This is a genomic window from Actinoplanes sp. NPDC051494, assembly GCF_044454705.1.
In the GTDB taxonomy this organism is placed as follows: Bacteria; Actinomycetota; Actinomycetes; order Mycobacteriales; family Micromonosporaceae; genus Actinoplanes.
The window spans coordinates 123,371-178,653 of sequence record NZ_JBITDZ010000012.1; the positions used below are offsets into that span (position 1 = coordinate 123,371).

Below are 55,283 nucleotides of genomic sequence, written 5' to 3' on the forward strand. Positions count from 1 at the left end.
GCCCAGCACTCGCCGGCCCAGCACTCGCCGGCCCAGCACTCGCCGGCCCAGCACTCGCCGGCCCAGCACTCGCCGGCCCAGCACTCGCCGGCCCAGCACTCGCCGGCCCAGCGGTCGACGGCCCAGCGGTCGACGGCCCATGGCTCGACGGCCCGGCGTGGTGCAGGCCGGCATCGCGCAGCACCCGCACTATGCCCGCGATGTCGGTGTTGTCGGCATACCAGGTGCCGTCGTGGCGGCGTACCAGAGTGTTGGCCGCGCCGGCCGCGATCGCGACCGGCGCCGCGTCCGCGGCCACCGCCAGAGCCACCTCTTTGAGCGGCATCGTCAGGGAGAGACCGGCCCATTCCGGGCCGAGCCCGGCCACCAGCTGCGGCAGCTCGGACTCGGCGCACTCGATCGCCCCGTAGCTCCAGCCGAACAGCCCCGCCGCGGCGAAACCGGCGGCGTGGATGACCGGGGAGAGCGAGTGCGCGATCGGCTTGCCGCAGACGGCGACCTTGCGGCCCTGGTGAGTGCGGCCCTGGTGAGATGGCACGACACAGACCCTAGCGCCTTACAGCACGCCGTTCTTCTTGGCCGTCTCGATGTTCCTGTTGTGTTCAGCGAGGTTGTCAGCGAACGCCGAGTGGCCCTGCTTGTCGATCGCGACGAAGTAGATCCAGTTGCCCTTCGGCGGTGCCAGCGCGCCCTCCATGGCCGCCTTGCCCGGGTTGTTGATCGGGGTCGGCGTGAGGCCTTCCTTGTCCGCCAGGCGGTACGGGTTCTTCGGGTCGCGCAGCTCCTCGCGGGTCATCTTGCCCGACGGCTTCGTCGGCTTGCCCGTGAGCTGGTAGTAGTAGTTGATGCCGACGTCGTACTCGAGGCACTTGCAGGCAAGCTCGGGGCTGCCGACGTAAAGCCGGTTGTACGCGGCGCGGGCCACCTTGCCCAGGTCGTCCTTGTTACCGGCCTCGGCCTGCGCGAGCGACGCGACGGTCAGCACCTCGTACGGGCTGATGTGCCGGTCGGCCTCGGCCTTCTTCACGAAGTCGATCTCGTCGGCGACGGTGAGGAAGTGCTGGACCATGATCTGCAGGTATTCCGCGGCGGTGCCCTTGGGCGGGAATTCGTACGTCTCGGGGAAGAGGAAGCCCTCGATCGACTTCGTCACCTTCTGCCCGTCCGTACGGGTGAACCAGAAATCCGGGACGCCGAGCGCCTCGGGATCCTTCGCCGCCGCTTTGAACTCCGACGCCTTGAGACCGGTCGCCTTCGCGAGGATGTCGTAGATCTGGTTGGCGTACTTGCCCTCGGGGATCGTGACCCCGTTGGTGACGCGCGACTTCGGGTCGAGCAGCATCGTGACGGCGGCTTCGGCCGACATCTGCTTCTTCAGGTTGTATGTGCCCGACTGGATGTTCTTGCCCTTGGGGTTCGCATCAGCGGCCTCGGTGAACGCGGCTGTGCTCTTCACCACATCGGAGTCGACCAGGGTGTTACCGATGCTCGTGAGGGTGGCGTTCTCCTCGATCTGCACCTGCACCGCGTCGGTGCCCGCACCGTCGTAGTCGGCGGCGGTGAAGAACCCGCGCACCTTCTCGTAGCCCAGGTAGCCGCCGACGCCGAGCACACCGAGCAGCACGAAGATCATCAGGAACGCGACGGCGGTCTTGCCCTTGCCGCCCTTGGTTCCCTTGGCGCCGCGCCGGTGGCGAGGTTTACCGCGTTCGGCCTGTTCGTCGAACGCGAGGTCAAGCTCGTCGATCATCTCGTCTGCCTCCGCTGTGCGTCCAGCCAGCTCTGCAGGATCTCCACCGCGGCCGCCTGGTCGACGACCGCGCGCTGCCGTTTACCCCGGACTCCGCGCTCGGCAAGCCTACGGGTTGCGACAACCGTCGACATCCTCTCGTCCGCCAGGACTATCGGAACATGCCCGACCGCACGTTCCAGCCGCTCAGCGTACGCACGAATGTCGATGGCGGCATCCCCCTCACGCCCGTTGAGGCGCACGGGGAGACCGACGACGATCTGCACGGCCTCGTACTCCCCCACGAGGCGAACGAGCTCAGCTATGTCACCGGGAACGGCGTCGGGCGCCGCCCCCATGTCACGGGCGACCGTGACCAGGGGGGTGGCCAGGATCCCGTCGGGGTCACTCATTGCGACCCCGACGCGCACCTTACCGACATCGACGCCCAGCCGCCTACCCCGAGCTGGAGCGCTCATCGGGCCACCCACCCCTCTCAGGCGGCCTCGTCGACCGCCTTCTCGACCGCCGCCAGCAGCGCCGGAACCTGGTCGGCGGGGACCCCGCCGCCCTGCGCGAGATCGGCGTTGCCGCCACCCCGCCCGGACAACGCGCCCTTGACCAGGTCGGACGCGGACAGACCGCGACCCTTGGCGACCGCGTTGACGGCCACGATCAGTGACGCCTTGCCGTTGGACCGGGCCGCGACCGCGACCACCGCGGGACGCGCGGAGTCGATCTTGGTCCGGATCTCCTGCGCAAGGGTACGCACATCGTTCGCCGCCGCGCCCTCGGGCGCCTCGGCCCCGACGAACGCCACCCCATGCAGATCCTTGGCCTGGGCCGCGAGCGCGCCGGCACCGCCGAGCACCATCTGCGCGCGCATCTTCTCGAGTTCCTTCTCGGCGTCGCGCAACGCCGTGACGGTCTGCTCGACCCGGTCGGCGACCTGGTCGCCGGGCACCCGGAACAGCTCCGCGAGGCGCGTGACCAGCAGGTGTTCCTTCGCCAGGAAGCCGAACGCGTCGATGCCGACGAGGGCCTCGACCCGGCGCACGCCGGAACCGATCGACGACTCGTTGAGGATCTTCACCAGGCCCAGCTGGCCGGAACGGGCGACGTGCGTGCCACCACAAAGTTCACGCGCGTAGTCCCCGACCTCAACCACCCGGACCTCGTCGCCGTACTTCTCCCCGAACAGCGCCATCGCACCGAGCCGGCGCGCCTCTTCCTGCGAGGTGACGAACGCATGAACTTCGAGGTCCCGCAGCAGCACCTCGTTCACCTGCTGTTCGACGTCGTGCAGCACACTCGGCGCGACCGCACCGGGGGTGTTGAAGTCGAACCGCAGCCGGCCCGGCGCGTTCAGCGAACCCGCCTGGGTCGCCGACTCACCGAGGAACGCGCGCATCGTCTGGTGGATCAGGTGGGTCGCCGTGTGCGACCGCGAGATCGCTTTGCGCCGGGTGATGTCGATCTCGGCGAAGCCGGCCTCACCCGCGCGCACCTCACCGCGGACCACCCGCGCCTTGTGCACGATCAGGCCCGGGATCGGCTGCTGCACGTCGACGACCTCGACCTGCCCGCCGCCCACGTTGATCAGACCGGTGTCGGCCTGCTGGCCACCACCCTCGGCATAGAACGGGGTCGTGTCGAGCACCAGCTCGACGTAGTCACCCTCGCCCGCCGCCTCGACCGGACCGGCGCTGCCGAGCAGCGCCCGCACCCGCGACTCCCGGGTGACCTCGGCATAACCGGTGAACTCGACCGGGCCACCCGCGTCCAGCACCGTGCGGTACGCGCTCAGGTCGGCGTGGCCGGTCTTGCGCGCCTTCGCGTCCGCCTTCGCCCGGGTCCGCTGGTCGGCCATCAACCGCCGGAAACCGTCCTGGTCGACCGTCAGGCCCTGCTCGGCCGCGATCTCCAGGGTCAGGTCGATCGGGAAGCCGTACGTGTCGTGCAGCTGGAACGCCTGCGCGCCACCGAGCGTGGTGCCGCCCGCCTTCTTGGTGTCCTCGAGCGCGGTGTCCAGGATCGTGGTGCCGGCCCGCAGCGTGGAGATGAACGCCTCCTCCTCCGCGTACGCGTAGGTGGAGATCCGGACGAACTCCTCCGCCAGCTCCGGGTAGGACGGCGCCATGCAGTCCCGTGCCACCGGCAGCAGCTCGGGGAACGTCGCGCCCTCCCAGCCCAGCAACCGCATCGCCCGGATCGCCCGGCGCATGATCCGGCGCAGCACGTAACCGCGGCCGTCGTTGCTGGGCGTGACACCGTCACCGATGAGCATCAGCGCGGTGCGCACGTGGTCGGCGACCACCCGCAGCCGCACGTCGTCGGGGTGCGACTGGCCGGCCTCGTGACCGGAGTGCGCGCCGTAGACCTTGCCGGTCAGCTCCGCCGCCCGGGCCAGGATCGGCTTGACCTCGTCGATCTCGTACAGGTTGTCGACACCCTGCAGGATCGACGCGACCCGCTCCAGGCCCATACCCGTGTCGATGTTCTTTTTGGGCAGGTCACTGACGATCGTGAAGTCTTCCTTGCTCTTCACGTCGGTGATCTCGTACTGCATGAAGACGAGGTTCCAGTACTCCATGTACCGGTCCTCGTCGACCTCCGGGCCGCCCTCCTTGCCGTACTCCGGGCCCCGGTCGTAGAACAGCTCGGAACAGGTGCCACCCGGGCCGGCGATGCCCATGTGCCACCAGTTGTCCTTCTTGCCCCGGCGCACGATCCGCTCGGCGGGCACGCCGATGGCCTGCCACATCCCGAACGCCTCGTCGTCGTCGAGGTACACGGTCGGCCAGATCCGCGTCGGGTCCAGGCCGAAGCCGCCCTTCTCGACCGGGTTCGTCGACAGCTCCCAGGCCAGCCGGATGGCCTCTTCCTTGAAGTAGTCACCGAACGAGAAGTTGCCGTTCATCTGGAAGAACGTGCCGTGCCGCGACGTCTTGCCGACCTCGTCGATGTCCGGCGTCCGAATGCACTTCTGCACGCTGACCGCACGCGAGAACGCGGGCGTCCGCTGACCCAGGAAGTACGGGACGAACTGCACCATGCCGGCGTTGATGAACAGCAGATTCGGGTCGTCGATGGCCGGCAGCGGGGCACTCGGCACGACCGTGTGCCCGTTGGCCTCGAAATGCGCCAGATAGCGCCGCTTGATCTCCGCCGTCTTCATCGCTGACCCTCCTGGGCATGCCGCCCATGTGAACCGTCCTGCGGATCCTCCCGCAGGTCGGCGAACTTGTCCTCGTACAACTCGCCCGCGGCGAAGGCCTCGTGGATCTCCTGCTCCCGCTCGGCCATGCCCTCCCGGACGTCCTCCACGAAGCTACGCAGCGACTCCACGAGTCCGCCAGCGGATTCCGACAGCGACGTCGCGATACCGGACGGGGTGAACTCGTTGGCCTTCTGGGTGAGCTTGCGGACGACGATGGCACCGACGGCCAGGCCCACGCCCAGCCAGAGCAACCGCTTCATGGGTGATATCTCCGGTTTCTCAGCGCCCGGCGCGGGCGGCCTTGCGGCGCTGCTTCAGCGTGGTACGGACCTCGCGCTCGTCCTCGGCGTTGCGGCGCGCGGACGCGGCCTTCCGCAGGCCGTAACCGAACGAAGCGACCTTGACCAGCGGGTTCGCGGCAGCAGCCGACACCACGGTGGTCAGGTTCGCCACATTGGCCGTGACGTTCTGCGCGTGCTCGGTCATCGTGTCGATCTTGGCGAGCTGCACGTTCAGACCGTCCATCGTGACCTGGGTCTGTCCCAGCACCACATTCACGTTCTGCACCGTCTGGGTGACCTCACCGAGCAACGGCCCGGTCCGGTCGTTCAGGTCGTTGATGGCCTGGGTGGCGGCGTCCACGGTGCGCCGCAGCCTCAGGATCGGGACGGCCAGCACCACCACGAGCATCAGGAACGCGCCCGCCGCGATCAGGCCTGCGATTTCTCCGGCGTTCATTAAACGCGTCTCCTCTACCGACGGACCGCTAAGCGTGACAACGTGCAGACCCTACCGTCCGTCACCGGAGTCCGCGTCACGACGGCGTCGGTGTCGGCTCCAGCAGCGGCTCATTCGTCAGCACGGGGTCCGGCGTCTCCCCCACCAGTGAGGGATCGAGCCCCGACCCGGGCCAGCCCCGCTCATCGGTGGCGGCGTTCTGCACCTTGATGCTGACGGTCGACCCGACACACGTCGACGGATCGGCGGTCTCCACCACCCCGTCAGGCCCGACGGACGGCAGAGCATCCGGGTCCTGAGCTGCGACGGCGTCCACGGCACACTGCGGCAGACCCACGTACAGGTCCAGATTGAACTCGTCCCGGGTCCAGCACGAATACTTCGTACCCTCCGCCAACGGCTGGTCGGTGCACTCACCGTCACGACGCTGCCACCCGGCATCGGTCAACGCCGACACGTACGCCGTACCGGTCTCGTCGAACGACTTGTCGGACTGGACCACCCGCTCCCAGAACCGGCAGTCCATGAAGCACCACCGGCTCCCGCTGGTCTTGTCCTCCGGCTGGGCATCGGCCCACGCCGGCACCGACAACGAGTCCAGCGACGTGAACACCGGATCCCGCATCGCCGACCGGATCCCGAAAATCAACGGCAGCAAGCCCAGCACCAGCACACTCACCGAGACCAGGGTCAGCACCCGCAGCCGCCGCTTGGCCCGCATCTGCCGCCGCAACTCGGACCGGGCACCCTTCAACCCACCGACAGCGCCGCCGGCCTCAGCCGGGGCCGAGCCGGCGGCGGCCCGCACCCGAGGATGCTCCCCACTGCCACCATCCGACGGTACGCCCACCCGAGCGCTCGCCGAGGCCCCACCGGCCCGAACCTGGGCACTGCCCCGCCCGGCCGCGACCTCGCCGGCGTCCTCGGCCCAGCCGTCCTCGGCCCAGCCGTCCTCGCCCAAGCCCTCGTCGTCCTGGCCCACGTCGTCCTGGCCCACGTCGTCCCAGCCCGGCGCCTCGACCGCGGCCCGCCCGGGCACAGCGACACTCGCCCGCCCCGGCACAGCGACCCCGGCAGCCCGTCCCTCGACCGACGCACGCCCCTCGCCCCGGCCAGGAACTTCAGCCGCACCCGTCCCGGGCACCTGAGCACTACCCCGGCCCGGCCCGTCGACGGACGCCCGGCCGGCGCCCTCGACCGACGCCCGGCCGGCGCCATCAACCGACGCCCGGCCCGGCCCCTCCACCGGCTCGCGGCGCATTCCCTCGACCGACGCCCGGCCCGGAACGTCGACCGACGCCCGGCCCGGCCCCTCCACCGACGCACGACCGTCAACCGGGGCACGGCCAGGAATCGCAGCCGATCCGGCCCCCGGAACCTGGGCAGCGCCCCGGCCCGGACCGTCCACCTGCGCTCGGCCAGGGACTCCAGCGGCGCCACGACCGGGAACCTCAGCCCGGCCCGGCACTCCAGCCCGGCCCGGTACTCCAGCCCGGCCCGGCCCGTCAGCCGCATCCTGTCCAGGGACCGCTGCTCCGGGAACCGCTGCCGAACCCGCACGCGTGCCATCGACCGCACCCCGGGCCTGCGGCGCGGCTCCGGGTCCGCGTCCCGGCTGCTCACCGGCGCCCCGTGCCGCCTGCATCCCCGCGGCGGCCCGCCCGGCCTGGACCGCGCCGCTCCGGCCGGGTTGCCCGGCGGCAGTCCTCCTCGAACCTTCCCCGCCGCGACCGGCATGTCCCGGCCCGCTCTGCTCCGGCTCGCCGTTCGCTCCCGCGCCGACCTGGCCCGGAAGAACCTGACCCGGCGCGGGCTGGCCCGGCCCGACCTGACCCGGCCCGTCCTGACCTGGTGCGGCCTGACCCGGTGCGGCCTGACCCGGTGCGATTCGGCCGGAAGCGGCCCGGCCTGACGCGGCCCGGCCCGGCGCTGCCCGGCCTGCGGTGGGCTGCCCAGGCGCGGGCTGACCAGGCGCGGATTGGCCCGGACCTGAGTGGCCGGGTGCTTCCGGACCGGCCTGGTCCGGTGCGCCCTGACCCGGGCCCGCCTGCTGGGGAGCCGCCTGACCGGGAGCTGCCTGACCGGGAGCCGCCTGACCGGGAGCTGCCTGACCGGGAGCTGCCTGACCGGGAGCTGGGCGGACCACGGCCCGGCCCGGGCCCTGTTCCGGTTGTCCTGGCCGCTGCACCCGGCCGGTGCCCCGGACCGGTCCGCCCGGTCCGCGGCCGCCGACCTTCGGGATCTGACCGGTGTTGCTGATGACTCCGGACGACGTTCCGGCCATGGCTCCGGCCCGGCCCGGGAGGGCGGGGGTGCGCACGCCTTCTCGCCCCGGCACGACCGGTACGGCCGCGGAAGCCCGCACCGGCGGACCCGCGGGAGCCTGACCCGGCCGGATCGGGCCGGTCGGATGCGGACCGGCCTGGGGACCTGTCTGAGCGCCGGCCTGACCGCTGCCGGCCGGACCACTGCCGGCCTGACCGCTGCCGGCCTGACCGCTGCCGGCCTGACCGCTGCCGGACGGGTCGGGGCGACCGTGGCGGCCACCCGGCTCGACCTGCGGGACCCGGCCGGTGCTCGACGGGTTCTCGCCGGGCGCGGCCGAGACCGGACGGCTCGAGCCGCTGGTCGGCCGCGCGGCGCCACCGCTCACCGGCGGTGTTGCTCCGCCGTAACCTCCGGCGCTACGTGCCGTACGGGGCAGCGGGCCGCTCTGTTCCGGGTCGCCGGGTGCGGCGCGGCGGCCGCGGGGCTGCTCGGGGTAGCCCTCGCCGGGTTCCTGGTGCCGGGCGGACCGGGTCAGCGGGCCGGTTTCCTGGCCGGAGTGGCGGGCGGAACGACCGGGGGCGCCGTCGTCACCGCCCTGGTGGCGGGCGGCACGACCGGTCGGGGAGACCGGCCTGCTGGGCATGGGCTCGTCCGGGGCTGCGCCGTGCCGGCCACCCGCCGTGTGACGGACTCCGGGGACCTCCGGAGCGTTGCCCGATGCGGGTACGCCCGAGGTGGGCCCGACGGCCGGGTAGGCACCGGACTGGTAGCCGAGGGCCGGGTATCCGCCGGACGGACCGCCGACCGCCGGGTACGTGCCGGACGGACCGCCGAGGGCCGGGTAGGCGCCGGACCGGCTCGGGTCGGCCCGGTTCGCATCGGTTCGGGTCGGCTCGGTTCGGGTCGGTTCGGGTCGGCTCGGGTCGGGTCGGCCGCCGAACGCTCCGGGATCGATCTGACGACGGCTCTGACCGGGTACGACGGGATCCGGCGCGGCCCGGCGGCCGGTCGGTTCCCCTGCCGGCCCGGGTTGCTCGCCCGTGGGCCTGGGTGCGGGACGTCCGGGCGCGGGTGGCCGCGCCGCTCCACGCGGACCGCCCTGCGCGGCACCATGGGGGTCGCGGGCAGCATCGGGACCGTCCGGGGCCGAGCCACGGGGGCCGGGCACCGCACCGCGCGGGCCTCCGGCGACGGGCTGGCCGCCCGGACCGGCGCCCCGGGGGGACAGGCCGCGAGGGGCGCCCGTGACGGGCGGTCCGGCGGGGCCGCCGCCGTGGAGGTCGCCGGAGACGGGTACGACACCCGGGGCAGCGCCGCGGGGACCGCCGGCGACCGGTGGGACTCCGGCGCGAGGGCTGTTGGAGACGGGCGGAGCGCCCGGGGCGGCACCACGGGCGACGGGTGAGCCGTGGGGCGCTCCGGGGAACGGCTGACCGGCCGGCGCGGCGCCGCGGGGCATGCCGGCCGAGGGCTGACCACCCGGAGCGGCGGCACCACGAGGCGCACCAGCCGGAGGCTGACCACCGGGGGCAGCGGCACCGCGGGCACCGCCGGGCAGGGGGGCAGCTGATGGGGAACGGGGTGCGGGCTGCGGGGCCGAGCCGCCGGAACCCGGGCCACCCACAGCCGGGCCACCCACAGCCGGGCCACCGAAGGACAGGGACTCGGCTCCGGGACGGGGGCTCGGCTGGACGCGGCGACCGGCCGGTCCGCCGGACGGGGCACCCGCCGGGGACTGCGGGGCCGGCGACAGCGGGCGGGCTGCCGATCGGGGCCCGGGACCACGCGTCCCGGACAACGGCCCAGCACCCGGCCCGGACGGTGGCCCGGCCAACGGACCGGATTGCGGCCTGGCCAACGGACCGGACTGCGGCCCGGACGGTGGGGCGGACTGGGGGGCGGGTGGCTGCGGGGCCGGGGAGGAGGCCGCGGGGGCGGAGGACGGGAGCGGCGGGAACGGGTCGTCGTCGTCGGGGACGTCGTCCGGGCCGGGGGCGCTGCGGCCGCTCTTGCTGAAGCGGCCCTCGCCGGGGGCGGTGCCGGGACCGATCGCGCCGCCTTCCTGCTTGGCGGTGCGGAGGTCGTCGAGCCAGCCGGTCTCCTCGCCGGTTTCCGGCTCGGGCTCGCCCGGCTCCTGGCGGCCGCGGCCGAACAGGCGGCGGCCTCGGCCGGCCTGTTCCGCCCGCTGCTCGTCGTCGTCGGGCCTCTCGGCACCGCGCCTGCTCACGGCTGGTCCTCTCCGGCGGTTTCGCCGCTGTCGTCGACCTTCGGCGTCTCGGGGGTGACGCCCTGCGGCGCACCCTCCGGAGCCGGCCGGTCCGGGGTGGGCCGGTCCTGGGCGGGCCGGTCCTGGGCGGGCCGGTCCTGGGCAGGACGGTCCTGGGCAGGACGGTCCTGGGCGGGGCTGCGGGGCGGGATCGAGGCTCCCCGGACGATTCTGCGCAACCGGGGCAAGCGCTCCGACAGAGCTCGTTCCGCCCCGTGGTCGGTGGGGGTGTAGTACTCCGTGCCGGTCAGATCATCCGGCACGTATTGCTGCCTGACAACGCCCTTGGGGTCGTCGTGCGGGTAGCGGTAGCCGCGACCGTGGCCGAGGCCTTTGCTGCCCTGGTAGTGGGCGTCGCGCAGGTGGGCCGGGACCGGGCCGCCCCGGCCGGAGCGGACGTCGGCCATGGCGGCGGACAGGCCGGTGGTCACCGTGTTGGATTTCGGGGCCGTCGCCATGTGGATGACCGCCTGGGCGAGGTTGAGGCCGGCTTCCGGGAGGCCGACCGTCTGGACCGCCTGGGCCGCGGCAGCGGCGATCAGCAGGGCCTGGGGGTCGGCCATGCCGACGTCCTCGCTGGCGAAGATGACGATGCGGCGGGCGATGAAGCGGGGGTCCTCGCCGGCGACCAGCATGCGGGCCAGCCAGTGCAGCGCGGCGTCCGGGTCGGAGCCGCGCATGCTCTTGATGAACGCGCTGGTCACGTCGTAGTGGGCGTCGCCGTCGCGGTCGTAGCGGACCGCGGCCACGTCGACCGCCTTCTCCGCGGTGGCGAGGTCGATCTCGGTGTGGCCCTGGGCCTCGGCGGAACCCGCGGCCGCCTCGAGCGCGGTGAGTGCCTTACGGACGTCGCCACCCGCCAGGCGTACGAGATGGTCCTCGGCCTCGGTCGTGAGGGTGACCAGGCCGCCCAGGCCGCGCTCGTCGGTGACCGCGCGGCGCAGCAGGCCGCGGACGTCGTCCTCCTCGAGGCCGCGCAGGGTGAGCAGCACGCAGCGGGACAGCAGCGGGGAGATGACCGAGAAGTAGGGGTTCTCCGTGGTCGCGGCGAGCAGGGTGACGGTGCGGTCCTCGACGGCGGCCAGCAGGGAGTCCTGCTGGGTCTTGCTGAAGCGGTGCACCTCGTCGATGAACAGCACGGTGGGCGGGCCGCCGCGGCGGCGTTCGGCGCGGGCCTTGTCGATGACCGCGCGGACGTCCTTGACGCCGGCGGTCAGGGCCGACATGGCGACGAACGTGCGGTCGGTGGCGCCGGCGACGAGGTGGGCGATCGTGGTCTTGCCGGTGCCGGGCGGGCCCCACAGGATGACCGACATGGGGGTGGTGCCGGTGACCAGCTGGCGCAGCGGGGCACCCGGTGCGAGGAGGTGCTGCTGGCCGACCAGCTCGTCGAGAGTGGCCGGTCGCATGCGCACGGGCAGCGGCGATCCGGGGTCGGGGCGGGCGAAACCGGACTCCGCACCGGCGGGTGCCGCGGTGCGGACACCGCCCGGCTCGGTGAGCGAGAAGAGTCCGTCGAATTCCATCGGGATCGACAGTACCGGCCCGCCACCCGGTGCCGGAAATGCACCAATAGTGGGGAACTCAGAGTGACCTTGCCTACACAAGGAGGCGCCGTCCGGGACCGGACGACGCCTCCGAGGAAGAAAGATCAGCCACGGCCCGGGCGACGGCCGGAGAACCGGCGACCGGAACCGCCGGTGCCGCCCTTGGGGCCGCTGCCGATGCCGGCGAGGTACAGCGAGAGGAGCAGGAAGCCCAGAGCGGCGAACGTCGGGAAGTTGAACAGGTCCGTCGTCTTCACGTCCAGCAGGTCGAGAAGCAGGTAGATGCCGAAAACAACGGCCGCGGCGATCGCGAGCATGGAAGGCCTCCAGTGGGGGGTGGGCGAGCTGGCCTGCAGATACCCCCGGGGCGGTCATGCGTAAACCCCCTCGGCCATGATGACGTCATGGTGGAAGCACGACGCGCGTCGATCGGCGACGCCCCCGAACTGATGCGCCTGCGCAAGGTGATGCTCGAGTCGATGGACGACGAGGTGCCCGACGGGCCGTGGATCGACGGCGGCATCGCGGTCCTGCGCCGTCAGCTCGGCGATCCCGGGGACCGGACCGGCGTCTTCGTCGTGGACGTCCCCGGCGGGCCGGGGCTCGCGGCCTGCGTCGTGGGCGCGATCGATCAACGGCTGCCCAACCCGGGCGACCCCACCGGACTTCGGGGGTACGTGTACAGCGTCGCGACCGACCCGTCGTACCGTCGCCGGGGTTTCTCCCGGGCCTGCATGACCGCCCTGCTGCAGTGGTATGCGCAGCGTGGCATCGCGGTCGTCGATCTGCGTGCGTCGCGTGACGGGCTGCCGCTGTACGAGTCGCTGGGCTTCCAGCGCACCTCCGGCCCGATCATGCGGATCCATCCACGCGGCTGATCAGCCGAGCGCGCCGACCGCCTTCGCGACCACCAGGGCGACCGTGACCAGCGAGATCACCGACTGCGCGAGCATCGCGACCTTCATCGGGCGCGACAGTGGCAGCGTGTCCGTCGGGCTGAACGCGGTCGCGTTCGTGAACGCCACGTACAGATAATCCGCGAACGCCGGCTTCCAGTTCGCCGGCACCAGCTCCGGCGTGGTCATCTGCGGGAACAGCAGGTCCGGGTACGGGTCGCTGCCGAACGCCCGCTCGACCGGCCCGCCACGGTCCATCTCCCAGAACCACACCGCGAACGTCAGCACGTTGGCCACCCAGATCCCGGCGCCGCTGGCCAGCAGCTCGGCGGCACTGCCGGTGTCGTGCCCGGTGCTGATCCGCAGCACGAGCAGCCCCACCGACCAGGCCGTCCCGAACTCACCACCGCGATCAGCACCAGGCCCAGCCGGCGCAGCACCGGCACGCGCCGTTCCATCCGCCCCGGGTCCGCGGCCACCAGCACGCCGATCAGCACCACCTCGAGCGCGGGCAGCACCCAGCGCACCCCGGCGGTGTACCGCTGCGGCAGCACCAGCTGGATCCCGATGATCGCGACGACGGCCAGCGCCCCCGGCCAGCGCCGCTCCCCCGGCCCCCGGCGCCGCCATCCGGGCGCGTCCCCCTGTGTCCCCACCCGATCATCATGGACCCCTTGACCTGAAGCCGGGTTGAAGGTGGACGGTCGAGCGATGACGCTCGATGAAGCCCTCATCCGGCTGCGCCGCACCGGACCGGAACGCGACGGCTGGCTGTCCAACCACGCGCCGATGACGGTCGAGGCAATGACCAGACACGGGTACGACGGCCAGGTGCACCGCTGGATCGACGGATACCGTTCCCATCTCGAGGACGTGCCGCGCGGTATCGCCCCGATCCCGGCCGGAGAATGGCGTGATCCGCTCGGCGACCCGGTCCGCACCGGGGACTGGATCACGTTCTTCGACCGCGAACTGGCCGGCACACCGTGGCGCGACGTCCTCGCCACCTGGTGGCCGCGACTGCTGCCGGGCATCGCCGCGGGCGCCACCCACGGGGTGATCCGGGTCGGTCACGCCGTCCGGGCCCTACTCACCCACGAGACCGCGCCCCGGGTGGCCGAACTCGGTCAGGGGCTGGCGTACTGGGCGGCGCGCTGGCAGCCCCTGGCGGCGGCCGGGCGGGGTCCGTACCCGATCGGTGACCCCCGGGCCGCACTGGACGCCGTGCCGCGCGTACCCGACCAGCGTTTCGGCATCCGCCACCGGCTCGCCCAGCTCGCCGCCCTCGACGGCTGGCCGCAGGCCGCCGGCTCCGTCCCCGGCCCGGGCACCGCTTCCGCTTTCGGTACACCGGATGAAAGGCTCGCCGCGATCGTCGCGGCGGCGGTCCGCAGGCACGCCACCCACGGGTACGGCAACCCGGTCATGCTCGTGCACGCGGCGACGGCTCCGGCCGCGGTGCTGCGAACCCTCCCGGCACTCCCGGCCGCACTGCACGAAGCGAGCCTCGCCGCGGGATGGGCCGCGGCCGCCGCGGTGACCGCGGCCTACTCCCCCGCCGACCCACGGCCACCCGCATCCGCGCGGTCCACCACCGGCGACATCCTGCAGCGGGCCGTCGACTCAGGGGACCCGCACGCGATCAAGTTCGCGGACACCGCCGTCGAGGCCTGGACCCGCGACCCGGACCCGTTGCTGCTGATCGCGAGCCGCCACGCCTCGGACCTGATCGGCTGAGGCAACCGTCAGTCGGCGAGCTTGAACAGCAGGACGGTCTGCCACTTGTGCATGTCGGGCTGCTCGACCGGGTTCGTCATCAGCAGTTCCAGCCGCGCGCCCCAGACCTCGCCGTCCGGCGTCGGCGTCATGTCCCAGGCCAGCCCCTGCCGCTGGGCCCAGTCGAGCAGACTCGCGGTGACGCCCATCAGCTCGTCCGGGTGCCCGATGTGGGTGAGGGTCGCATACCGCCCGGCCGGCAGCACATCGAGGAACGACGGCTCCTCGACCTCGATCGGCGCGTCCAGCGGGATCCCGGCGTCGACAACCAGCTCGGCCGACATGTCGATCACGCGGTACCGGAAGAACGGCGCCCCGGCCGGCACCACACCCCGGTCCCCCAGCCCATCGAACATCCCCGGCAGATGATCAGCGACCCGCGCGAACTCCGTCATCGTGATCGACTCACGCCGCCCGACATAGATCTGCTCGGGCCGCTCGACAATGGTGGGTTCAACCAGCATGCCTCCATCATGAAGGCAGGCGGGTCATTCGGCCGGGCTCGACGCGAGTTCCCCGCTGTCCGGTTTCGGCCGGGCCGCGGGAATCTCCGGACCGTCCTGCGACGAGATCGCGGTCGACACGAGGCTGGCCGCGACCGGCTCGGCCGAGATCTGCTCGTCCGCGACCCGCAGCCGGGGCGGTGCGGGCATCCACGGCTTGAGGTTCTGCAGCACGTGCTCATAGAAGTCGTCGATCGACCCGAGGAACGAGTCGATGAAGGTGCCCCGGCCCGATCCCCGCTTGGTGCCGGCGGCCGACGACTGAGCCACCCGGAACGCCCGCAGCTCTTTCTGCGGCTCACCGATGAGAATGGACGGGGATTCCCGTACGGCCTTGAGCAGCTCGGCGTTCCCCGGCCCGCAGGTCGGCGGTCACCGTCAGCGCACCGACCGCACCGGGGATCTTCAGCCCACCGGTCATCATTCCCGTCGAGATCAGCTGCGTGGCCAGGGCCTGGGTACGTGTGGTCGGCTCGGCCAGCTCCTTGCGACTCAACGCGGGCACCACCTCGATGCCCAGCTGCCGGCCGAGTTTGAGGCAGGCGAAGCGCACCAGAGCGTCGAAGCGACCGGCGATCTCCACGGCTTTCGTGTCGCCGGTGCGCAGCGTCCCGGCGTTGATCGCCTCCCGTACGGGCACCCATGCCGGGCCCATGTCCTCGAATTCCATCGCTCCGGACCGTGGATGTTCGAGGTAGCGGATCAGCTCCCCGAGAATCCAGGCTTGGTCCGTTCCTTGGCGACGTCGAGATAACGCTCGAGCTGCTCGGTCTCCAGCTCGTTGCCGGCGGTCTTGACCTCGACCAGCGCCGTCCACTGCCGCTGACCACGAACGACCCGGATCAGACCGTCCGGGAAGCACGGCTTTTCGCCGTGTTTGAAGGGCACCTCGATGAAGGTCTGCAGGGAACCGGCGGGCGCGCCCAACGGCTGAACGATCGCCCGGCCGAACTCGCGCACCGAACTCATCACCGCACGACAGCTGTCCGAAAAGTAACGCATCAGCAGACTGGAAAGCGGTCTGAGACGTCCGACGAGCAACCATGAATAGAAGGCCTCGCGACCCATGTCCCAGGACCGTTGGAAGGACCGGTTCCGCCTGAAACCCGACCGGCCTACGAAGTGCGCAGGGCCTCGTCGACCGCTCGGAGCGGTGTCTTGAGCAGGGAGACCGCGAGACCGCTGTCGAGGCGGACGTCGGCCGGGCTGGTGGCCAGGCCGCCCTCGGCGATGGTGCAGGTACGGATCGCCGCCGGGTCGAGGCCGTGGGCGGCGGCGATGCGGCGGCCGAGGTCGGCCCGGCTCATGGCCTCGGGGCCGGCCACGTTGATCAGGCCGACGTATTCCAAGGCTGCCAGTTCGAGGGCGGCCGACGCGAGGTCGGTGGCGTCGACGGGGCAGCGGATCTGGTCGGTGAAGAGGGCGCCCGGTTTTTCGCCGCGGGCGAAGGCGAGGGCCAGCTCGACCTGTTTGCTGCGGGTGTCGCCGATGATCAGGGAGGTGCGGATCAGGATCGCGGACGGGTCGATGGCGGTCACCGCTGTCTCCGCCGCCGCCTTGGCCGCGCCGTACATGTTGACCGGTGTCGGGGTGTCGTGGTCCACGTAGGGCGTGGGGCGGCCGGCGTGGACCGCGTCCGTGGAGATGTGGACCAGCAGGCCACCGACCGCGGCCGTGGCGAGGGCCACGATGGCGGCTCCGTCGGCGCAGGTGGCCCAGTCGGTGGCGCGGTAGGCCGTGTTCACGACCAGGTCCGGGGAGACGTTCTTGATCAGCCGGTGGACGGCTCCGTTGTCGCGGATGTCCAGGGGCCGCCAGCCGCCGGTCGCCGTGGTGGCGGTGCCCACGACGTCGTGGCCGGCCGCCGACGCGAGCCGGGCCACCTCGGAGCCGAGGTGGCCGCTCGCGCCGACGACCAGCGTACGCATCAGTTCGAGGGCTGGACCGGGGCGGCCACGCCGTCCGTGCCAGGCGCCGGCTGCGGGGCCTTGGGCTTGGCGTCGATGCCGGCCTCGGTGCGCTGCTGGGCCGTGATCGGGGTCGGCGCCGTGGTCAGCGGGTCGTAACCGCCGCGGGTCTTCGGGAACGCGATGACCTCGCGGATCGACTCGTTGCCGGACAGCAGCATGCAGGTGCGGTCCCAGCCGAGCGCGATGCCGGCGTGCGGCGGGGGGCCGTACTTGAACGCCTCGAGCAGGAAGCCAAACTTGTCCTCGGCTTCCTCCGGGGTGATGCCGAGCAGGTCGAAGACCCGGCTCTGCACGTCGCCGCGGTGGATACGGACCGAGCCGCCGCCGATCTCGTTGCCGTTGACCACGATGTCGTAGGCGTAGGCGAGCGCCTTGTCGGGCGCTTCCTCGAACCGGCCCTCCCACTCCTCGTTGGGCGAGGTGAAGGGGTGGTGCACGGCCGTCCAGCCGCCATCATCGGTCTTCTCGAACATGGGGGCGTCGACGACCCAGCAGAACGCCCAGGTGGACTCGTCGATCAGGCCGGAGCGCTTGGCGATCTCGATACGGGCGGCGCCGAGCAGCTCCTGGGCCTCACGGCGCTCGGTCGCGGCGGCGAAGAAGATCGCGTCGCCCGGCTTCGCGCCGACCGCGTCCGCCAACCCGGACAGATGCTCAGCCGACAGGTTCTTCGCGACCGGTCCGCGCGGCTCGCCGGTTGACTCGTCGAGGACCACGTAGGCCAGGCCGCGGGCGCCGCGCGCCTTGGCCCAGTCCTGCCAGCCGTCGAGCTCCTTGCGGGTCTGCGACGCGCCGCCGGGCATCACCACGGCGCCGACATAGCCACCGTTGTCGATCGCGCCCGCGAACACGCGGAACGACGTGCCACTGAGGTACGACGTCAACTCGGTCAGCTCCACGCCGTACCGAAGGTCGGGCTTGTCGCTTCCGTAGCGGTTCATCGCGTCGGTCCAGGTGATCCGCGGGATCGGGGTCTGGACCTGGTAGCCGGCGAGCTCGCCCCAGAGCTTGACGACGAGCTCCTCGCCGAGCTCGATGATGTCCTCCTGGGTGACGAAGGACATCTCGATGTCGAGCTGGGTGAACTCGGGCTGCCGGTCGGCGCGGAAGTCCTCGTCGCGGTAGCAGCGCGCGATCTGGTAGTAGCGCTCCATGCCGGCGACCATCAGCAGCTGCTTGAACAGCTGCGGGGACTGCGGCAGGGCGTACCAGGTGCCGGGCTGCAGGCGGACCGGGACCAGGAAGTCGCGGGCGCCCTCGGGCGTCGACCGGGTCAGGGTCGGCGTCTCGATCTCGTTGAAGTCGCGGGCGTGCAGCACCTCGCGGGCGATCTGGTTGGCCCGGCTGCGCAGCTTGAGCGCGTTGGCCGGGCCGGAACGCCGCAGGTCGAGGTAGCGGTACTTGAGGCGCAGGTCGTCCGACGCGGTGATGGTGTCGTCGACCGGCAGCGGCAGCGGGGCGGCCTCGGAGAGCACGACCAGCTCGCTGGCGGTCACCTCGATCTCGCCGGTGAGCAGCTCCGGGTTCGCGTTGCCCTCGGGGCGGGTGGAGACCTCGCCGGTCACCTTGACGCAGAACTCGTTGCGCAGCGCGTGGGCGTCCTCCTCGCGGAAGACCACCTGCACCACCCCGGAGGCGTCACGGAGGTCGACGAAGATAACGCCGCCGTGGTCGCGCCGGCGGGCAACCCACCCGGCGAGCGTCACCGTCTGGCCGGCGTGTTCCGCCCGGAGGCTGCCGGCTTCATGGGTACGGATCACGGAAAGCTCTCCTCAACAATGGGTCACAGTGCGCGCCCTCATTCTGTCAGGCGCACCCCTCACCCGCCGTCACCGGCCCGCCTGCCCGGCCGTCAGCAGCGCGACCCCGGAGCAGAACGCCGGTAGGATCCGCTCGTGTCGGCCCTTACTCCCACCGGATCCGCCGTGATCGACCGGCTGGACCGCCGGATCCTCCACGCGCTCGAACTCTCGCCCCGGGTGCCGTTCGCCCGGCTGGCCGCGGTGCTCGGCGTCTCCGAACAGACCGCCGCCCGGCGCTACCAGCGGATGCGCACCCACGGGATCATCCGCGTCTTCGGCATCGCCGACCACAGCCGCATCCCCGGCTCCAGCATGTGGAACCTGCGGCTGGGCTGCCGGCCGGGCACCGCCCTGGCGACCGCGGAGACGCTGGCCCGGCGCACCGACACCAGCTGGATCTCCACCTCGGCCGGCGGCACCGAGGTCACCTGCATGGCGTGGGAGACCCCGGACCGGCCCGGGCTGCTGCACCACCTGCCCAAGGCGGCCAACGTCGTGTCGATGAGCGCGCAGCAGATCCTGCACCGGTTCGTCGGGCGCGGCGAGGCGGACTGGGTCGCGGGCGAGGACCGGCTCGGCGAGGACGAGCGCCGCGAGCTGCTCCTCGACGCTCCCGCCGCACTCACCGAGGGCACCCCGCTGCAGGACGGGGACCAGCCGTTGTTCGCCGCGCTCGCGCACGACGGCCGGGCGAGTTTCGCGGCGCTGGCCGCGGCGACCGGCTGGACCCAGCGGCGGGTGGCGGGCCGGCTCGGCGCGCTGACCGCGTCCGGGGTGCTGCGCTTCGACATCGACACCGCGGTGACCGCGCTGGGCTTCCGGGCGGTGGCCGGGCTGTGGTTCACGGTCGCCCCGGCGGACCTGGCCTCGGTCGGCGCCCGGCTGGCGGACCACCAGCAGCTGCCCTGGGCGGCGGCGATCACCGGCTCGGCCAACATCGTGGCGACAGCCCTGTGTACGGACGCCGCGGCGCTGTACCGCTATCTGACCACCGAGGTCGCGGCGATCTCCGAGGTGCGCACCTGCGAGGTGGTTCCCCGGCTCAACCGGGTCAAGCAGGCGATCTCGCTGGTCGACGGCGGGATCCTGCGGGGACCGGTCGCCTGAGCGCCGGCCCCCGCAGGTCCTATGCCGCGACCGTGGACCGGTCGTCCGAGGGCTGCTCCACGCCGGGAGCAGCCGGGCGGACGGGCCGGACCATGATCAGGACCGCGATGCCACCGAGGAGCCCGGCCGCGGCCGCCACCAGGAACGCAGCGTCGAGACCCGCGATCGCCGCACCCCGCAACGCCGTGTCCGCCGCCGACCGCGCGGCCTGCGGCACCGCCTCGAGGATCCGGCCGGCCTGACCGGCGGCGAGCCCGTGCGCGGTGCCGGCCGGGTCGGGGACGCCCCGCTCATTGAGGTGGTCCTCGGCCCGGGACGCGAAGACCGTACCCAGGACGGCGATGCCGATCGCGAAGCCGAGCTGCCGCGCGGTGTTGATCGCCCCGGCCGCCATCCCGCCGCGGTCGCGCGGCACCAGCGCCATCGCCGACTCGGCGAGCGTGGGCATCACCAGGCCGACGCCGAGGCCGATGACCGCGTACCCGGCGACCAGTGCGGGCCAGCTCGAATCCGGTCCGAGCAGCAGCGCGCAGAGCGCCGAACCCACCCCGATCAGGAGCATGCCGGCCCCGATGAGCAGGCGCGGCGAGCGGCCGTGCAGCTTGGCGCCGGCGATCCCCGAGACGACCACGGACACCAGCGACATCGGCAGACCGATGAGACCGGCCTTGATCGGCGAGAGACCGATGAGCGACTGCAACCAGATGGAGGTGTACGTGAAAGCGGCGAACGCGGCCACGTTGACCAGCAGGGCGGCGATGAGGATCCCGCTCAGCGACCGGTTGCGCAGCAGTCCCAGATCCAGCATGGGGTGCGCGCTGCGCCGTTCGACCAGCACGAACGCCACCAGGGCGACGGCGCTGAGCACGAGCAGGCCCCAGGTCGCGAACGCGGTCCAGCCCTCCTCGTTGGCCCGGATGACCGCCAGCGTCAGCGCGGACGCGGCCACGGTGAACGTGACGGTGCCGGCGACATCGAACCGGCCCTTCCTGTTGCCGTGGTCGGGGCGCAGCACGGTCAGCGACAGCACCACCGCCGCGATACTGATCGGCAGGTTGACCAGGAAGATCCAGCGCCAGTTCAGCCCCTCGGTGAGCAGGCCACCGAGGATCGGTCCGACCGCCGCCGCGGCACCGGAGACGCCACCCCAGACGCCGTACGCGACCCCGCGCTCACGACCCTGATAAGCACCGTTGAGCAGGGCGAACGTGGTGGTGAACATGGCCGCGGCACCGACGCCCTGCACCACCCGGGCGGCGATCAGCATGCCGGAACCGGTGGCGAGCCCGCAGGCGAGCGAAGCCACCGCGAAGACCACCAGGCCGCCGATGTAGAGCCGCCGGTGCCCGGACAGGTCCCCGAGCGCGCCGGCCCCGAGCAACAACACAGCCAACGACAGCGCGTAGCCGTCGACGACCCACTGCAGCGCCGTGAACGACGTGTGCAGATCCACCGACATCTGCGGCAGCGCGACATTCACAATGGTGACGTCGATGAGCAGCATGAAGGTGCCGAGGCAGACCGTGAGAAGCGGCCACCACTTACGCATCGCATTTCTCCTGACTTAGTGTGACCACCTCACGATCACCCACCGGCCCACCAAGCACCAGCCAAGACCCGCACAGCGTCGCTTTCCGCCACGATTCACCCGACCGGGGCACACGATCCGCCGTACAGCCTGCTCATTGCTCGCCGTCCTTCCGGAGCAGGCCGGGATCGGCCTCGTCGGCCGCCGGTGGGGGCTTGATCGGGAACTGCCGGCCGTGGAACGTGAAGAGGGTCTTGAGCCGCAGCCGGCTGCCGTCGCCGGGGCGGACCATCACGTCGATGGTCTCGACCTCGCCGGCGTCGCCGGTGATCAGCGTGAAGACGCCGGTCCCGCCGACGACGGGCGCGCCGAGGGGCAGGAAGTGGCCGGCCGGGTCCGGGCCGGGGTCGAACGTGCCCCGGTACTGGTGGCCGGCCTTGTCCATCACCGTGCGCACGGCGGCGGTGAAGCGGTCGATGCCGGTCGGGTCGTCCCGGTCGATCGAGTACAGGATGGTGTCCGGCGGCACGCGGTCGAGGTCGATGTGGGATGCCGGCCCGTACTCCCCCTGCGGTGGTTGGTCGCTCAGGTAGAAGTCGTTGCCGATCACGGTCTGCGCCGAACCCTTCCAGGTCTTCGCGTAGGCGCCCTCGATCGACAGGTTCCGGTAGAAGTTCCTGGTGCCGGGGTCGTAGAAGCCGCTGGTCCGGATCTCGCCGTGGATGTCCGGGGCCTGACCCGCGAAGTTCCCGGGTACGTCGCCGGCGGCACCCCAGCTGAAGGGCGAGTTCCTGGTCCGGTCGAGCGCGGTCCGCACCTCGGCGAGGTAGGAGGCGGACGGGTCCGGGGCAGGGGCCGGGGCGGCGTCACCGTCGCATGCTGCGGCGGCCAGGAGGACGCCGAGCAGGGTGAGCGTGGATGACATGCGGAAGGTGGGCACGGGCCGGAAGCATAGATGAGCGACCGGTCCACACCGGAGGGTGATCAGGAACCGTGGTACCAGCCGTCGGTCAGGACCGGGACCGCGGTGGTCGCGCCTTCCTCGGCGGCCACGTCGACGTCCTGGGGGAAGCCGTGGTCGCGCAACTCGATGCCGCTGACGCAGGCTCGCAGGGCCTCGCCGACGTTGCCGGACACCTTTTCGTAGGCGGCCAGCGCGGATTCCGCTTCCGGCGAGAGGTCGGCCGCTCCTCCCCGTACCCAATGGTGGAAGAAGGACCCGGCACCCCAGAGGTCCTCGACCGCGGGGCGCAACGAACCGTCCGGCCATCGTTCTCCGGACGCGATCACCGCGACCGTCCCACCATCGCCCAGTCTGGTGCGGGTCCAGGCCGCGGCGGCGGCCGCGTTGCGCAGCGAGACCCCGATGACGGTCGCGTCGTAGCCGGCCAGCAGGGCCGAGATGGTGGCACCGTTCGGGGACGGCAGCACCAGGCGTTCGATGCCCACGCTGGTGCGGATGGTCGCGGGCGACAGGCTCACCGGGCCGGGCTGGGTGCGGCCCACCGCGAGGGTCGCGTTGTTGTCGCGGGCGAATCGTGCCGCGGTGCCGTCGCGCCAGGGGTAGGGGCGTACCGCGATGCCGCGTTCGACCGCGACCGTCAGGGCCGTGGTGAACGACAGGACGTCGACGACGGCGATGACCGTCGCGGCCGGGGCGAGGGAACGCGCCCCGGCGGGCCCCCAGTCGAATGTGCCTCTCATCCGTCCAATTCTCGCAGGGCGGCCCGGATCGCGGTGTACCGCTCGGACTGGTAGCGGCCGGCCGGCGGGTCGCCCAGGGCGAGCACCGCGTGGGTCACCCGGAACGTGATCCGGTAGAGCACCACCTGGGTGGCCACGTCGCGCCATTGTGCCGATCGGGTCGCGCTGGGGCGGTGGCCCAGTTCGGTGATCGTGAACCAGGCCGGGAACAGCGCGTGGGTCTCGACCGCGATGTCCACCTTGCGGCGCAGGTGTGCGGTCAGGTCGGTGATGGCGTCGGCACCGCGCTGGCTCGCGAACGCTTCCCGCAGTTCGGCGTCGCGGCGCAGGGCGCTGTCGGCGTCGGCGTAACCGGGGGCTTCCCGGTCCAGGTCGCGTTCCCGGCTCCGGAACTGTCCCCAGTGGAGGCGATAGGCGGCCGCGGCCGTCCGGAAGGCGCGGCTGCCGGCCTTCGCCCGGGCCAGTTCACCGCTGGCATCGAGCGCCCGGTTCCGGCTCTGTGCTCCGAGGCGTTTCAATTCCGCGTACGCCGTGAGCACCGCCTCGCACTTGCCCCGTCCCCGCTCGTCGAGCATCCCGGCGCGGATCTGTTCGACGGCGCGTACCTGGGCGACGAGTTTGGTCAGTTCGGTCGCGACCGCGTCCAGGTCGACGGGCTGCACGCCGTGTTCGAGGCGCAGCCGGCCCTCGATGAGGTGGATCTCGCCGGTCAGCCGGGCGATGGCCTGCCGCGCGCCGCGGAGTTCCCCGTCGGTCTGCCGGCGCATCTCGTCGTAGGCGTCGACGATCCCGGCGACCCGGGCCTCGCCCTGGTCGAGGCGCTCGGCCAGGTCGACGACCCGCTGTTCGGAGGCGGCGGTGGCCTGTTTGAAGTCGTCGTCCAGTTGCCGGCGCAAGGTGTTCATCCGGCGCTGGAACTCGTTGCGCAGGGCCTCGGCGGTGCGGGCCAGGTCGCTGTGGGTCTCGGTGCTACTGCTCATCACCATTCACCTCCTCGGGCTCCGCCGGGGCCCGCCGCTTTCCGGGCCGGGCGGTCAGCCACAGCGTGACGCCCGCGACCAACAGTGCCGCGGCGATGATCAGGGCGTAGCCAGCGATGATCCGGAGCACCGCCGGCACGCCGGTCCCGAGAGCCAGCAGGACCAGCAGCAGCGCCGCGAGCCGGCGCCGCCGCGCGGCCCGGGCGGCGGTCTCGTCGAGGACGGTGATCAGGTCGTTGGTCGCGTCGAAGACCCGCCACAACAGGTCGTGGTACCGGTCGGTGTCGGTTTCTTCCCGGCCGAGCGCCTCGTGCCGGGCGGACAGTTCCTGCTGCCGTTCGACAGTCCGGCCCCGAAGATCAGCACCCACATGTCCCCCGCAGTGACTCAAAGCGATATTCACAGCACTGAGTGCTACTGAAACTCTAAGGCCTCGGCGAACGGGGTCAATCCCACGGAAGTGTCCAGCGCGTTGAGGACCCCGGTCAGCCGTTTCTCCTCACCGATGAAGTGCGTTTCGAGCACCGCGGCGATCGCGTCCAGCTCCGCGCCGGTCGATTCCGGCAGCCGGGCCAGCATTCCGGCGATCACCTCATGGTCCCGCCGCAGACCGTCCAGAAAGGAGCGAAGCTCGGGATGCCGCTCCGCCAGCAGCGGAAAGACCTCCCGGTCCTCACCGGTGTGATGCCGGGTCACCGCGGTGCAGAAGGTCACGCACCGCGCGCCGAGCAGCCGGCCGGGAACGGCGCCCTCGCGCAGATCATCCAGCAGATCACGCAGATCCACATGCACTTCGACGAGCTGGGTCCCGTACGCGAGAAAGCGTGAATACTCATCGGAATAGGTGGCCAAGGGCTCATACCATCAGCCATTCATCGTCCTCGTCAACCCGGGTCCCCCGGACGTGCGTGTGCGAGGCTGGCGGACATGATCACGACCGAATGGGAAGAACGGCTCGCCGAGGCCTGGGCACGTCTGGACGACCTGCCCGAACCCGAATTCCTGATGCTCATCGAGAAGCTCGTCGAGGAGCTGGCGCCGGATCACCCGGTGGCGCTGTTCGAGCGGGCCTGCGCCCTCGACTCCACCGGGCACAGCGACCTGGCCGTGCCGCTGTACGAACGGGCGCTGGAGCGGGGCCTGCCCGGGATCCGCCGGCGCCGGGCCGCGATCCAGCTGGCCAGCTCGCTACGCAACGTGGGCGACGTGCCGCGCAGTATCGCCATCCTGGAACAGGAGCGCGAGGCCCCCTCCGACGAGCTCGACGACGCACTGGCCGCGGTGTACGCCCTGTCACTGACCGCGGGCGGCCGCGAGCGGGAGGCGGTCGCCGTCGCCCTGACCGCACTGGCCCCGCACCTACCCCGTTACCAGCGATCAACGGCCAATTACGCCCGGTTGCTGCGCTGAGGAGAACGCATCCGCGCGAGCTCGGCGAGCCGGTCCGGCAGCGACCGCGGGTTGCCGGGCGCGTCCGGGCGGGCATCCCACGGGCGGGGCCCCACACCGCCTCCGCGAACGCGCACAGCCGCGGGAACGTCATGCAGTCGACCCGCCGGGCCGATTCCATGCGCTCGGTCCAGACGTCGGCCTGCCCACCCAGGACGAGCGCGGGGTCGGCGCCCGGGCGGGACGGGGTCGAACGCGTACACGCCGGCCAGGGTGAGCAGGGTGCCGACCGGCGTCGGCTCGCCGGGGTCCGCGGACCGGCGGTAGTCCAGGTAGACCGAGGTGTCGGGGCAGGCGACGACCCACTCGTCCGGCGGGCATTCGTCGCCGCCGATGCCGATCAGCTCGGACGGGAAGATGTCGCAGAGGTGTTCGTAAGTGGTTCGCTGTCTGGGTGCCCCTCAGAGTGCGGTCCCGATCGTTGAATCCAGATGTCAAAAATAGGTATGCAAGACATCCACCACCACATCGGATTCGTCGGCTACCGGGATGAAACGCCACTTGTCGAATGCGGTGCAGGGGTGCGACAGACCGAATCGGACCAGGTCACCGACGTGCAGCGAGCTGCTGCGCACGTACGTGTGGTGGTCGTTGAGCTTGACCACCTCGCCGGCGCCGGTGACCGGCAGCCCCTCGTCGAACGGCGCGTCCCGTTTGCCCATGCCGACGATCGCGAGCCCCGGCTCCGGGGTGGACAGCACCTGTGCGTGGATCTCCAGCGCCGACGTCAACGATCCCTCGGCGGCGACCCGGTTGAACGGCGTCCGCTCCCGGTAGAAACCGTCGTCGTGGGTGACCGACGCGCCGCTGCGCAGCACCGTGCGCACGGTGTGCCCGTCGAGCCGGAACCCCTCGAACGCCGTGATCACCCGGTCGAACCAGGCGCTGCCACCTGCGGAGACGATGACTTCCTCGGGCAGCAGATGGGCGATCGCGCGGGTGGCGGCGAGCTGCGTGGCCAGGAATTCGTCGACCGCATCCGCCGTCTGCAGCGCGCCCTCGTACGCGGTCACCCCGAGCACGGTCACGCCCGGTGCCGCGGCCTCGGCGACCGAGACGACCTCCTCGACGGTACGACAACCCGTGCGTCCCCCCGCGTGCCCGAGCTCGATCAGCACCGGCAGCCCACCCGCGGCCGCCACGGCCTCGACGCCGGCCACGGAGTCGACCTGCATGATCACGTCGTCCTGGGTCGCCAGCCAGCGCAGCGCGGTCGGGTCGAGGACCTGGTTGGCGATCAGGATCCGCGGCACACCGAGGCGGCGCAGCACCAGCGCCTGGCTCGCGGTCGCCACGGTCTGGGCCCACGCACCGGCTTCGAGCTGTGCGTTCAGCAGGCTCGGGGCCATCGACGTCTTGGCGTGCGGGGCGAACGAGAAGCCGTGCCGGCGGGCGTACTCCGCCATCGTGGCGATGTTCGCGCGCACCGCCGCATCCCGCACCACCAGCAGTGGCCAGGTGAACGATCCGTCGAACAGCGAGTGCCGCGCCGCCGCGAAGTCCCGTGCGCTCACCCGGCCCTCGGGCATCCAGAATCCTTTGGTGCGCCAGTCGATGAACTCATCGGGGATGTCCACAGCCGGTCTCCTCTTGACGGTCGCGTGCCTGGTGGGGAAGCTACTACGAACTACTTACGAACATGGGGGACCGCGATGGTGATCGGACTGGTGTGCCATGCCAGCCATCGTCCCCGGTTCGAGGAGGCCGCGCGCACGCTCACCGGCGTCACGTTCGCCTGGGCCGTCTACGAGCGCGAGGACCAGATCCGCGACCGGGTCGCCGGGCTGCTGCGCACCGCGACCCTCGACGGGCTGCTGCTCGGACTCGTCCCGTACGCCCGGTGCCGCGACCTGCTCCCCGCCGGCCTGCCGGTCAACGTCACCCGCTCGGCCGCACTCGACCTGGCCCTGGCCTGGTCCCGGGCCCGGGGCAACGGATGGCCGGCCACCCCGGTCAGCATCGACACGTTCACCCAGGAGACCGTCGACGAGGTCGCCACCGCGCTCGACCTGGACCGGAATTCGATCGCGTGCCTGCCGTTCGACCCCGAGCAGTCGGTCGCCGACGTGGTCGCGTTCCACCGGGACCGGGTCGCCGCGACCGGGGCGTCCTACGTGATCAGCGTCCGCACCGGGGTCGGCGCGGCGCTGGACGGGCGGGTCGCGGTGCTCAACGCGCTGGCCACCCCGGGCACGATCCGGGCCGACCTGCACGAGCTCGCTCTGCGCGTACGGACCAGGAAGGCCGACGGTCAGCGCTTCGCCGCCGGGGTCTTCCTGGTCGCCGAGCCGCAGGAGAGCCCGGACCTGGACCGGGCCCGGGTCGGTCTGCGGCATCTGCTGCTCGACACGCCCGAGTTCGCCGACGCCTGGATAGACAACCGCGGCCGGCGCGGGGTGGTCGTGTTCGCGCACGCCGCGCTGTTCGAGACCGTGACCCACCAGTGGGTCGGGCTCCCGGTGCTGGCCGAGGCCCGCGACACCCTCGGCGTACGCGCGGTGGCGGGTTTCGGCATCGGCGCGTCGGCGCGGCTCTGCGTGGCCCTGGCCGAACGCGCCGCCGCCCGGGCCGAGCAGGACGCCGATCCGGGGGCGTACCTGATCTCCGACAACGGCATGATGATCGGCCCGATGGGTGCGTCCGGGGTGCCGCTGTCCTATACCTACCGCGAGCACGGCGCCATCGAGGCGCTCGCCGCCCGGGTCGGGTTGAGCCCGGCGACGTTGTCCCGGCTCGCCGCGATCGAACGGGGCCTGGCCGACCGGCCGGTCTCCCCCAGCGAGCTGGCCCGGTCGCTGGGCATCACCGACCCGAGCGGGCGCCGCCTGATCCGCACCTTGAGCGGTGCGGGGCTGGCGGTCGGCGACGGCAGCTCGCAGGTGACCCGCAAGGGCCGGCCGACGCGGCTCTACCGCCTCGCGATCCGGGCCGCCCTGTGACCTACGACCTGGTCCTTTCCGGGGCGACCGTGCACGGCCACGGCGTCACCGACATAGCGGTCCACAACGGACGGATTGCTGCCCTCGGCCGTGATCTGGCGGGAAACAGACGAGATGTGACCGGCCGGCTGATCACACCGGGACTCGTCGACCTGCACACCCACGTCGGGCCCGGCTACTGGGGCATCGAACCCGACCCGATCGCCTGGTACACCGGCGTCACCACCTGGGTCGACGCCGGATCCGCCGGGGCCTACACGCTGGCCGGGCTACGCCGGGTCGTCCGCGACGCCCGGGTCCGCGTGCCGGCGCTGCTCAACATCTCCGCCGTCGGGCTCGCCGGGCGCACCGGCGAGAGCCGTGACCTGGGAAACTGCGACGTCGCCCTGGCCATCGACACCATCCAGGCCAACCGTGACCTGGTCCGCGGCGTCAAGGTCCGCATCGACCGGGAGACGGTCGGCGACAACAGCATCGAACCGCTGCGCCGCGGCCTGAGCGCGGCGGCCGCGTGCGACGTCCCGGTCATGGTCCACATAGGTACGGCCCCGCCCGCGCTCGACGACGTCCTCGACCTGCTGCGACCCGGCGACATCGTCACGCACTGCGCCAGCGGCATCGCCACCCCGCTGGGCCCGGCGGTCCGGGCCGCCTACGAACGCGGCGTGCTGCTCGACATCGGGCACGGCTCCGGCGGATTCGCGTTCGACGTGGCCGAGGCCCAGCTGGAGGCGGGGCTGCGGGCGTACACGATCTCCACCGACCTGCACGCCCGTTCGCTGCACGGCCCGGTGTTCGACCTGCCCACCACGATCGCGAAGCTGCTCGCCATCGGCCTGCCGCTCAGCGACGCGATCGACGCCGCGACCGTGCACCCGGCCCGCGCCCTCGGCCTGGACACCGGCGTCCTGACCGTCGGCGCCCCGGCCGACCTGGCCGTCTTCCGCCTCGACGAGGGCGACTTCGAGCTGGTGGACGCCCACCGCCAGGTCCGCCGCGGCGCGGTGCGCCTGACGAACGAGGCCACGTACGTCGCCGGCCGGCTCCTGGGCCCGTGCCTGCCCGCCGCGACGCCGCCTTGGGTCCCGCTCACCGACATCCAGCGGACCTCCCTGGCCCGCCGCGACGCCGCCATCCGTGCCCTGCTGGCCGAGCCCCTGGTGGGCCCGGACGGACTGGCCGAACAATTCCCGCGATCCTGATTCCCATCAAGGAGTTCCCATGCCGAAGCGTTCGATCATCACCGGCAAGGCCGCCCCGGCCGGTGGCCCGTACTCGCACGCCGTCGTCGCCGGCGACACCATTTATCTCGCCGGCGCGATCCCGGCCCGGCCCGACGGCACCCGGGTGACCGGCACGTTCGCCGAGCAGGCCCACGCCGCGTTCCAGAACCTGGCCGCGGTCGCCGAAGCCGCCGGGGCGAGCCTCGACCAGGCCGTCCGGGTCGGCGTCTACCTGCGCGACTTCGCCGACTTCGCCGAGCTCAACACGATCTACGCCGAATACATCAAGGGCGACCACCTTCCGGTACGGACGACGCTGCCGGTCGCGCTCGTCGGCTTCGACATCGAGATCGACGCGGTCCTCTACACCGGTGCGTGACGCTCCCCGTCGTGCGCCCTCCCCGGGGCGGCGCCTTCCCCGCCGCGGCCGGCGGTCCGCCTCATCAGGAACGCCGCCGCGGTGACCAGCGCGGCCGGGAGCACGGCCCAGCCGGCGAACGCCAGGACCACCGCCACCGCGACCGCCGCCACCGCCGCGACCGGCCGGACCCACCCGTGCAGCGCCCGGGCCGCCGAGACCATGCAGCCCAGGTAGACGACCAGGAAGAACGCGGTCGGCACGGTGACCGCCGACGCGACGGACACGGCGCCCGTACCGATGAGGGCCAGCAGCAGCACCTCGACCGCGACCATCGCGGCCATGAACGCGCCGGGCCGGCGGACCATCTGCATGCCGCCGGTCAGGTACGCGTTCGTGGTGCCCAGCGTCAGGATCACCGCACTGACCGCCGCGACCACCGGTCCCGCGCCGGCACCGAGGCCCAGCGACAGCAACGCGGAGATCGGCACGTCGCTGCCGGCGCCGTCCCCGAGCGCGGCCACGGTCACGGTCGCCAGTGCCAGGTAGATCACCGCGGTGATCACGAACGCGGCCCCGATCACCCGTGGCAGGTCCCGGCGCGGGTCCGCGAACGTTCCGGTCAGCGGTGCGATGGCCTCCCACCCCACGAACGAGAACATGAGGACGGTCGCCGCGGACCCGACCGCCGTCCACCCGTGCGGGGCGAACGGCGTCCAGTTGGCATCGGCGGAGTGCGGCGCCGCCCCGCCGATCGCGACCAGCAGCACCGCCGAGACCACCCCGGTGACCAGGTCACCGGCGCCGAGGAGGTCGCTGACATACCCGGCCCCCATGAAGCAGACCAGCGGCGCCCCGGTCCCGATCCCGGCGAGAAAGCACCAGCCCACCGCCCGGCCGGCCCGCTCCCCGAGCCCGAGCCGCACATACCCGGCCACGCCCCCGCTCTCCCTGCCGCTCCCCCTGGCGGGTGGGGTCCGGGCGGCTATGCCGAAAGCGGCGAAGACCAGGGCGATCAGGCCGGAGAGGGCGAGCAGGCCGGTCCAGGCCAGGATCGACGCCGGGCCGGCCAGGGCGGCCGCCAGGCCCGGCAGCACCAGCAGACCCGGGCCGAGCAGCGCGCCGACATAGAGCGCGATGCCCCGTGAAGCAGTGATTCGCATACCTGAGATGGTGGCCGAAACCGGCCCGCACGCGATGGCAAAGATTGCGCGATGGACCCACTCCCACGCAACGCTGTGCGGCCGTTCCGACAAGAGACGGCATGATGTTGCGCACGGATGCCATCGACCTCGCGATCCTCGACCGGCTGCAGATCGACGGGCGGATCGCCAACATCGATCTGGCCGACGCGGTCGGGCTCTCCCCCTCCGCCTGCCTGCGCCGGCTGCGCGCGCTGGAGGAGACCGGCATGATCGCCGGTTACCGCGCCGAACTGGACCGGGAACGCCTCGGCCTGGACCTCACGATCTTCGTCGAGCTCAAGGTCGAACGGCACTCGCAGGAGACCCAGCGGCGCGTCGAGAAGGCTCTCACCGCGATCCCGGCGGTGGTCGCCTGCCACGTCGTCTCGGGCACGGCCGATTTCATGATCGAGGTGGCGGCACCGTCGCTCGCCGCGTACGAACGGATCCTGATCGATCAGGTCCTGGTCATCCCCCGGATCGTGGACGCCCGGAGCACGTTCGCGATCCGCACGATCAAGACGCGCGGGCCGTTCCCGCTCGGACATCTCGCCTGAGTCTTCTCCGGGCCCGCGGTCCACGGTAGACAGATTTCATGAGTGACACCGGCATCCCGCAGTCGGCGCGGGTCTGGAACTACTGGCTCGGCGGCACCGACAACTTCCCGGCCGGCCGGCGGGCGCGCCGCTTTCCTACCACCTGCGCCGCCCCGACGAACTCGCCCGCTTCCTTGAAGGACTCGACGTCCTGGAGCCGGGCCTGGTCCCCTGTGCCCGCTGGCGTCCCCAGCCCGGCGCCGGCCCGGACGACCTGCGCGAGGTCGACGAGTACGCCGCGGTGGCGCGCAAGCCCTGATCAGGACAGCAGCGCGACCCAGCTCGCACTCGCCGCGCCGAGCTCCGCACGATGGTCGGCCACGAACTCCTCCAACCGCGGCGCGGCAGCGGCCATCGCGTGATCCTGGGCCGGCCGGCGGCAGGTCGTGTCCGCCGCCGCGGCCCGCTTCTCGAACTCGACCGCCGCGGCCCACGCCGGATCCTGCCGCAGCACGGCCCAGCCGGTGTCACCTCGCGGCATCCGGTCGTTCACCGTCCAGAAGATCTGGGAGAAGTCCTTCGCCTCGAACCCGGCCTCGCGCATGCACCCGGGATAACGGTCCAGTGCCGCCGCGACGACGGGCAGCTTCTCCACGCCCTCGAAGATCCGTTCCACTTCCAGACCCAACCTCATCGCGTACGGGGGCCGGTGCTCGAACATCTCGGGAAGTTCGCGCTGGCAGAGGCTGATGGCGATGCGCTCGTCGCGTTCCCGGGCGGCGGGCACCCGGATCGCCTCCTTCGCGGCGGCCCACCGATCGGCCGCCTCCAGGGAGTTGCGCGCGGCGGTGGCGATGCCGAAGTCCCCCGCGCCGAGGGGCGCGGTGCTGCTCAGGTCGCCGATGTTGAGTCCCTGCGGGCCACCGGCCGATCGCGGGGACGGCATCATGGCGTACGCGAAGCCTTTGCGTTCCATGCAGCTGGCCCTCGCTTGTTCCTGCCGGTCGACCGTGAGCTGTTCCGCCGCCAGCCGCTGCTCGGAGGTCCCCCGCAGAGCGACCATGATCTGGACGAACAGTTCGTGACCCCGGGCGGCCGGCGCCGGGGCGGCCACGGCGTCGCCGGTGTCGCAGCCGCCGGCGAGAGCGGCGACGACGGCCAGGACGCCACTGAGGATGATTCTCTGACGGTGCACGGTCTGCTCAACGAGGCTGCGGACCGGCCGGGCGTGAGTGGGCTCGGCGTGGCAGGCTGGGCCGGGCGGCCGGGCCGTGATGTGATCTTGATGGATGTTGACGGTGGGTAACACGTCGGAAACGTGGAGCTGCAAGCATCGCTCGCGATCAGGGGAGGTTCGTGTGTTCCTCAGCCAGCATGAGCAGGAACGGCTGCTCATCCACGTCGCGGCGGACGTCGCCCAGAAGCGGCGGGACCGGGGCCTGCGCCTCAACTATCCGGAAGCGACCGCGATCATCACCGCGTTCCTGCTGGAAGGCGCGCGGGACGGGCGGACCGTGGCCGACCTGATGGACGCCGGGCGGCGGGTGCTGACCCGCGGCGACGTCATGGACGGCGTACCCGAGATGCTGGTCGAGGTGCAGGTCGAGGCGACCTTCCCGGACGGCACCAAGCTCGTCACCGTGCACGGGCCGATCTCGTGATCCCCGGGGAGATCATCGCCGGCACCGGCGACATCGAGATCAACGCCGGGCTGCCGGTCACGAGCCTGACCGTGCGCAACACCGGCGACCGGCCGGTGCAGGTCGGGTCGCACTACCACTTCGCCGAGTCCAACGCGGCACTCGACTTCGACCGGGACGCCGCCTGGGGCCGGCGGCTCGCCGTGCCGGCCGGCACCTCCGTACGGTTCGAGCCGGGCATGCCCCGCGACGTGACCCTCGTACCCTTCACCGGCAATCGCATTGTGCCCGGCCTGCGCGGACTCGCCGGCGGACCGCTCGACCCCTCCCCCCGCCAGGACATCGAACCGGCCGGATCGCTCGACGAGGAACTGCCCGAGAACGGGAGCGCGCGGTGACCACACTGGACCGGGGCCGGTACGCCGCCCTGTACGGCCCGACCGCCGGCGACCGGATCCGGCTGGCCGACACGAACCTGCTGATCGAGATCGAGGAGGACCGCAGCGCCGGTCCGCGCCCCGGCGACGAGGTCGTGTTCGGTGGCGGCAAGGTGATCCGGGAGTCCATGGGACAGTCCCGCGCCACCCGCGCCGAGGGCACCCCGGACACCGTCATCACCGGCGCGGTGATCCTCGACCACTGGGGCATCATCAAGGCCGACGTCGGCATCCGCGACGGGCGCATCGTCGCCCTCGGCAAGGCCGGCAACCCCGACACGATGGACGGGGTGCATCCCGACCTGGTGATCGGCCCCGGCACCGAGATCATCGCCGGCAACGGCAAGATCCTCACCGCCGGCGCGATCGACAGCCACGTGCACCTGATCAGCCCGACCATCCTCGACACCGCGCTGGCCGGCGGCATCACCACCATCATCGGCGGCGGCACCGGCCCGGCCGAGGGCACCAAGGCCACCACGGTCACCCCGAACGCCTGGCACCTGGCCCGGATGCTCGAGGCGCTCGACCACTGGCCGATCAACGTGCTGCTGCTCGGCAAGGGCAACACCATGAGCGAGGAGTCGCTCTGGGAGCAGCTGCGCGGCGGGGCGGGTGGCTTCAAACTGCACGAGGACTGGGGTACGACGCCCGCGGTCATCGACGCGTCCCTCAAGGTGGCCGACGCGTCGGGGGTGCAGGTCGCCATCCACACCGACACGCTGAACGAGGCCGGGTTCGTCGAGGCGACCATCGCCGCGATCGCCGGGCGCTCGATCCACGCCTATCACACCGAGGGCGCCGGGGGCGGGCACGCTCCGGACATCATCACGGTGGCCGCGCTGCCGAACGTGCTGCCGTCGTCGACGAACCCGACCAGGCCGTACACGCGGAACACCCTCAGCGAGCACCTCGACATGCTGATGGTCTGCCACCACCTCAACTCCGCGGTCCCCGAGGACCTCGCGTTCGCCGAGAGCCGCATCCGGCCGTCCACGATGGCCGCCGAGGACCTGCTGCACGACCTCGGCGCGATCTCGATGATCGGCTCCGACTCGCAGGCCATGGGCCGCGTCGGTGAGGTCGTCATGCGCACCTGGCAGACCGCGCACGTCATGAAGGCCCGCCGCGGTGCCCTGCCCGGCGACGGCCCGGCCGACAACCTGCGGGCCCGCCGCTACGTCGCGAAGTACACGATCAACCCGGCGGTCGCGCACGGCATGGCGGCCCAGGTCGGCTCCGTCGAGCCCGGCAAGCTCGCCGACCTCGTGCTCTGGGACCCGGTCTTCTTCGGGGTCCGCCCGGCGCTGGTCATCAAGGGCGGCATGATCGCGTCCGCGCAGATGGGCGACGCCAACGCCTCGATCCCCACGCCCCAGCCGATGCTGCCGCGGCCCATGTTCGGCGCCTACGGCGTGGTCCCGGCCGCGACCTCGGTGGCGTTCGTCGCCGAGGCCGCCATCGACGCGCTGCTCGGCGACCGGATCGGGGTCCGGCGGGCCCTCGTCCCGGTCGGGAACACCCGGGGCGTCGGCAAGGCGGACATGCCGCTCAACGACGCGACCCCGCGCATCGAGGTCGACGCGGACACGTTCACCGTGCGCGTCGACGGCGAGGTCGTGGAGCCCGACCCGGTGACCGAGCTGCCCATGGCCCAGCGCTACCACCTGTTCTGATGTCCCTGGCCACGCTGCTGGTGCTCGCGGACGGGCGGTTGCCGTCCGGCGGGCACGCGCACTCCGGCGGGCTCGAGGCCGCGGTCTCGGCCGGCCGGGTCCGCGACGTCGCCGGGGTGGCGGATTTCCTGACCGGCAAGCTGAACACGTCCGGGCTGGTGGCGGCCGCGTTCGCCGCGGCGGCCTGCGCGGACCCCGGGCGCTGGGCCGAACTCGACGACGGACTCGACGCGCGGACACCCGCACCCGCGTTGCGCCGGGCGTCCCGGGCCCAGGGGCGGGCACTGCTGCGCGCGGGACGGGCCATGTGGACACTGTCGCCGATCGGTCGCGAACCCCACCAGCCGGTCGCGCTCGGTGTCCTGGCCTCGGCCGCCGGGCTCCGGCCCCTCGACGCGGCCGTGGCCTCGGCGCACGGCACCACCACCGGGGGTGCCAGCGCCGCGGTGCGGTTGCTGGGCCTGGACCCGTACCAGATGCATGCGGTCCTGGCCCGTCTCGCCCCCGCATGCGACCGGATCGCGGCCGACGCCGCGACCCGGATCAACGACCCGGCCGACGACCTGCCGGCCGCGGGAGCCCCCTTGCTCGACATCGGCGCCGAGCTGCACGCCACCTGGGAGGTGCGTCTCTTTGCATCCTGATGACCACACACACGGCCCCGAGGACGTCCCGCACACCCACCCCGACCCGGGCGTCGACCCGCACCCGGCGCTGTCCACCGGGCCGCGGGCGCTGCGCATCGGCATCGGCGGACCGGTCGGCTCCGGCAAGACCGCCCTGGTCGCGGCGCTGTGCCGGGCGCTCGGCGAGGAACTGCGGCTGGCCGTCGTGACCAACGACATCTACACCACCGAGGACGCCGACTTCCTGCTGCGCAACGGCGTGCTGCCGGCCGACCGGATCCGCGCGGTCGAGACCGGCTGCTGCCCGCACACCGCCATCCGCGACGACATCTCCGCCAACCTCGACGCGGTCGAGGACCTCGAGGCGGCGCTCGGCCCGCTGGACCTCGTACTGGTCGAGAGCGGCGGCGACAACCTCACGGCGACGTTCAGCAAGGGCCTGATCGACCAGCAGATCTTCGTCGTGGACGTGGCCGGCGGCGACAAGGTGCCCCGCAAGGGCGGCCCCGGCGTGACGGCCGCGGACCTGCTGGTCATCAACAAGACCGACCTCGCCCCGCTGGTCGGAGCGGACCTGTCGGTCATGGACCGCGACGCCCGAGCCCGCCGCGGCGACCTGCCCACGGTGTTCCAGTCCCTCACCGAGGACCGCAACGCCACGGCCGTCGCCGACTGGGTCCGCGCCCTGGTCGCGGCCCGCGTCCCCGCTTGATGCCCGTCCGCTCCCCCGCCTCCGTCGCCGCTTCGCCGCCGGCCACCGCCTCCGTAGCCGCTTCGCCGGCGGCCACCGTCTCCGTCGCCGCTTTGTCGGCGGCCACCGCCTCCGTCGCCGCTTTGTCGGCGGGGCTCCGGTGAGGGCCGGCGCTTGCGTCGTCGCCGAGGCGGACGGCCGGGGTGGCACCCGGGCCACTGTTCTGCGCGGGGAGTCACCGCTGCTGCTGCGCCGCACCGGCAGCCGCGGCGGTGACCTCACCGTCCACCTCGTCGGCGGTGCCGCCGGCCCGTTACGCGGCGACGACCTGCGCCTGGACATCGAGGTCGGGCCGGACGCCCACCTGACGATGCACAGCGTCGCCGCGCAGCTCGCCCTGCCCGGCCGCGCCGGCCTGCCGCCGTCCCGGATGCGGGTGCACGCCACGGTCGCGTCCGGTGGCACCCTGATCTGGGCGCCGGAACCCCTGATCGCGGCGGCCGGCTGCGACCACCACGCGATCACCACGGTCACCGTCGCCGACGGCGGCACCCTGCACTGGCGCGACGACCTCGTCTGCGGACGCCACGACGAACCCTCCGGCGACGTCCGGACCGAGATCACTATCCGGTACGCGGGCCGCACGCTCTATCGTCACGAGCTGGCGGTCGGCCCCTCGGCACCCGGATGGGCGGGCGCCGCCGTGCTCGGCGGTGGCCGGGCCGCCGGCACTCTCGTCCTGGCCGGCCCCGCGCTCCCGGCCCCCCGGCTCCTCGACGGCGAGGCCGCACTGATGCCCCTGGCCGGCCCCGGCATGCTCGCCAGCGCCGTCGGCCCCGACATCCGCGCGGTCGGCAAGGCACTCGACGCCGTCTACTGAAGAAGGGGCAGGTCCGTCTGCCGGACCTGCCCCCATCACCGTTTCCCTTCCCCAGGAAACGGACTTCCTCAGGCCGCGAACGCTATCGGCACGCCGTGCTCGTCGGTCAGCGCCAGCCGGGTCCGCAGGTTGCCCTGCTCCGCGACCCGGGCAAAGTACTCGTTGCGCCGGCGGTGCTGACACCCTTTACGGGTACGCGGGCCGCCCGCGGCCACCGTCAGCAACTCCGGGGCCAACGAGCTGTTCAGGCCCTCCCGCAGCAACCGCAGAGCCTCGGTCCGCAACTGCGAGATCCGGGACTCGGTGACACCCAGCTCGGCGGCAACCTCGCTGAGCGGCTGCTCCTGCAGGAAAGACTGGGTGACAACCAGCCGCAACCGCTCCGGCAGCGCCTGGATAGCCTGGTGCAGGTAGCCCAGCCGCTCCCGCTTGAGCAACAGATCCTCGGGCCCCTCGGACAACTCGGGCACCATCTCCTCGGCGGCCCCCGTCGGGAAACCCTGCAAACTGAGCAGGGCGGCCTTCTGGACGTCATCCTCGACGGAAGCCAGCTCCGCCACCCCGATCCCGAGCATCTCGGCGACCTCGGCCTCACTGGGGGTACGCCCCAGCGCCGCCGTCAACTCCTGCCGCGCCTGGGCGGTCCGGCGGGCCCGAGCCCGTACGGACCGGCTGGCCCAGTCCTGCCCCCGCAACTCGTCGAGGAGCGCACCCCGGATCCGCACGGCGGCGAACCGGTGGAACGGAATCCCCCGGCTGACGTCGAAAGAACGCGCGGCACCGAGGAGCGCGGCGAAACCCGCGGACGAAAGATCGTCCGAGTGCACATGGCCGGGAACCCGATTGAGCAACTCCCGCACCAGATGGCCAACCATCGGCATATTTTCGCGGACAAGGTCCTCGATATCACGCGCGGACGGCGCGTCGTGGGTGATGCCGACGGTGGCGGGGAGTTCGGTCGTGATTGTCACGGAGTCCTCCTCGCTCGTACTGCGGCCGGCAACTGAACCGGCCGCTGAGGAAGACATTCGCGCTCGCCGGGTGCAGCGGCGGGGGAACTCGGTTGCTTTTATGGAGTTTTTTCAGAAAAAAACTCAGGTAAAGGACCACCGTCCCGCACGCACAACCCCCACCAGAAACGACGCCGTGGTAATGCCCGGACACCATGCCCACCCGGCCCCACACCTCCAGCCGACCCGGCCCACTCGTTCCCCACAGCCCCACCGGACAAGCATCCCGGCCACCGCCCCGGGCCGCCCGGCAAACAGTGAGCCCGCACAGGTAGGCAGCCTGGCAACCAGCAGGCGGGCACAGGCGGACAAACAACGGCGGGCGGACAAACAACGGCGGGCGGGCAACCAGCGGTGGGAAGCGGCGGCACGCGGCGGGCGACGGCGGCACGCGGCGGGCGGCGGGAAGCGGGAAGCGGGAAGCGGGCGGACGGCGGCACGCGGCGGGCGGCGGGACGGGACAGCCTGCGGCGGGAAGCGGGAAGCGGGCGGACGGCGGCACGCGGCGGGCGGCGGGACGGGACAGCCTGCGGCGGGAAGCGGGAAGCGGGAAGCGGGCGGACGGCGGCATGCGGCACGCGGAAGGCGGAAGGCGGCAGCACGGAGGCGGCAGGCGGAAGACCGGCGGGCGGACGGCGGCAAGCAGGCGGGCGGCGGCTGCGCGCGGGCGGCGGCCGCAGTAGGAGGCGGGTCGGGGGTGGCCAGCAGGCGGGCAGCGGTAGGTAAACGGCGACCGGGCGGGCGACCCGCGACCGACAGCAGGCACCGGGGCAGGCGACGGGCGGCGGGCGGCGCCGAATGGCGGGTGGCGGCGGGAAGCAGGCGGGCATCACGCCGTTCCCAGCGGGCGGCGACAGGCGGCAGCTCAGGCCGTGTGACGGACGGCCTTGTGCTGGGCGGCCTTGTGCTGGGCTCGGGGCTGACCCCGCATCGGACTACGGCAGGGGCCCTGAGGGCGGGCTGTCGAGCCGCGTCAGCGTGGCTCGGCCGAGGATGACCGGCCTGCCCGCTCGCCGGCGGACCCGTGCCGGCCTGAGACCACAGGTTGACCACCTGGCGACCGCGCAGCCTGATCATGGATCTCGGCCGGCCCGCGACCGGTCAACCTGCTCGATTCGGCCGACCGGCGGACGCGATTTCTGACCGAGCGATGGTGGGGCGGTCAGCTGGCGTAGTGCGGCGTGCGGTGGGCCGCGCCGCGGAGTTCAGTGCGGACCCAGCTCATGCGGCGGACCGCTGACTCCGGGTGGTCACCGAATTCCTCGGCGACCGATGCCGCGCAGCCGTCGCTGCCGTGCCGGAGGATCATCTCCGTCACCGTCTCCTCGACCGTCTCGCGGCTGGGGCATTGCGAAGGCTGCAGGTGGGAGACGAACAACGCCTCCGCTGCGAGTTCCTGCACTGTGCTGATCATGTCGGACTCCCCGATGTGCGACCTCTTGCTCAGGTTCCAGCTAACGCTCAAGCCGGTGCTGACGGGAACCGCTCAGGTTGCAGACCGGTATCAACCATCTTCCTCATGCGCGTCACGCCGGCCCGCAGGCACGCCGATACGGTTCGCACCGTTTTTCGGCTCAGGTCTCGTCGGACGGCCACCCGGGGTCGACTCGGGCGGCGCGTCCGCACCGGGATCGAAAGTGCCGGCGGGCGGGAACAGTTCCGACTGTAACGCGCTCCCCGAGTGACCGACCAGCACTCCGGTCGGCCACTCGTACGCCGTACCGGATCAGCCGGTTCCGCCGGGCGGCGGGACCGCCGGGGCGCCGTCGGTGTCCTCGTCGTCGGTGTCGCCGCTGTCGGAGTCGTCGGTGTCGAAGGACGGCGGCGGCGAGGGCGACTCGCTCTCGTCGGTGCCGGTCACCGGTTCGGAGGACTTCGGCGGCGGCGAGGGGTCGATCGACGTGCCCGTGGAGGCGCTCGACGACGTGTCGTCCGACGGGTCCGGGGATTCGTCCGGGCCGTTCGGGACCGTCACCGGGACGGTGGTGGTGGTCGGCCGCCCGTTGGTCGGGGTGGTGCCGGTGACCGGGTCGTCCGTGGTCACCGGGACCGGGACCACCACGCCGCCCGGGGCGATGGAGATGCCCGGGATCGGGGTGTCCTTCGAGGGTACGGGCCCGAGCCGGACCGTACCGTTGCTCAGGTGTTCCACCGGGCGCGACGGGTCTCCCGGCTTCGGGGAAACGTAGGTGTCGCAGGCCTGGCCGTCCAGCTCGAACACCATCGGGGCCGCGTTGCTCAGGTCGTAGCGGCCGGTGAACTGCATGGTGGTGGACGCCTGCGGGCTCAGCGTGGTGTTCGAGTTGACCGTCACCTGGCGGGCCTGCTGGTCGAGCTGGAGTTTGCCGTTGCCGGAGACGACCTGGTCGCCGGGCATGAGGAACCAGAGTTTCCAGTTCGCGACCGCTCTGACGTCCCGGTTGGCGATGGTGACGGCGGCTTTGAAACGGTCGCCGTCGTCGGACCAGACCGCGTAGCTGACCACGCACTTGTTGCCGGGCGGCTGGGGGGCGATCGCGTTGGAGAGGACGCCGTCCTTGGGAGGTTCGCTGGTGAAATTGCCGAACGCCCAGGCCAGGACCCCGGCACCGAGCACCGCGCCGGCCACCGCGAGGATCCGCCGGCGGTGGACGACGCTGATCCTGCGCAGGGGTGGGACCCGCTGGGGTGCGATCGGGCCCGGCCGCCTGGTGGGTACGGGTCCGGGCTGCACGGTGGCGCTCTCGGGGCGCGACGACAGACCGGCCGCGAGAGCGGGATCGCCGAACGCGGGTCGCAGTGCCGGGCCGCGTCCGCCACGGTCCGGACGGCCGCCGCGGTCTTGATCAGCGCAGTGGTCCGGACGGCCGCCGCTGTGTTGATCAGCGGAGTGCTCCGGACGACCGTCGCCGAGCGGATCGGCGGGGTCGTCGTAGCCGGGCGTGGGCTCGAGGAAGGACCCCGGGGGTGGCATCGGGGGCGCGGCCGGCGAGCTCGGTGCGGATGTCGACGGCGGCATCGGCCCGAAGCGACTGTTGCGCGGAGCACGCTGCGCTGGCGCGGAGGACGGACCGTACGGCGGAGCGGAGGACGAGCCGGACGGGGCTGACGCCAGACCGGACGACGGGGCCGCCGACGGGACGGAGAGCGAGGCGGCCGGTGAGGTGGACAGCGGGAGGGCCGGCACGTGCTGGGCCGGGATCCCGGAGGCCGGCGCGAGCGGGGTGTCCCCGGCCCGGCCCTGAGCCCCGGCACCCGACGCCGCAGCGCCAACAGCACCGGGACCAGCGTCAAGAGCACCGGGAGCAGCGTCGAGAGCACCGGGAGCAGCGCCGGGGACCGAGGCCCGGCCGCGGTCGTGGGGAGCTGCCGCCGGCAGGCCGGGGCGGAAGCGGCCCGGGCCGCCGGTGTAGGGCTGGGACGGCAGGATGGTGGTGTCCTCGCCGGCCTCGGCCCAGTCCGGGACGAAGGCGCGCGAGGCCGGCACACCCGCGGAGACCGTGCCGAGCACGTGGGCGAGTTCGGCGCAGGACGGCCGGTCGGAGGGGCGTTTCTGCAGGCAGCGAGCGATCAGGGTGGCCACCGCGCTGGGCAGGCCGTCGACCGGTGGCAGCGGCTCGGGTTCGGTGTACTGATGGGCGCGCAGCAACGCGGTCGTCGTGCCCACGTCCCAGGGGAGCTGCCCGATCAGGGTGCGGTAGATCAGCAGGCCCACCGCGTACACATCGGTTGCCGGGCTGACCTGACCGCCCTCGAGGCGTTCCGGGGCGAGGTAGGCCGGGGTGCCGAGCAGGCTGCCGTCGGGGTCGATGTCATTCTCGCCGATGAGGGCGGAGATACCGAAGTCGACGACCTTGGCGCCGCCGGGGGTGAGCATGACGTTGGCCGGGGTGACGTCGCGGTGCACGATGCCGCGGGCGTGGGCCGCGGCCAGCGCGGCGGCCACCTCGGCGGCGATGCGGACGGCGGCGTCCCAGGGCAGGCGCCGGGACCGGGCGAGGACGGCGGCCAGCGATTCGCCGTCGACGAGCTCCATGACGACGTACGGGACGGGTTCACCGTCGACGGTGATCGCTTCGCCGTAGTCGTACACATTGGTGATGTTCGGGTGGCTGAGTCGCGCGGCGGCCTGGGCCTCGGCCCGCAGCCGCCGCCGGAAGGACGGGTCGGCGCTCGTGGACGGGGGCAGCACCTTGACCGCCACCTGCCGTCCGAGGACCTCGTCGAACCCTCGCCACACCACTGACATCCCGCCGGCGCCGAGCCGCTCGACCAACCGGTAGCGATTGGCCAGCAGGCTCGAGCCGGGCAGGTCCGTCGTGCTCATGTGCCCCCACATGCGCGATCGGATGGAACACCGGGATCACACCGCCATGCGTCCCGATGCCGGGGTTCGCCTGCGATCCGTGACCGGACCGGGCGTTCCCCATCGACGGCCAGGATGTTAGCCGACTTTCGGTCTACCGCTCGACTCCTCTGCGTGCGGAATGACCTGCGACTGGTCACCGTCCGTTTCCTGGCGTGCGCCCGCGGTGCGTGCCCGGCCGTTGTGGAGAAAGTCCTGGTCAGAGCTGTATAGACAGTCATAGGAAACAGCCAACGCGGCTTTTGAGTGCTTTGCCGGTACTTGCGGGTATCACGGCGAAGAAGGGCCATCTACATGGGAATCTGCACGTGCAGCGACGCATGCATCACCCAGGGATCAAAATAGAGAAACCTTCAAGTACGCGCGTACGGTTGCTTGCTCCCCGGCAATGACCTGCGGCACCCCACCTGATCGGGTGAAAATCGCACGCCGATCATGCCTTGTTGCGGATCGTGACTCACCGATGGGGCAATTCACCCAGAAGAGTGCACTCACGACGCCCCGCAGCGGGATGCCGCCCCGGCACCACGATCGGCGCCTGGGCCGCCGGGATCGCTCCGAGCGACTCGAGGTGACGCAGCATCGGCGTGAGGTTCTCGTAGAGCACGAGCACCACGTCGCCCGGCGCGGCCATCGTGAGCGCCTCGGCCACGGCGTCGCGGTAGCCGCCGGCCCGGACCGGGCGCAGACCCGGTCGCCGGCCGCGCATCTCCCGCTCCACGAGCGCGCTCACCTCCCCCGGTTCCCGGCCCCGGAGGTCCTCGTCGTCGTGCAGCACCGCCCGGGTCACCCCGTCGGCCAGCACCTGGGCGCAGGCCGCGAGCAGGTCGTCGCGGCGGTCACCGGGCAGTGTCACCAGCGCCACGCAGCGGTCCGGGCCGTACAGGCGGTGCAACGTACGCAGCACCGCCGCCAGCGCCGCCGGATTGTGCGCATAGTCGACGAAGAGCGTGACCTCGCCGAGCCGCAGCGCCGTCCCGCGCCCGGGGTTGTGCACCCGCGGCTCGAACTCGGTCAGGCGCGTGGTCGCCACGTCCGCCGGGGTGCCCATCACCCGGGCCGCCGCCAGCGCCGCGAGCGCGTTGGCCGTCACGTACGGAGCCGCCCCGCCGTACGCCCCGGGCAGATCGGTGACCCGCAGCAGCGGCGTGCGCCGGGCCCCGGTCGCCTGCACGAGCCACCCGTCGTCCTGCACGTACGCCGTCCCGCCCCGGGCCAGGTGCGCGGCGACCACCGGCTGCCCCGGGTCGGCGCCGAACCAGATCACCCGTTTGCGGTCGGCGCGCACCCGCGGGCGGTCGGGCAGGCTGCGTACCCACGGGTCGTCGGCGTTGAGCACGAGCGTGCCGCCGTCCTTGACCCGTTCGGCGACCAGGGCCTTGACGTGCGCGATGTCCTCGATGGAGGACAGCCCGTCCTGCCCGAGGTGGTCCACGGTGATGTTGGTGATGACGCCGACGTCGGTCCAGTCGTAACCGAGGCCGCGGCGCAGCAGGCCGCCGCGCGCGGTCTCCAGGACGGCCGCCTGCACGCCCGGGTCACCGAGGACCATCTGCGCGGAGCGGGGGCCGGTGGCGTCGGCGCGGAACACCGTACGGCCGTCGATGCTCACCCCGTCGGTGGTGGTCAGCCCGACCCGGACGCCGGTGCCGGCCAGCATGAACGCCGCCATCCGGGCGACCGTCGTCTTGCCGTTGGTGCCGGTCACCGCGCAGACCGGGATGCGCCCGTCGGAGCCGCCGGGGAACATCGCGCGCACGATCGCGTCGCCGACGTCACGGGACCGGCCGCGCACCGGTGAGAGGTGCATCCGCAGGCCGGGCACCGCGTTCACCTCGATCACCCCGGCGGTGTCCGCGTCGAGCCCGACCGGCTCGGCGATGTCCGGCAGCCGCAGGTCGATCCCGACGATGTCGAGGCCGACGATCCCCGCGACGCGCAGGCAGAGGCGGGTCACGTCGGGGTGCACCCGGTCGGTGACGTCGTATCCCGTACCCCCGGTGGAGAGGTTGGCGTTGTCCCGCAGCCAGACCTGGCGGCCCTCGGCGGGCACCGCGCCGGCGTCCAGGCCCTGACGCGCCAGCACCGCCCCGGCGGTCGCGTCGAGCGCGATCCGGGTCAGCGCCCGGGAGTGACCGGTGCCCCGGCGCGGGTCGGCGTTGGTCGCCGCGACCAGCTGTTCCACGGTGCTCAGCCCGTCACCCAGCACGTGCGCGGGGACCCGTTCGGCGGCGGCCACCACCTCGCCGGCCACGACCAGCACGCGATAGTCGCGGCCGGGCAGTTGCCGTTCCACCACCACGTCCCCGCCGGCCGCCGCGAAGGCTTCGACCACTTCTTCCTCGGTACGCACATTGAGCGCGACGTTCTCCCCCTGCCGGCCGTGCCGGGGCTTCACGACCACCGGCGCGCCCAGTTCGGTGAGCAGCCGCACGGCGTCCTCCACCCGGCCGGCGGCCTCCCCGGCGGCGACCGGGACGCCCGCGTCGGCCAGCAACCGGCGGGTGACCTGCTTGTCGCCGGCCACGTCGATACCGACCGCGCTGGTCCGGTCGGTCATCGCGGCCCAGGCCAGCCGGCGGCGGGTGCCCCAGCCCAGCCGCAGCAGGCTGAGGTCGTCGTAGCGTTCGACCGGGATGCCGCGCCGCCGGGCCGCCGCGATGATCGACGAGGTGCTGGGGCCGGTGGCCTCCCGTTCGGCCACCTCGGCCAGGCCGGCCAGCCGCCGCCCGACCTCGGCGCCGGTGACCACCGCGCCGCCCGCGACGTCGGTGACCAGCTCGATCGCGGCCTCCAGCAGCCGGGCCGGCACGGTGGAGCCGGGTGACTCGTCCACCGGGCACTCGACGGTCAGGTCGTACACCCCGGGTTCGCCGGTCGTGACCGTGCGCCCGAAGCTGATGTCGCGGCCGATGCGCTGCGACAGCTCGATGGTGACGTGCTCGGTGACGTGCCCGAAATAGGTGCCGCCCCGCATCCGGCTGACGAACCCGCCCGGCGCCCCGGCCGCGCAGTGGTGCTCGGTGAGGCCGGGCAACGCGCGCAGCAGACGTTCGGTGAATCCGGCGAGGTCGCTGGTCTCCTGTCCGGCGAGGTCGTCCAGCCGGAGCCGGGCCACGACCGCGGGCCGGGACAGGTGGACGTTGGGGCCGCGCAGTCGGCGCAGGTTCAGGATCTTCACGCGGCATGTCCCCGTTCTGCTGCGGCCCCGGCCAGGGCTGGTCGCCGGCCGGTGAGCTCGAATGCGCTGCCCGCGCTCAGCACGTGCAGGCGCGCGCCGGCGAGCGAGATCGGGCCCTCGTCCGGCACCCGGATGTCGGTGGCGGCGCCGGCGTCCACGACGGTGACCGTGCCGGAGCCGAGCACCTCGAAGCGGTCGCCGTCGGACAGGATCGCGGTGTCCTCGTCGATGCCGAGGCCCAGTTCGTGGGGGTACAACGCGACCGCGCTGAGCAGCCGGTTGAGCCGGCCCCGCTCGGCGAAGTGCATGTCGATGAGCACCCCGGGCAGGAATTCCAGGCCCGGTCCGGTGCGCACGCTGGCCCGCCCGACGCCGGGTGCGGACCCGCCCAGGATCATGGTCCCGGACATCATCGCGGCACCGGCGCTGGTGCCACCGAGGACGGTCCGGCCCTCGCGCACGAGCCGCTGCAGCGCCGAGTCGGCCAGCGTGCCGCCGAGGACCGTGGTGATCCGCTGCTGGTCGCCGCCGGTGAAGAACACCCCGGTCGCCGGCGCGAGCGCGTGCACGACCGCCGGGTCGTTGGCCTGTCCGCGGTCGGCGATGCGCAGGCCACGGGCGTGGCGCGCGCCGAAACGGGTGAACAGCGCGGTGTACTCGGCCTCCAGGCTCGCCGGTTCGCCGCTGGCGGTGGCGATGACCACGATGTCAGCGCGCGGTCCACCGGCGAGGTCGACGAAGCGGCGCAGGATGGCCGTCCCGCCCGGACGGTCGCGTTCGGCGCCGCCGATGACCAGCAGTCGGGACGTCACGCCGCACCTCCTGCCGGGTCCGCCGCGCGGGACAGCGGCTCACCTCTGAGGTTAAGCGGAACAAATCCGAAACATCGGTCTAATTCTCATGTTGGGCGGGCAGCAGGTGCGTGACGGTCGCCGGGCCCTCCGCCAGCGCGACGGCTCTGTCCTCCTCGTGCTCGTCGCTGCCGGTCAGCCGCTCCCCGTGCTGGCGCAGGTGCTCCTCCCACGTGGGCACCTGGTAGACCTCGACGAACTCGTCGGGCTGCTCGCCGTCGCGGAACAGCCCCCACCGGGTCGCACCGGTGCGCTGCCGCCCGCGCCGGACCGGCTCCATCGCCGCGATGAATTCCTCCCGGTTCTCCGGCTTGACCCGGTACCGCAGGCTCACCAGGACCGGTCCCTCGTCGAGGTGCGGTTCGAGCATGAGGTGCGGTTCGGGCCAGTAGCTCGCGGTGGCCCGGTCCCCGGCCTGCTCGTGCAGCGGCAGCCACGGCACGCTGGCGGTGCCGAGCAGCATCAGGCCGGCCGCCACCAGGTACGCCGTCGGCAGGTCGGTGACCTCGGTGACCTGACCCCAGGCGAACGCGCCGAGCGCCTGTCCCCCGGCGAACACCACCTGGTAGACGGCGAAACCGCGGGCCCGGACCCAGCTCGGCAGGAACAGTTGCAGGCTGGCGTTCATCCGCGACACCTGGACCATCCACGCCAGCCCGGCCAGCGCCAGCACCGGGATCACCGCGTACGGACTGGGCACGAGCGCGACGACGGCCAGCGCCGCCGCGTACCCCAGACCCGACAGGATCAGGAGCCGGTTGGGCGGCACCTTCTCCCGGATCCGGGGCATGAGCAGAGCCCCGAGGATCGCGCCGAGGCCGAGTGCGGCGAGCAGGACGCCGTACCCGCGGGAGCCCATGTGCAGCTGCCGGTCGGCGACCAGCGGCACCAGCCCCCAGACCACGCTGCCGGGCAGGACGAACAGCACCACCCGCAGCAGCACCCGGCGGACCACCGGCGAGTACCGCACGTACCGGCCGCCGGCGCGCAGGGCGGGGCCGAAATGTTCAGCGTGGGTGCCCCCGGTGCGGGCCGGGCGGTGCCAGCGCAGCAACGCGTACGCGAACACGGCGAACGACAACGCGTTCAGCCCGAACACCACCGGCACCCCGGCGTGCGCGACCAGCAGACCGGCGACCGCGGGACCGGCCGAGCGGGCCAGGTTGGTGTTGACCGCGCCGAGCGCCGAGGCGGATGCCAGCTCGTCGCGGGGCACCACCTCGGGGATGACCGCCTGCCACGTCGGCAGCGTCAGGGCCTGGCCGACGCCGAGCAGGAACGTGAAGCCCAGCAGCAGCGGGGGCGGCATCAGGTCGGCGGCGGTGAGCGCGGTCATGGCCGAGGCCACCACGAACAGCCCCACCTGCACACTCAGCAGCAGGCGCCGCCGGTCGAACGTGTCGGCGAGCGTCCCGGACGGCAGCGCGAGCAGCAGCACCGGCAGCATCGTCGCGGTCTGCACGAGACTGACCCAGGTGGCCGCGTCCGGCTCACCGACCAGCCGCCAGGACGCGCCGACGGTCTGCATCCAGGTGCCGACGTTGCTCGCCAGCACCCCGATCCACAACCCGCGGAAGATCTTGTCGTGCAGAGGTGCCCAGGCCGTGGTGCTCACGGCCGGGGAGTTTATCGCCGCCGGGCGCCGGGTCCGGGACGCGGAGCGATCTCCCGGTACGCGTCGACGGCGTGCCCGTCCACGCAGCGCAGCTCGGCACGCACCTCGGTGCCGCACTCCCGGTGCACCATCGTGAGCGGCGGCCCCTCCGGCTCGGCGAGATAGCGGTCGCCCCACGCCTTCACCGCGACCAGCACCGGATACAGGTCCAGCCCCTTCTCGGTCAGCCGGTACTCGTGGCGGACCCGGGCGCCGGGCTCCTGATACGGCTCCCGCCGCAGCACCCCGCACTCCACCAGCAGGGCGAGCCGGTTCGCGAGGACCTGCCGGGGCACACCGCTGTGCTCGCGCATGTCCGCGAACCGCCGGACCCCGTTGAACACCTCGCGCAGCACCACGATCGTCGATTTCTCACCGAGGATCTCCATGGCACGCTCGATCGTGCAGGTGTCGATGGACCAGTCCAGGGCCGCGGGCCGAGCTGTGGTCTGGGTCATAGCCGCAAGGCTAGGTCTCGTTGACAGACACAGCAAGCCGTGCCAACCTGCGTCCATGACGCAGACCCAGAGTGAGGCTCGCACCCGCACGTTCGGCTGGAGCGACCCGGCCGAGAACGCGAGCCTGCTCGGCCGCCGCTCCGGCCTGGACCTCCTGCGCGCCATGGCCGCCCGGGAACTGCCCTCACCCCCGGTCATGCACCTCATCGACATCGCCGGGATGGACGTCGAGGAAGGAAGCGTGACCGTCCGCCTGCAGCCCCAGGAATTCCACTACAACCCGCTCGGCACGGTCCACGGCGGAGTCCTGTCGACCCTGCTCGACACCGCCGCCGCCTGCTCGGTGCACAGCACGCTCCCGGCCGGGGTCGGCTACACCAGTCTCGATCTCAACGTGAAGTTCCTCCGTGCCGTCACGATCGATTCCGGTCTCCTCACCACCACCGGCACGGTTTTGCAGCGTGGGCGGCGGACCGCTCTGGCCGAGGCCCGGATGACCGATTCCTCCGGTCGTCTCGTCGCTCACGCCACGTCGTCGTGCATGCTGTTCGATCTTCCCTGAGGTTGCCTTCTCACCGCTGACCTTGCATGCGAGCTCGCTGCCAGCGAAGACTCTGGTCACCGGCACCCTGATTGCCGTACAGGCTGAGCGGTCACCTGCCGGCTGCGGAATCTGGCTTCCGCGCGGCGGTCATCCCAGGAGCTTTACTCCAGCGGGCGGACCTGAGTGGTGGGGCGCGGGAGCATAACCGTGCCGCTTGCGCTCAACCCCACCCGATTTGGGTTGAGGGTGAGCGGCACGGTTCTGCTCCCGCGCCCACCCACCAAGGTCCGCCCGCCGGACCGACCCGCCTGGGGTAAGCACAGCGCGGAAGCCGGATTCCGCAGCCGGCGGGTGATCATTCAGCCGGCCCTGCAATCAGGATGCCGGTGACCAAAGTTCGGAGCCGGTAGCGAGTTCGCCCGCGAGGGCGGAGGCCGGGGTGACCATCGTCCTTAGACAGCGAGCAGCCGACGGACGCTTTCGTCGTCGCGGAGGGAAGCGGCGGAACCGGACCGGACGACCTCGCCGGCGTCGAGAATGACGAAGGCGTCGGCGAGGCGGAGGGCGAGTTCGAGGTACTGCTCGACGAGCAGGACGGTCAGGCCGGAAGCGTGGAGCTGACGGATCGCCTGTTCGATTTCCTGGACTGTCGAGGGCTGGATTCCCTCGGTCGGTTCGTCCAGCAGGAGCATGCGGGGCTCGGTCACCAGGGCCCGGGCGATCGCGAGTTGTTGCTGTTGGCCTCCGGAGAGGAAACCGGCCCGGCGTTTGAGCAGGCCGCGCAGGGCCGGGAACAGGTCGAGGGCTTCGTTGAGGGTCTCGGGGCGTTGCCGGGGTGCGGCTTCCCGGGCCACCTGGAGGTTCTCGGCGACCGTGAGCTGGGGGAAGGTCTCGTGGCCCTGGGGGACGTAGCCGAGGCCGGCTCGGACCCGTTCATGGGTCGGTGCCCTGGTGATGTCGTCGCCGTCGAAGAATATTGTGCCCTCGCGGGTGGGCAGGACGCCCATCACTGCCTTGAGCAGGGTGGTCTTGCCGACGCCGTTGCGGCCCATGAGGCAGACCAGGGAGCCCGGTGGGGCTTGCAGGGTGACGCCGAACAGGACCTGGGCTCTGCCGTACGCGACGTTCAGGTTGTTGACCTCGAGCATCAGACCACCTCTTCCTCTTCCTTGCGTCCGAGGTAGACCTCCTGGACCCGGGGGTCGGCCCGGACCTCGGCGACGGTGCCTTCGCGGAGCAGCCGTCCCTCGTGCAGGACGGTGACCGTGCTGGCGAAGCGGCGCAGGAACGCCATGTCGTGTTCGACCACCAGCACGGTGTGGTCCTTCGCCACCGATTGCAGCAGTTCGCCGGTGCGGTCGCGTTCGTCGCGGCTCATGCCCGCGACCGGTTCGTCGAGCAGCAGCAGGCGGGGCCGTTGCACGACGAGCATGCCGATCTCGAGCCATTGCCGCTGGCCGTGCGAGAGCACCCCGGCCGGGCGGCCGGCCAGGTCACCGAGGCCGATGGTGTCCAGTGCGGAGGCGACGTCGTCGGTGATGCCGTGCCGGCGGCGGAGCAGGCCGGTCAGCGGGCGCCGGAAGCCCGCCGCCAGGTCGAGGTTGTCGAGCACGCTGAGCTCCTCGAACACCACCGAGGTCTGGAACGTACGGCCCACGCCCGCCCGTACGATCTTGTACTCGCGCTTGCCGGCCAGCTCCTGACCGGCGAACCGGACCGATCCGGAGGCCGGCTTGGTCAGCCCGGTGATCACGTCGATCAGCGTGGTCTTGCCGGCGCCGTTGGGTCCGATGAGGAACCGGAGCTCACCGGCGTCCAGCGTGAAGTCCAGGCCGGTGATCGCGTGGAACCCGGAGAACACGACATCGAGGCCACGGATCTCGAGGAGCGCGCTCACGCCGGCACCGCCTTCCGTCTCGGTATCCGCAGGCCGGCCAGGCCCCGGGGCGCCCAGAGCATGACCGCGACGAACAGCGCGCCCTGGAAGTACAGCCAGCTGTCCGGCCACTGCTCGCTGAACATGGTCTTGGCGTAGTTGAACAGCAGTGCGCCGCCGACCGCTCCGGCCAGCGAGTACCGGCCGCCGATGGCGACCCCCACCAGCAGTTCCAGCGAGGCGACGATGCCCAGGTTGGCGGGGGACAACAGACCGACGACGGGTACGAACAGCGCACCCGCGATCCCGGCGAGTCCCGCCGACACGGCGAAGGCCGCGGTCTTCACCAGCGCGGGGTCGTAGCCGAGGAACCGCACCCGGTCCTCACCGTCGCGGATCGCCACGAGCAGTTGCCCGAAGCGGCTGCGCACCAATTGGCGTACCCCCAGGAAAGAGGCACCCAGCGCGAGCGCGGTGATCAGGTAGAGGATCCGCCGGTCGGTGTCCTCGTAGAGGTCCAGGCCGAGGAAGTACTGGAAGTTCGTCAGGCCGTTGGTGCCGCCGGTCAGGCCCTGCTGTCCGACGAGCAGGATGACGAACGCCGCCGCGAGCGCCTGCGACAGCACCGCGAAGTAGGCGCCGCGGACCCGTTGCCGGAACACGAGCAGGCCCAGCACGACCGACACGGCGACCGGCAGGACGACCACCATGGCCAGCGCGAACACCGGGTTCGCGAACGGTTTCCAGAGCAGCGGCAACTCCTCGACGCCGCTCCAGGACATGAAGTCGGGCAGGCCACCTTCCTGGAGCTTGAGGTGCATGCCCATCGCGTAGCCGCCGAGGCCGAAGAAGACACCCTGGCCGAGGGTCAGCATGCCGCCGCGCCCCCAGGCGAGGGAGATGCCGACGGCGACGATGGCGTAGCAGAGGTATTTGCCGAGCAGGTCGAGGCGGAACGGCGACAGATAGATCGGCGCGGTGGCGAGAACCAGCGCGGCCACGGCGAAGAGAATCCTGTTTCTCATGACAGGGCCCGCGATCGCAGGACGAACAGGCCCTGTGGCCGGAACTGCAGGAACGCGATGATCACCGCGAACACCACGACCTTGGCGAAGCTGGCGCCGTTGGCGGTCCAGAACTCCACGAAGCTGTTCAGCACCCCCAGCGCGAAGGCCGCGATCACCGCGCCCTTCAGCTGCCCGAGGCCGCCGGCCACGACGACCAGGAAAGCGTCCACGATGTACGCGGTCCCGAGCGTCGGCCCGACCGGCCCGATCAGGGTCAGCGCCACCCCGGCCACCCCGGCGAGCCCGGAGCCGATCAGGAACGTGAGCTGGTCGACGCGGCCGGTGGCGACCCCGCTGACGGCCGCGAGCTGCCGGTTCTGCATCACCGCGCGCATCCGCCGGCCCTGGCGCAGCCTGCCGAGGTACAGCGAGATCAGCACCACGCAGCCGATCGCGAGGCCGAGGATGAACAGCCGGTTGGCCTGCAGCCGTACCCCGCCGAGGTCGAAGCCGCCGGTGAGCCAGCCCGGCGCGTCGACCTGCACGTTCGGCGCGCCGAAGAGGTCCCGGGCGGCCTGTTGCAGGATCAAGCTGATGCCGAACGTGAGCAGCAGCGTGTCCAGCGGCCGGCCGTAGAAACGCCGGATGATCAGCCGTTCCAGGATCAGGCCGAGCAGGCCGGCGACGGCGAACGCCACCGGCAGTGCCACCAGCACGGCCTGGTCACCGACGAGCGGTTGCAGCACGTACGCGGTGTACGCCCCGGCCATGATGAACTCGCCGTGCGCCATGTTGATCACGCCCATCTGCCCGAACGTGAACGTCAGGCCGAGCGCGGCGAGCAGCAGCACCGCGCCGATGCTCGCCCCGATCACCAGCTGGTTGAGCGTGCCCATCACGAACCCAGCCCGGCCGCCCACGGATAGCCCTTGAGGTACGGGTCCGGTTTGACCGGCTCGCCGGAACTCCACACCTCCTTGATCTGCCCGTCGGGCTGGATCAGGCCGATCCGCGCGGTCTTGTACACGTGCTGGTTCTCGCCGTCGATGGTGACCTTGCCCTCGGGCAGGTCGAGCGCGATGCCGCCGGCCGCCTTCTTGACCGCGTCCACGTCGGTGCTGCCGGCCTTGTCCACCGCGGCGGCCCACAGCTTGACCGCGTTGTAGCCGGCCTCCATCGGGTCGGAGGTCACCTTGGTCGCGCCGTACTTCGCCTGGTACGCCTTGACGAACGTCGCGTTCGTGGCGCCGGTGGTGGTCTGGTAATAGTTCCACGCCACGAGGTGCCCGGCGACATTCGCGGGCCCGATGCCGGCGACCTCCTCCTCGGCGACGCTGACCGACACGGTCGGCATGGTCTGCGCGGTGAACCCGGCGCTGCGCAGCTGCTTGAAGAACGCCACGTTGCTGTCGCCGTTGAGCGTGTTGAACACGACGTCCGGCTTGGCCTGGCCGAGCTTGTTGACGATCGTGGAGTATTCGGTGGCGCCCAGCGGGGTGTACTCCTCGCCGGTCACGGTCATGCCGTTCGCCTGCGCGTACGCCTTGATGATCTTGTTGGCGGTGCGCGGGAAGACGTAGTCGCTGCCGACCAGGAAGACCGACTTCTTGCCCTGCTCCTTGAGGTAGTCCAGGGCCGGCACGATCTGCTGGTTGGTGGTCGCCCCGGTGTAGAAGATGTACGGCGAGCTCTCCAGCCCCTCGTACTGCACCGGGTACCACAGCAGCGCCTTGTTGCGTTCGAACACCGGCAGCATGGCCTTGCGGCTGGCCGAGGTCCACCCGCCGAACGTCGCCGCGACCTTGTCCTCGTTGATGAGTTTCTGGGCCTTCTCGGCGAACGTCGGCCAGTCCGACGCGCCGTCCTCGACGACCGGCTCGAGCTTCTTGCCGAGCACGCCACCGGCGGCGTTGACCTCCTCGATGGCGAGCAGCTCGGAGTCGCGGACGGTCACCTCGCTGATCGCCATCGTGCCGCTGAGGGAGTGCAGGACACCGACCTTGATCGTGTCGCCGTCGTCGCTGTCCGCCGGATCGGAGGCGCATCCGGTGAGGATTACGCTTGCGGCAAGGAGGGTGATGAAAGTCCGTCTAGCAGGTGACATACGACTGTCCCTTCGCCCACGGGTTCGTGCCCCGAAGCTAAGAACGATCTATTTCACGGAACGCGTTCAGGCATGTCCTTTGTGTTACGGACTAGATTTGTGCCGTGATCAACGGAATTCTCGTCCCCGGCGGCACCGGGCGGATCGGCACGCTGCACGACATCGCCTGGGAAGTGCTCGCCGACCGCACCGCCCACGTGGAGACCATCGAGTGGGAGACACCGCGCGACGACCTCGAGCCGTTCGTGCGCGCCCAGGTCGAGGCCGCCCTCGACCGCGCCGCCGAGGTCGCCCCGCGGGCCAGGCCGGTGCTGATCGCCAAGTCGCTCGGCACCCTGGCCGCCGGGCTCGCCGCCGACCGCTCGCTGCCCGCGATCTGGCTCACCCCGATGCTGACCCGGCCGGACGTCGCCGAGGCCATCGCCAAGAACCCCGCACCCCAACTGCTCATCGGGGGTACAGCCGATCACCGCTGGTGGGACGCGGAAGCGGCCCGCAACACCGGCAAGGAGATCCTGACCATCCAGGACGGTACGCACTCCCTGCGCGTGCCCGGGCCGATCCGCAACTTCACCGACGT

The 55,283-nt window shown here is 71.9% G+C and carries 56 protein-coding genes and 2 pseudogenes (1 of these 58 cut by a window edge); 20 read left to right on the plus strand and 38 right to left on the minus strand.

The window, feature by feature from the left end:
- The 7 genes and pseudogenes from ACIA6A_RS33500 to ACIA6A_RS33530 form a co-directional block, all read right to left on the minus strand.
- A pseudogene (locus ACIA6A_RS33500) lies at positions 1 to 538 on the minus strand (shikimate dehydrogenase); the annotation flags it as partial.
- Positions 539 to 556: 18 nt separating this feature from the next.
- The gene (gene mltG, locus ACIA6A_RS33505) at positions 557 to 1,750 is read right to left on the minus strand and encodes an endolytic transglycosylase MltG (RefSeq protein ID WP_396101980.1); all 1,194 of its coding nucleotides are present in this window, start codon (positions 1,748 to 1,750) and stop codon (positions 557 to 559) included.
- Positions 1,747 to 2,208, minus strand: a complete 462-nt coding sequence (gene ruvX / locus ACIA6A_RS33510; RefSeq protein WP_396101981.1) for a Holliday junction resolvase RuvX — start codon at positions 2,206 to 2,208, stop codon at positions 1,747 to 1,749. The genes mltG and ruvX overlap by 4 nt, the downstream gene beginning before the upstream one ends.
- Before the next feature lie 17 nt (positions 2,209 to 2,225).
- On the minus strand, positions 2,226 to 4,907 hold the full coding sequence (alaS, locus tag ACIA6A_RS33515; RefSeq protein ID WP_396101982.1) for an alanine--tRNA ligase: 2,682 nt from the start codon (positions 4,905 to 4,907) through the stop codon (positions 2,226 to 2,228).
- On the minus strand, positions 4,904 to 5,209 hold the full coding sequence (locus tag ACIA6A_RS33520) for a hypothetical protein (RefSeq protein WP_396101983.1): 306 nt from the start codon (positions 5,207 to 5,209) through the stop codon (positions 4,904 to 4,906). Before ACIA6A_RS33520 ends, alaS begins: the two co-directional genes overlap by 4 nt.
- Positions 5,210 to 5,228: 19 nt before the next feature.
- Positions 5,229 to 5,687, minus strand: coding sequence for a DUF948 domain-containing protein (locus ACIA6A_RS33525; protein ID WP_396101984.1), 459 nt, complete (start codon positions 5,685 to 5,687; stop codon positions 5,229 to 5,231).
- 76 nt (positions 5,688 to 5,763) lie between these two features.
- Positions 5,764 to 6,726 (minus strand): hypothetical protein, encoded by a 963-nt coding sequence (locus tag ACIA6A_RS33530; RefSeq protein WP_396101985.1) that lies wholly within the window; start codon positions 6,724 to 6,726, stop codon positions 5,764 to 5,766.
- 696 nt (positions 6,727 to 7,422) lie between these two features.
- Between ACIA6A_RS33530 and ACIA6A_RS33535 the strand changes: the two genes are divergently transcribed.
- Together ACIA6A_RS33535 and ACIA6A_RS33540 are read left to right on the plus strand one after the other, a co-directional pair.
- On the plus strand, positions 7,423 to 7,599 hold the full coding sequence (locus ACIA6A_RS33535) for a hypothetical protein (RefSeq protein WP_396101986.1): 177 nt from the start codon (positions 7,423 to 7,425) through the stop codon (positions 7,597 to 7,599).
- Positions 7,600 to 7,680: 81 nt separating this feature from the next.
- Positions 7,681 to 9,360, plus strand: coding sequence for a pentapeptide repeat-containing protein (locus ACIA6A_RS33540; RefSeq protein ID WP_396101987.1), 1,680 nt, complete (start codon positions 7,681 to 7,683; stop codon positions 9,358 to 9,360).
- Between the two features lie 818 nt (positions 9,361 to 10,178).
- Here the strand turns inward: ACIA6A_RS33540 and ACIA6A_RS33545 are convergent.
- Together ACIA6A_RS33545 and ACIA6A_RS33550 are read right to left on the minus strand one after the other, a co-directional pair.
- The gene (locus ACIA6A_RS33545; protein WP_396101988.1) at positions 10,179 to 11,747 is read right to left on the minus strand and encodes an AAA family ATPase; all 1,569 of its coding nucleotides are present in this window, start codon (positions 11,745 to 11,747) and stop codon (positions 10,179 to 10,181) included.
- A gap of 125 nt (positions 11,748 to 11,872) precedes the next feature.
- Positions 11,873 to 12,085, minus strand: coding sequence for a hypothetical protein (locus ACIA6A_RS33550; protein WP_396101989.1), 213 nt, complete (start codon positions 12,083 to 12,085; stop codon positions 11,873 to 11,875).
- A gap of 87 nt (positions 12,086 to 12,172) precedes the next feature.
- Between ACIA6A_RS33550 and ACIA6A_RS33555 the strand changes: the two genes are divergently transcribed.
- On the plus strand, positions 12,173 to 12,646 hold the full coding sequence (locus ACIA6A_RS33555; protein WP_396101990.1) for a GNAT family N-acetyltransferase: 474 nt from the start codon (positions 12,173 to 12,175) through the stop codon (positions 12,644 to 12,646).
- Here the strand turns inward: ACIA6A_RS33555 and ACIA6A_RS33560 are convergent, their stop codons facing one another.
- Together ACIA6A_RS33560 and ACIA6A_RS33565 are read right to left on the minus strand one after the other, a co-directional pair.
- Positions 12,647 to 13,033, minus strand: a complete 387-nt coding sequence (locus ACIA6A_RS33560) for a hypothetical protein (protein ID WP_396101991.1) — start codon at positions 13,031 to 13,033, stop codon at positions 12,647 to 12,649.
- Entirely contained in the window at positions 12,946 to 13,320 is a 375-nt protein-coding gene (locus ACIA6A_RS33565; RefSeq protein WP_396101992.1) for a hypothetical protein, read from the minus strand. The genes ACIA6A_RS33560 and ACIA6A_RS33565 overlap by 88 nt, the downstream gene beginning before the upstream one ends.
- 55 nt (positions 13,321 to 13,375) lie before the next feature.
- On the opposite strand from ACIA6A_RS33565, the gene ACIA6A_RS33570 reads away from it, so the two are divergent.
- Positions 13,376 to 14,401 (plus strand): hypothetical protein, encoded by a 1,026-nt coding sequence (locus ACIA6A_RS33570; RefSeq protein WP_396101993.1) that lies wholly within the window; start codon positions 13,376 to 13,378, stop codon positions 14,399 to 14,401.
- A gap of 8 nt (positions 14,402 to 14,409) precedes the next feature.
- Here ACIA6A_RS33570 and ACIA6A_RS33575 read toward each other — a convergent pair whose 3' ends face one another.
- The 6 genes from ACIA6A_RS33575 to aspS are packed head-to-tail and all read right to left on the minus strand — an operon-like array spanning position 14,410 to position 18,673.
- Positions 14,410 to 14,904, minus strand: a complete 495-nt coding sequence (locus tag ACIA6A_RS33575; protein ID WP_396101994.1) for a GyrI-like domain-containing protein — start codon at positions 14,902 to 14,904, stop codon at positions 14,410 to 14,412.
- Between the two features lie 24 nt (positions 14,905 to 14,928).
- Entirely contained in the window at positions 14,929 to 15,213 is a 285-nt protein-coding gene (locus ACIA6A_RS33580; protein WP_396101995.1) for a hypothetical protein, read from the minus strand.
- A 28-nt stretch (positions 15,214 to 15,241) separates the two neighbouring features.
- Complete coding sequence (locus ACIA6A_RS33585; RefSeq protein ID WP_396101996.1) at positions 15,242 to 15,613, minus strand: hypothetical protein; 372 nt, start codon at positions 15,611 to 15,613, stop codon at positions 15,242 to 15,244.
- Positions 15,614 to 15,645: 32 nt separating this feature from the next.
- The gene (locus ACIA6A_RS33590) at positions 15,646 to 16,011 is read right to left on the minus strand and encodes a hypothetical protein (RefSeq protein WP_396101997.1); all 366 of its coding nucleotides are present in this window, start codon (positions 16,009 to 16,011) and stop codon (positions 15,646 to 15,648) included.
- A gap of 47 nt (positions 16,012 to 16,058) precedes the next feature.
- Positions 16,059 to 16,871, minus strand: a complete 813-nt coding sequence (locus tag ACIA6A_RS33595) for an SDR family oxidoreductase (RefSeq protein ID WP_396101998.1) — start codon at positions 16,869 to 16,871, stop codon at positions 16,059 to 16,061.
- Positions 16,871 to 18,673 carry an aspartate--tRNA ligase gene (gene aspS / locus ACIA6A_RS33600; RefSeq protein WP_396101999.1) on the minus strand — a complete coding sequence of 601 codons (1,803 nt, stop codon included), beginning with the start codon at positions 18,671 to 18,673 and terminating at the stop codon, positions 16,871 to 16,873. The genes ACIA6A_RS33595 and aspS overlap by 1 nt, the downstream gene beginning before the upstream one ends.
- Positions 18,674 to 18,808: 135 nt before the next feature.
- Between aspS and ACIA6A_RS33605 the strand changes: the two genes are divergently transcribed.
- Positions 18,809 to 19,822, plus strand: coding sequence for an AsnC family transcriptional regulator (locus tag ACIA6A_RS33605; protein ID WP_396102000.1), 1,014 nt, complete (start codon positions 18,809 to 18,811; stop codon positions 19,820 to 19,822).
- Positions 19,823 to 19,841: 19 nt separating this feature from the next.
- Here the strand turns inward: ACIA6A_RS33605 and ACIA6A_RS33610 are convergent, their stop codons facing one another.
- The 6 genes from ACIA6A_RS33610 to ACIA6A_RS33635 all read right to left on the minus strand — a co-directional run bounded on the left by ACIA6A_RS33610 (position 19,842) and on the right by ACIA6A_RS33635 (position 24,886).
- Positions 19,842 to 21,371, minus strand: a complete 1,530-nt coding sequence (locus ACIA6A_RS33610) for an MFS transporter (RefSeq protein ID WP_396102001.1) — start codon at positions 21,369 to 21,371, stop codon at positions 19,842 to 19,844.
- A 133-nt stretch (positions 21,372 to 21,504) separates the two neighbouring features.
- Positions 21,505 to 22,290, minus strand: coding sequence for a hypothetical protein (locus ACIA6A_RS33615; protein WP_396102002.1), 786 nt, complete (start codon positions 22,288 to 22,290; stop codon positions 21,505 to 21,507).
- A gap of 44 nt (positions 22,291 to 22,334) precedes the next feature.
- Entirely contained in the window at positions 22,335 to 23,054 is a 720-nt protein-coding gene (locus tag ACIA6A_RS33620; protein WP_396102003.1) for a 2-phosphosulfolactate phosphatase, read from the minus strand.
- Positions 23,051 to 24,034, minus strand: a complete 984-nt coding sequence (locus ACIA6A_RS33625) for a hypothetical protein (RefSeq protein WP_396102004.1) — start codon at positions 24,032 to 24,034, stop codon at positions 23,051 to 23,053. Before ACIA6A_RS33625 ends, ACIA6A_RS33620 begins: the two co-directional genes overlap by 4 nt.
- Positions 24,024 to 24,404: a hypothetical protein gene (locus ACIA6A_RS33630; protein WP_396102005.1), complete on the minus strand. Its 381-nt coding sequence runs from the start codon at positions 24,402 to 24,404 to the stop codon at positions 24,024 to 24,026. Before ACIA6A_RS33630 ends, ACIA6A_RS33625 begins: the two co-directional genes overlap by 11 nt.
- Positions 24,405 to 24,448: 44 nt before the next feature.
- Complete coding sequence (locus tag ACIA6A_RS33635) at positions 24,449 to 24,886, minus strand: hemerythrin domain-containing protein (protein WP_396102006.1); 438 nt, start codon at positions 24,884 to 24,886, stop codon at positions 24,449 to 24,451.
- A gap of 75 nt (positions 24,887 to 24,961) precedes the next feature.
- Here ACIA6A_RS33635 and ACIA6A_RS33640 point away from each other — a divergent pair, with 75 nt between their 5' ends.
- Positions 24,962 to 25,444 carry a tetratricopeptide repeat protein gene (locus ACIA6A_RS33640; RefSeq protein WP_396102007.1) on the plus strand — a complete coding sequence of 161 codons (483 nt, stop codon included), beginning with the start codon at positions 24,962 to 24,964 and terminating at the stop codon, positions 25,442 to 25,444.
- Between the two features lie 473 nt (positions 25,445 to 25,917).
- On the opposite strand, the gene ACIA6A_RS33645 is transcribed toward ACIA6A_RS33640, so the two are convergent.
- Entirely contained in the window at positions 25,918 to 27,060 is a 1,143-nt protein-coding gene (locus tag ACIA6A_RS33645) for an alanine racemase (RefSeq protein ID WP_396102008.1), read from the minus strand.
- A 75-nt stretch (positions 27,061 to 27,135) separates the two neighbouring features.
- Between ACIA6A_RS33645 and ACIA6A_RS33650 the strand changes: the two genes are divergently transcribed.
- From ACIA6A_RS33650 to ACIA6A_RS33660, 3 genes are read left to right on the plus strand one after another with little or no spacing between them, the layout of a single operon-like run.
- The gene (locus ACIA6A_RS33650) at positions 27,136 to 28,422 is read left to right on the plus strand and encodes a transcriptional regulator (RefSeq protein WP_396102009.1); all 1,287 of its coding nucleotides are present in this window, start codon (positions 27,136 to 27,138) and stop codon (positions 28,420 to 28,422) included.
- Positions 28,419 to 29,624 (plus strand): amidohydrolase family protein, encoded by a 1,206-nt coding sequence (locus ACIA6A_RS33655; RefSeq protein ID WP_396102010.1) that lies wholly within the window; start codon positions 28,419 to 28,421, stop codon positions 29,622 to 29,624. The genes ACIA6A_RS33650 and ACIA6A_RS33655 overlap by 4 nt, the downstream gene beginning before the upstream one ends.
- Positions 29,625 to 29,643: 19 nt before the next feature.
- Positions 29,644 to 30,024 carry a RidA family protein gene (locus ACIA6A_RS33660; RefSeq protein ID WP_396102011.1) on the plus strand — a complete coding sequence of 127 codons (381 nt, stop codon included), beginning with the start codon at positions 29,644 to 29,646 and terminating at the stop codon, positions 30,022 to 30,024.
- Here the strand turns inward: ACIA6A_RS33660 and ACIA6A_RS33665 are convergent.
- Positions 30,009 to 31,166: an amino acid permease gene (locus tag ACIA6A_RS33665; protein ID WP_396102012.1), complete on the minus strand. Its 1,158-nt coding sequence runs from the start codon at positions 31,164 to 31,166 to the stop codon at positions 30,009 to 30,011. The genes ACIA6A_RS33660 and ACIA6A_RS33665 overlap by 16 nt on opposite strands.
- 101 nt (positions 31,167 to 31,267) lie before the next feature.
- On the opposite strand from ACIA6A_RS33665, the gene ACIA6A_RS33670 reads away from it, so the two are divergent.
- From ACIA6A_RS33670 to ACIA6A_RS33680, 3 genes and pseudogenes are all read left to right on the plus strand, one after another.
- The gene (locus ACIA6A_RS33670) at positions 31,268 to 31,744 is read left to right on the plus strand and encodes an Lrp/AsnC family transcriptional regulator (RefSeq protein ID WP_396102013.1); all 477 of its coding nucleotides are present in this window, start codon (positions 31,268 to 31,270) and stop codon (positions 31,742 to 31,744) included.
- A 38-nt stretch (positions 31,745 to 31,782) separates the two neighbouring features.
- Positions 31,783 to 31,835 (plus strand): annotated as a pseudogene (locus tag ACIA6A_RS33675) (hypothetical protein); the annotation flags it as partial.
- Between the two features lie 51 nt (positions 31,836 to 31,886).
- A complete protein-coding gene (locus tag ACIA6A_RS33680; RefSeq protein WP_396102136.1) occupies positions 31,887 to 32,042 on the plus strand; it encodes an SAM-dependent methyltransferase in 156 nt (51 codons plus the stop codon).
- Here the strand turns inward: ACIA6A_RS33680 and ACIA6A_RS33685 are convergent, their stop codons facing one another.
- Positions 32,043 to 32,918, minus strand: coding sequence for a hypothetical protein (locus tag ACIA6A_RS33685; RefSeq protein ID WP_396102014.1), 876 nt, complete (start codon positions 32,916 to 32,918; stop codon positions 32,043 to 32,045). It abuts the gene before it with no gap.
- A gap of 163 nt (positions 32,919 to 33,081) precedes the next feature.
- Between ACIA6A_RS33685 and ACIA6A_RS33690 the strand changes: the two genes are divergently transcribed.
- From ACIA6A_RS33690 to ACIA6A_RS33715, 6 genes are all read left to right on the plus strand, one after another.
- Positions 33,082 to 33,384 carry an urease subunit gamma gene (locus ACIA6A_RS33690; protein ID WP_396102015.1) on the plus strand — a complete coding sequence of 101 codons (303 nt, stop codon included), beginning with the start codon at positions 33,082 to 33,084 and terminating at the stop codon, positions 33,382 to 33,384.
- Entirely contained in the window at positions 33,381 to 33,761 is a 381-nt protein-coding gene (locus ACIA6A_RS33695) for an urease subunit beta (RefSeq protein WP_396102016.1), read from the plus strand. The genes ACIA6A_RS33690 and ACIA6A_RS33695 overlap by 4 nt, the downstream gene beginning before the upstream one ends.
- Positions 33,758 to 35,476 carry an urease subunit alpha gene (locus tag ACIA6A_RS33700; RefSeq protein WP_396102017.1) on the plus strand — a complete coding sequence of 573 codons (1,719 nt, stop codon included), beginning with the start codon at positions 33,758 to 33,760 and terminating at the stop codon, positions 35,474 to 35,476. The genes ACIA6A_RS33695 and ACIA6A_RS33700 overlap by 4 nt, the downstream gene beginning before the upstream one ends.
- Positions 35,476 to 36,120, plus strand: coding sequence for an urease accessory protein UreF (locus tag ACIA6A_RS33705; RefSeq protein ID WP_396102018.1), 645 nt, complete (start codon positions 35,476 to 35,478; stop codon positions 36,118 to 36,120). The genes ACIA6A_RS33700 and ACIA6A_RS33705 overlap by 1 nt, the downstream gene beginning before the upstream one ends.
- Positions 36,110 to 36,814, plus strand: coding sequence for an urease accessory protein UreG (gene ureG, locus ACIA6A_RS33710; RefSeq protein ID WP_396102019.1), 705 nt, complete (start codon positions 36,110 to 36,112; stop codon positions 36,812 to 36,814). The genes ACIA6A_RS33705 and ureG overlap by 11 nt, the downstream gene beginning before the upstream one ends.
- A gap of 139 nt (positions 36,815 to 36,953) precedes the next feature.
- Positions 36,954 to 37,673, plus strand: a complete 720-nt coding sequence (locus ACIA6A_RS33715; RefSeq protein WP_396102020.1) for an urease accessory protein UreD — start codon at positions 36,954 to 36,956, stop codon at positions 37,671 to 37,673.
- Positions 37,674 to 37,741: 68 nt separating this feature from the next.
- On the opposite strand, the gene ACIA6A_RS33720 is transcribed toward ACIA6A_RS33715, so the two are convergent.
- From ACIA6A_RS33720 to ACIA6A_RS33750, 7 genes are all read right to left on the minus strand, one after another.
- On the minus strand, positions 37,742 to 38,644 hold the full coding sequence (locus tag ACIA6A_RS33720) for a sigma-70 family RNA polymerase sigma factor (RefSeq protein ID WP_396102021.1): 903 nt from the start codon (positions 38,642 to 38,644) through the stop codon (positions 37,742 to 37,744).
- A 1,201-nt stretch (positions 38,645 to 39,845) separates the two neighbouring features.
- Positions 39,846 to 40,097: a hypothetical protein gene (locus tag ACIA6A_RS33725; RefSeq protein WP_396102022.1), complete on the minus strand. Its 252-nt coding sequence runs from the start codon at positions 40,095 to 40,097 to the stop codon at positions 39,846 to 39,848.
- A 312-nt stretch (positions 40,098 to 40,409) separates the two neighbouring features.
- On the minus strand, positions 40,410 to 42,989 hold the full coding sequence (locus ACIA6A_RS33730) for a protein kinase (protein WP_396102023.1): 2,580 nt from the start codon (positions 42,987 to 42,989) through the stop codon (positions 40,410 to 40,412).
- 496 nt (positions 42,990 to 43,485) lie between these two features.
- Positions 43,486 to 46,209 (minus strand): cyanophycin synthetase, encoded by a 2,724-nt coding sequence (gene cphA, locus ACIA6A_RS33735; protein WP_396102024.1) that lies wholly within the window; start codon positions 46,207 to 46,209, stop codon positions 43,486 to 43,488.
- Positions 46,206 to 47,021 carry a cyanophycinase gene (locus ACIA6A_RS33740; RefSeq protein WP_396102025.1) on the minus strand — a complete coding sequence of 272 codons (816 nt, stop codon included), beginning with the start codon at positions 47,019 to 47,021 and terminating at the stop codon, positions 46,206 to 46,208. Before ACIA6A_RS33740 ends, cphA begins: the two co-directional genes overlap by 4 nt.
- Positions 47,022 to 47,100: 79 nt before the next feature.
- The gene (locus tag ACIA6A_RS33745) at positions 47,101 to 48,675 is read right to left on the minus strand and encodes an MFS transporter (protein WP_396102026.1); all 1,575 of its coding nucleotides are present in this window, start codon (positions 48,673 to 48,675) and stop codon (positions 47,101 to 47,103) included.
- Between the two features lie 11 nt (positions 48,676 to 48,686).
- Complete coding sequence (locus ACIA6A_RS33750; RefSeq protein ID WP_396102027.1) at positions 48,687 to 49,172, minus strand: winged helix-turn-helix transcriptional regulator; 486 nt, start codon at positions 49,170 to 49,172, stop codon at positions 48,687 to 48,689.
- A gap of 55 nt (positions 49,173 to 49,227) precedes the next feature.
- On the opposite strand from ACIA6A_RS33750, the gene ACIA6A_RS33755 reads away from it, so the two are divergent.
- A complete protein-coding gene (locus ACIA6A_RS33755) occupies positions 49,228 to 49,734 on the plus strand; it encodes a PaaI family thioesterase (protein ID WP_396102028.1) in 507 nt (168 codons plus the stop codon).
- A gap of 434 nt (positions 49,735 to 50,168) precedes the next feature.
- Here the strand turns inward: ACIA6A_RS33755 and urtE are convergent, their stop codons facing one another.
- Genes urtE through urtA form a run of 5 tightly spaced genes read right to left on the minus strand, consistent with a single transcriptional unit; the run spans position 50,169 to position 54,703 of the window.
- Entirely contained in the window at positions 50,169 to 50,864 is a 696-nt protein-coding gene (urtE, locus tag ACIA6A_RS33760) for an urea ABC transporter ATP-binding subunit UrtE (RefSeq protein ID WP_396102029.1), read from the minus strand.
- Positions 50,864 to 51,613 (minus strand): urea ABC transporter ATP-binding protein UrtD, encoded by a 750-nt coding sequence (gene urtD / locus ACIA6A_RS33765; protein WP_396102030.1) that lies wholly within the window; start codon positions 51,611 to 51,613, stop codon positions 50,864 to 50,866. Before urtD ends, urtE begins: the two co-directional genes overlap by 1 nt.
- On the minus strand, positions 51,610 to 52,617 hold the full coding sequence (urtC, locus tag ACIA6A_RS33770; RefSeq protein ID WP_396102031.1) for an urea ABC transporter permease subunit UrtC: 1,008 nt from the start codon (positions 52,615 to 52,617) through the stop codon (positions 51,610 to 51,612). The genes urtD and urtC overlap by 4 nt, the downstream gene beginning before the upstream one ends.
- Positions 52,614 to 53,495 (minus strand): urea ABC transporter permease subunit UrtB, encoded by an 882-nt coding sequence (gene urtB, locus ACIA6A_RS33775; protein WP_396102032.1) that lies wholly within the window; start codon positions 53,493 to 53,495, stop codon positions 52,614 to 52,616. The genes urtC and urtB overlap by 4 nt, the downstream gene beginning before the upstream one ends.
- Positions 53,495 to 54,703 (minus strand): urea ABC transporter substrate-binding protein, encoded by a 1,209-nt coding sequence (urtA, locus tag ACIA6A_RS33780; RefSeq protein WP_396102033.1) that lies wholly within the window; start codon positions 54,701 to 54,703, stop codon positions 53,495 to 53,497. The genes urtB and urtA overlap by 1 nt, the downstream gene beginning before the upstream one ends.
- Positions 54,704 to 54,807: 104 nt before the next feature.
- On the opposite strand from urtA, the gene ACIA6A_RS33785 reads away from it, so the two are divergent.
- On the plus strand, positions 54,808 to 55,283 hold the 5' portion of the coding sequence (locus ACIA6A_RS33785; RefSeq protein WP_396102034.1) for an alpha/beta hydrolase. The gene runs 52 nt beyond the window's last position; the window shows 476 of its 528 coding nt (coding positions 1-476); its start codon is at positions 54,808 to 54,810; the stop codon falls past the right edge of the window.

What these genes read in the sequence shown, in the direction of transcription:
- ACIA6A_RS33525 (WP_396101984.1), bottom strand. Translation starts at nt 5,687, where the DNA reads ATGAACGCCGGAGAAATCGCAGGCCTGATCGCGGCGGGCGCGTTCCTG.
- ACIA6A_RS33665 (WP_396102012.1), bottom strand. Translation starts at nt 31,166, where the DNA reads ATGCGAATCACTGCTTCACGGGGCATCGCGCTCTATGTCGGCGCGCTG.
- alaS (WP_396101982.1), bottom strand. Translation starts at nt 4,907, where the DNA reads ATGAAGACGGCGGAGATCAAGCGGCGCTATCTGGCGCATTTCGAGGCC.
- ruvX (WP_396101981.1), bottom strand. Translation starts at nt 2,208, where the DNA reads ATGAGCGCTCCAGCTCGGGGTAGGCGGCTGGGCGTCGATGTCGGTAAG.
- ACIA6A_RS33705 (WP_396102018.1), top strand. Translation starts at nt 35,476, where the DNA reads ATGTCCCTGGCCACGCTGCTGGTGCTCGCGGACGGGCGGTTGCCGTCC.
- urtB (WP_396102032.1), bottom strand. Translation starts at nt 53,495, where the DNA reads ATGGGCACGCTCAACCAGCTGGTGATCGGGGCGAGCATCGGCGCGGTG.
- urtE (WP_396102029.1), bottom strand. Translation starts at nt 50,864, where the DNA reads ATGCTCGAGGTCAACAACCTGAACGTCGCGTACGGCAGAGCCCAGGTC.
- ACIA6A_RS33730 (WP_396102023.1), bottom strand. Translation starts at nt 42,989, where the DNA reads ATGAGCACGACGGACCTGCCCGGCTCGAGCCTGCTGGCCAATCGCTAC.
- urtC (WP_396102031.1), bottom strand. Translation starts at nt 52,617, where the DNA reads ATGAGAAACAGGATTCTCTTCGCCGTGGCCGCGCTGGTTCTCGCCACC.
- ACIA6A_RS33555 (WP_396101990.1), top strand. Translation starts at nt 12,173, where the DNA reads ATGGTGGAAGCACGACGCGCGTCGATCGGCGACGCCCCCGAACTGATG.
- urtA (WP_396102033.1), bottom strand. Translation starts at nt 54,703, where the DNA reads ATGTCACCTGCTAGACGGACTTTCATCACCCTCCTTGCCGCAAGCGTA.
- ACIA6A_RS33750 (WP_396102027.1), bottom strand. Translation starts at nt 49,172, where the DNA reads ATGACCCAGACCACAGCTCGGCCCGCGGCCCTGGACTGGTCCATCGAC.
- ACIA6A_RS33660 (WP_396102011.1), top strand. Translation starts at nt 29,644, where the DNA reads ATGCCGAAGCGTTCGATCATCACCGGCAAGGCCGCCCCGGCCGGTGGC.
- ACIA6A_RS33550 (WP_396101989.1), bottom strand. Translation starts at nt 12,085, where the DNA reads ATGCTCGCGATCGCCGCGGCCGTTGTTTTCGGCATCTACCTGCTTCTC.
- ACIA6A_RS33545 (WP_396101988.1), bottom strand. Translation starts at nt 11,747, where the DNA reads ATGGAATTCGACGGACTCTTCTCGCTCACCGAGCCGGGCGGTGTCCGC.
- ACIA6A_RS33570 (WP_396101993.1), top strand. Translation starts at nt 13,376, where the DNA reads ATGACGCTCGATGAAGCCCTCATCCGGCTGCGCCGCACCGGACCGGAA.
- ACIA6A_RS33625 (WP_396102004.1), bottom strand. Translation starts at nt 24,034, where the DNA reads ATGAGCAGTAGCACCGAGACCCACAGCGACCTGGCCCGCACCGCCGAG.
- ACIA6A_RS33590 (WP_396101997.1), bottom strand. Translation starts at nt 16,011, where the DNA reads ATGGGTCGCGAGGCCTTCTATTCATGGTTGCTCGTCGGACGTCTCAGA.
- ACIA6A_RS33640 (WP_396102007.1), top strand. Translation starts at nt 24,962, where the DNA reads ATGATCACGACCGAATGGGAAGAACGGCTCGCCGAGGCCTGGGCACGT.
- ACIA6A_RS33670 (WP_396102013.1), top strand. Translation starts at nt 31,268, where the DNA reads ATGATGTTGCGCACGGATGCCATCGACCTCGCGATCCTCGACCGGCTG.
- ACIA6A_RS33595 (WP_396101998.1), bottom strand. Translation starts at nt 16,871, where the DNA reads ATGCGTACGCTGGTCGTCGGCGCGAGCGGCCACCTCGGCTCCGAGGTG.
- ACIA6A_RS33650 (WP_396102009.1), top strand. Translation starts at nt 27,136, where the DNA reads ATGGTGATCGGACTGGTGTGCCATGCCAGCCATCGTCCCCGGTTCGAG.
- ACIA6A_RS33620 (WP_396102003.1), bottom strand. Translation starts at nt 23,054, where the DNA reads ATGAGAGGCACATTCGACTGGGGGCCCGCCGGGGCGCGTTCCCTCGCC.
- ACIA6A_RS33575 (WP_396101994.1), bottom strand. Translation starts at nt 14,904, where the DNA reads ATGCTGGTTGAACCCACCATTGTCGAGCGGCCCGAGCAGATCTATGTC.
- ACIA6A_RS33725 (WP_396102022.1), bottom strand. Translation starts at nt 40,097, where the DNA reads ATGATCAGCACAGTGCAGGAACTCGCAGCGGAGGCGTTGTTCGTCTCC.
- ACIA6A_RS33520 (WP_396101983.1), bottom strand. Translation starts at nt 5,209, where the DNA reads ATGAAGCGGTTGCTCTGGCTGGGCGTGGGCCTGGCCGTCGGTGCCATC.
- mltG (WP_396101980.1), bottom strand. Translation starts at nt 1,750, where the DNA reads ATGATCGACGAGCTTGACCTCGCGTTCGACGAACAGGCCGAACGCGGT.
- ACIA6A_RS33610 (WP_396102001.1), bottom strand. Translation starts at nt 21,371, where the DNA reads ATGCGTAAGTGGTGGCCGCTTCTCACGGTCTGCCTCGGCACCTTCATG.
- ACIA6A_RS33585 (WP_396101996.1), bottom strand. Translation starts at nt 15,613, where the DNA reads ATGGAATTCGAGGACATGGGCCCGGCATGGGTGCCCGTACGGGAGGCG.
- ACIA6A_RS33755 (WP_396102028.1), top strand. Translation starts at nt 49,228, where the DNA reads ATGACGCAGACCCAGAGTGAGGCTCGCACCCGCACGTTCGGCTGGAGC.
- ACIA6A_RS33535 (WP_396101986.1), top strand. Translation starts at nt 7,423, where the DNA reads ATGTCCCGGCCCGCTCTGCTCCGGCTCGCCGTTCGCTCCCGCGCCGAC.